This window comes from Saccharothrix luteola (genome assembly GCF_020859565.1).
GTDB lineage: Bacteria > Actinomycetota > Actinomycetes > Mycobacteriales > Pseudonocardiaceae > Actinosynnema > Actinosynnema luteola.
The window spans coordinates 57,672-114,104 of record NZ_JAJHUO010000027.1 but is presented as its reverse complement, the minus strand read 5'-3'; the positions used below and the strand labels follow the sequence as shown (position 1 = coordinate 114,104).

Sequence of the window (56,433 nt, the reverse complement as noted above, 5' to 3'; positions counted from 1 at the left end):
CCTGTCGGGGCAAGGGGGCGGCGAAGGCGCTGGTCGGCGCGGTGCTCGGCCACGCCGCCGACATCGGCGCGGCCTCGGTGCGCCTGTCCGTGTGGCACTGGCGGCACGACGCCATCGGCCTCTACGAACGCCTCGGCTTCACCCGGGTGGACTCCTGGGACGACCGGCCCGGCCTCGTGTGCATGGAACGCCCGGTAGGGAATAGTTGACTCTGACTAGTCGCTCATGGATAGTCAGAGTTGACTAGGAGGTGGCGGTGAAGTCCAAGCGGAAGGTCGGCAACCTGCTCGGGTTGGCGGTGCTCGGCTATCTCGTCCGCGAGCCCATGCACCCCTACGAGCTGAGCCGGCTCATGCGGGCGCACGGTGACGATCGCAGCATCAAGTTCACCCACGGCTCGCTCTACATGGTGTTCGGGCAGCTGGCGAAGGCCGGGTTCATCGTGGAGCACGAGACGTCCCGCGAGGGGCAGCGGCCGGAGCGCACGGTCTACGCGCTGACCGACGCCGGTCGTGCCGAGCTGAAGGACTGGATGCGCGAGCTCGTCGCCGAACCGGTGCACGAGCACCCGCGGTTCGTCGCGGCCCTGTCCATGATCGCGGCCCTGCACCCGGACGAGGTCGCAGCCCTCCTGCGCGACCGCCTGGACGGGCTGCGCCGGCAGCTGGACGAGGCCGAGGCGGTCGTGGCCGGCGCCGACGCGCACCCGCTCTTCCTGGTCGAGGAGGAGTACCGCATCGCGCTGCTGAACGCCGAGGTGGCGTTCGTCCGGCACTTCCTGGAGCGCATCGACGACTGGCGCCCGCTGTGGGCGGGCTTCCACGAGGGGGAACGATGAGAGCGACCGTCATCGGCGGCGGCATCGGCGGGCCCGTGGCCGCGATGGCCCTGCGGAAGGCCGGGATCGAGGCGACCGTGCACGAGCGGTACGACCGCACGGCCGACGGCTCGGGCGGTGCGCTGAGCATCGCGCCCAACGGCTTGCAGGCCCTGGAGGTGGTGGGCCTGGCCGACGCGGTGCGCGCGATCGGCACGCCGATCACCGCGATGGAGTTGCAGAGCTGGACGGGCAAGACCCTCGGTCGGTTCGGCAGCGAGCCGCCGCAGCTGCTGGTGTGGCGCTACGACCTCTACCGCGTGCTGCGCGACGAGGCGGTCCGGCGGGGGATCGCCATCGAGCACGGCCGGGAGCTCGTCGACGCCGTCGACCGCGGCACGCACGTCACCGCACGCTTCGCCGACGGCTCGGAGGAGGACTGCGACCTGCTGGTCGGCGCGGACGGCATCCGGTCGACCGTGCGGCGGATCATCGACCCGGACGCGCCGGGCCCCCGGCACACCCGGCTGCTCGGCTTCGGCGCGCGGCTGGCGCGGACCGGTGAGCCGTCGACCGGCGGCGCGATGCGGCTCGTGTCGGGCAAGCGCGCGTTCTTCGGCTACCAGGTCGACGACGACGGTTCCGGCGGCTGGTTCGCCAACCTGCCCCACCGGACACCGCTGACCACGGCCGAGGCGAGGTCCACGAGCCCGCAACGGTGGCTGGCCGTGCTGGGCGAGGCCTTCGCCGCCGACCGGACGCCCGCCGCGCGCATGATCGCCGCCACCGACCCGGCCGACCTCGTCGTGACGGGCGCGTTGGAGGACGTGCCGAGCGTGCCGAAGTGGAGCCGCGGCAGGCTGGTCCTGGTCGGTGACGCCGCGCACGCCACGTCGCCGAGCTCGGGCCAGGGCGCTTCGCTGGCGTTCGAGAGCGCCGTGCAGCTGGCCCGCTGCCTGCGCGACCTGCCGCACGACGAGGCGTTCCGGACCTACGAGGAGCTGCGCCGCGGCCGGGTGGAGCGGATCATCGCCCAGGCCGCTCGGACGAACCGGGACAAGGCCGCCGGTCCCGTCGGCCGCCTGCTGCGCGACGCCCTGCTGCCCTTGGTGTTCAAGGTCGCCGACCCGGCGAAGTTCACCTGGCAGTTCGACCACCGGATCGAGTGGGACGACACCCTCAGCCACGCCTAGTGCGTCTTGTCGTGGCGATCGGCCATCGCCTGGCAGGCGTTCACCACCGTGACCTCGCGGAAGTGCTTCGCGGCCTTGTCCCAGGTCCACGTCAGCTTCTCCCCGTGGTACTCCATGTCCAAGTCGCTGAAGGTCGGCTCGAGCATGAAGTCGCGCTTGGTGTCCACGACGAAGGCGCTGAGCGTCGTGCCGGTGCCGGTGTCCCCCAGCAGGACCGTCGCCTTGTCCCACGGGTCGTCCACGGCGCGCTCGGCGACGTCGCAGAGCTTGACCCCGGCCGTGTTCGTGCCGTTCGTGCTGAGCAGGTCGTCGGCGAACTTCCCGTGGTCGAGGAACTCGACGAGCTCGCGCACGTGGTCGCCGACAGCTGATCGTCACGCTGGGGGATCAGTGGTTCCGCCGGTGTCCGGCGAACACCGGACACCGGCCGCCGTCGTCTCGCGGAGCACCGCCCACGCGTCCGCCACCGGGCCGACGTGGCCGAGCTTGTCGGGGTTGATCACCGTGCGGATGGTCTGGACCCGCCCGTCGAGGACGTCGAGCGCCCACGTGTTGACCACCTTGCCGTCCCGGTCGCGGAACACCGCGCCCGGCTCGCCGTTCACCTGCCGCGGCTCGACCACACCGCCGATCCGGACGAACGGCGGCACGAGCGCGGCGAGCACCCGGGCCACCTCCTCCGCGCCGACGAACCGCGCGGCCCACTGCGGGGCCTTGCCGCCGGCGTCGCCGATCAGCTGCACGTCGGCGGCGAGCAGCTCGCGCACCCCGTCCACGTCACCCTCCCGGAAGGCGTCGAAGAACCGCCCCGCCAGTTCCTCCCGCTCACGCCGGTCGGCCTCGAACCGGGGCCGGCCCGCGTCCATGTGCCGGCGCGCCCGCACCGCGAGCTGGCGGCACGCCGCCTCCGACCGCCCCACGGCCGCCGCGACCTCGGGGAAGCCGAACCCGAACACCTCCCGCAGCACGAAGACCGCGCGTTCGAGCGGGGACAGCCGCTCCAGCAGGAGCAGCGCCGCCACCGACAGCGAGTCCGCCAGCTCCGCCGAGCGCTCCGGGTCCTGGTACGGGTCGGTGAGCAGCGGTTCGGGGAACCACGGTCCGACGTACTCCTCGCGCCGGACGCGGGCCGAGCGCAGCACGTCGATCGAGATCCGGGTGACCACCGCCGAGAGGAACGCCTTGGTCGACGTCGGTCGGGTCGGGGAGGCGTCGTGGCGCAGCCAGGTCTCCTGGACCGCGTCCTCGGCCTCGCCGACGCTGCCGAGGATCCGGTAGGCGATCGAGAACAGCAGCGGTCGCAGCTCTTCGAACTCCTCGTCACGGGTCACCAGGACACCGGGCCTTCCTCGCCGAAGAACCCGCCGGTCGGTCCGTCCGCGCCGAGCGTGGCCAGCCGCACCACGACCGAGGCACCCTGCTCGACGGTGAGGAACCCGGTGTGGTTGTTGCTGTCCGTGTCGACGTAGCCGGGTGCGACGGCGTTGACGAGCACGCCGTCCGCGCGCAGCTCGTTGGCGTACTGCACGGTCAGGGCGTTCAACGCGGACTTGGACGGCGAGTACGCCGCCGACGGCAGCAGGGCGGCGAACGGGCCGTCGGGATCGCTCGTCAGGGTCAGCGACGCGGCGTGGCTGCTGACGTTCACCACGCGGGGCGAGGGTGAGCGCCGCAGCAGCGGCAGCACGGCGTTGGTCACCGCGATCACCCCGAAGACGTTGGTCTCGAACACGGCCCGGACCATGTCCAGGTCGACGGTGCTGGGCACCTGGTCGTGGGCGTCCGCGGGCGAGACCTGCCCGGAACCGGTGATGCCGGCGTTGTTGACCAGCACGTCGAGGCGGCCGAAGCGCTCCTCGACGTGCCTCGCGACCTCCCGGGCGGTCGCCGGGTCGGTCACGTCCAGCGTGACCGCGTGCGCGTCGCCGCCCGCCGCGCGCAGGGCCTCGGCGGCCTCCTCGCCTCGCCGCGGGTCCCGGGCGCCGACCAGGACCGTGAAGCCCAGCGCGGCGAGTCCCCCCGCGACCCCGCGGCCGATCCCCTTGTTCGCCCCGGTGACCAGCGCGACCCCGTGCTCGCTCATGACCTGCTCCCGTCCTCCGCCTGACCCTGTCGTCGGAACACGAGACGAGACAGCCCGGGCTCCTGTGACATCCACCCGGGAACACCGCCCGCCGGAGATGCCGTCCACCCTCGTTGCCGGTAGTTTTCGGCATGGCCTTCACCGATGAGGAGATCGCGTACCTGCGGTCGCAGCCGCTCGGCCGGTTGGCGACCCTCGGTGCGGACGGGCAGCCCGACGTCGTGCCGGTGGCCGTCGAGTTCGACGGCACGTTCCTGTGGGTCGGCGGCGGCGCGACCGTGCGCGGCACCCGGAAGTTCCGCAACGTCGCCGCCGGGAACCACAAGGTGGCGCTGGTGGTCGACGACCTGGTGTCGGTCGAACCGTTCGTGGCTCGCGGCATCCGCGTGTACGGCGACGCGGCCCAGCCCTGCGACCGGGTCGGCATGGTCGGTCCCGGCACCTACCTGCGCATCACGCCGACGGTGTCGTGGAGCTGGAACCTCGCGGGCGAGCCCGTGGGTGAGGAGTGGTACCCGGCGGCCAAGACCGTGCACTAGGAGAAGCGGCTCAGCAGCAGGTCGAGGCGGGCCCGGCGGTGGCCGGCGCGCAGGCGCCGGCCGTGGTCGAGGGTGGCCTGGCCGTGCAGCGCGCTCCAGAACACCTCGATCCTGGTCTCCAGGTCGTCGTCACCGGCCAGGGGCGAGACGGCGGCCACGAACTCGCCGAACGCGGCCCGCAGCTCGGGCGGCGTCTCGGCGGTGCCGAACGCCAGGTCGACCTCCCGCACGAACATCGCGTCGTACAACGCGGGCCGCTCGGCGGCGAAGTCCAGGTAGGCGATCGCCAGGGCTCGCAGCGCCCGCGCGGGCGAACGGTGGGCCGTGCGGGCGGCGCGCAGGCGCTCTGTCATGTCGACGAAACCCTGCACGGCCACCGCGCGCACGATCGCGTCCTTGCCCTTGAAGTGGCTGTAGAGCACCGGCTGGCTGTACTCGACGCGCTCGGCCAGGCGACGGGTGGTGACCGCGTCCCACCCCTCGGCCTCGGCCAGCTCCCTGGCCGCGTCGACGATCAGCCGCCGGCGTTCGGCGCGTTCGCGCTCACGGCGCTCCTGGATGGACACACCTCGATGCTAGCAGCGCTAGACATTCGAGCGCAGCACAAGCTAGTGTCGCTCTTGTACCTAGCACTGCTAGCACTTGGGAGTCGGGACATGTCCCACCACCGGATCGACACGGTCCTCGCCGTGCTCGTCGTCCTCGCCGGCTTCTACTTCGGCCTCAGCTTCCTGCTCGACGGGCAGGGCTCGGCGGCGGGTTTCGGCATCGACCCGTGGCCGCAGGAACCGGGGTACTTCGTGGTCAAGGGAGTCCGCGACATCGCCTACGCGCTGACCGCGCTGATCCTGCTGCTGCTCCGGCACCGCCGCGCCCTGGGCTGGGTGGTGCTGGCCGACGCGGTCATCCCGATCGGCGACTGCATCGCGGTGTTCACCAACGGCGGCACGGTGGCCTACGCGCTGACCGTGCACGGTTCGGCGGCTGCCCTCGTGCTCGTCGTGGCGGCCTCGCTGCTGTGGGAGACCCGGAAGCGGGAGACCCCGAAGGCGGACACCCTCAAGCCGCAGACCCTGGAGACCCTGAAGCGGTGAGCAGGAACGCGGGGGACCACCAGTAGTCGTGCAGCCGGGTGACCCGGACCTCGGTGAACCCGGCCCGCTCGACCTGCTCCGCCCACCGCGCCGCGGGCTGCTCCCAGGTGGCCCGGGTCGCGCCCGGCACCAACTGGCCGGTCAGCACCGGCATCAGGAACCCCTGCGCCACCAGGTCCCGGTCGTCCTCGTACTCGGTCAGCCCGCGTTCGTAGGCCTCGGCCAGGAACCTGAGGTGCTCCGGGCTCGCGGGCGGCAGGTCCGGCACGTCGAACTCGACCACGGCGAGCACGCCGACGTGCCCGACCAGGTCGGCCAGCACGCCGTCGCGCACCTCGTGCGGCAGCGTGTGCAGGGCGAACGTCGACTGGGCCACGTCGAACACCGCGTCCGCCGGCAACGCCGCCGCGAACGGCTCCACCCTCGTGTGCCGGGCGTCGACGTCGTGCCCGGCCAACGCCCGCACCGCCTCGTCGAGCAACGCCGCGGACGGCTCGACCAGCGTCACCGAGGCCGGTGCGTGCTCCGAGGCCAGTACGGGCCGCAGCGCCCGCCCGTCACCGCAGCCGATGTCCAGCAGGCTCGACGGCCGCGTGTCGGCGTACACCCGCCCCAACGCCTCGGTCACCGCCCCGTAGAGGCCCACGTTGCCGCCGCCGTCGATGAACGCCTCGAAGGCCGCGGGCTGGTCGTACACCGAGCCGTCCCGCCCCGCCGCCAAGTGCTCGGCCAACGCCGCCGCCAACGGTGTGCCCCCACCGCGCAGTGCCTCCCTCGCGCCGCCGATGTCGCCGTCCGCCAGTGCCCGCAGAGCTTCGTCGATGTGGTTCGTCACGGCCCCGAGCATGCCAAACGCGCACGTCGTAACCCGGAGTTGGCCGGACGTTGGTCCGTCGTTGGCGCGCCGCGCTGCACTGTCGCCCGGACGGATCCGAGCAGGGGGAGAGATTTTCGTGGGAACGCGAGGGCACGGCGGCGACGCGGCCGGGGAGGGCCGGCGATGACCGACCAGTGGACCGGAGCCGGGATCTTCGAGAGCTACGCGAGCTTCGTCAAGACGATCGAGGGCGACGCGCAGAGCGAGACCGAACGCGTCCTGGACATCACGTTCGGCGCGATCGACGTCGTGGCCTCGACGGTGGCGTTGGCGATCGACCCGATCGGCACGCTGCTGGCGGCCGGGATCGGGTGGCTGATCGAGCACGTCAGCTTCCTGCGCGAGCCGCTGGACATGCTGATGGGCGACCGCGACGCCATCCAGGCGCACATCGAGCTGGTGAAGGCGGACGCCAAGCAGATCCGCGACCAGGCCGAGCTGCACAAGACCGCGATGGCCCAGTTCACCGGCTGGGAGGGCAAGGCGGCCGAGGCGTTCAAGCAGAGCATGGACCGGCTCGGCGGCGAGCTGGACTCGTTGGCCGAGGTCGTGGACGGCACGGCGCGCGTCACGGCGGTGACCGGCACGCTGATCATCATCCTGCGCGACATCGTGCGCGACCTGATCGCGGGCCTGCTCGCCCAGCTCGTCAAGGGCGCGTTGATCGCGGCGGCGGCAGCGGTGTTCACCCTGGGCGCGTCCATCGTCGGGTTCATCGGGTACGCGGTCGGGGCGGCCACCGCGCTGGCGGTGCAGATCGGCGCCCGGATCGCCAAGCTGATCGCCGCGCTGGGCAGGCAGGCCGCGCGGCTCGGCAAACTCGGCGGTTCGATGGGCTCGATCGCGCAGGGCTTCTCGCGGTTCGGCGACGCGGGCGGCATCGTGCACGAGACGGTCAAGGCCGGTGGCGGTTACGGCGACTTCTACGGCGACGGCAAGAGCGGCGCGCCGGACCAGTCGAAGGCGGCTGTCTGATGGCCCGCGTGGGAGGTGGCGGTGGTTCCACGCCGCCGCCCGGCAGCCCGGACAGCACCACCAGCACGACCAGCAACCCGTTCAGCGACAAGTACGAGGTCAGCCCGCCGCCCTCGCCGAACCCGTTCTCGGACTTCTACCAGATCAGCGACAACGGCAGCGCGATGAGCCTGGACAACCTGGACTGGCAGGCGCAGAACCTCGACAACCTGGGCGACGGCCTCACCACGACGAGCCAGAACCTCGGCTCGCACCAGGCCACGGCGGACGCGTACGGCGCGTTCGGCAGCATGATCGCGTCGCCCCTGAACACGACGATCAGCCAGGGCGCGGACACGACCAAGGCCGCCGCGGACGCCGCCGCCAACGCCGCGCAGAAGGTCCGCGACTCGGCCGAGACGATGCGCACGACCGACAGCGACATCTCCGACAACCTGAACAACATCGGGCAGGACACCACCGTCTACCAGGGACCGCCCGGCTCGTCGGGCGGGCGTTCCGATGGCGGCACCAACGGCCAGGGCGACACCACCAACGGCGACAACAGCACCGTGCAGCCGCCTCCCGAGGTGTCCGGTGACAGCCCGATGCCGCCACCGCCGAACGCCACGCCGATGCCGAACCCGGACCCCAGGCCGATCGGCGACCGCATCGGCGACATCCGGCAGCAGCTCGGCGTCACCAACGACGTCGGTGCGGTCGTCGTGCCCACGGGCAACCGGCCGGACGGCCGCCCGTACACCCTCGACACGCCGGTCATGGACCTGCCGCCGGGGAACCGCCACGGCCTCACCCCCGAGCAGCAGGGGATGACCCTGGGCGAGATGATGGGCTTCCCGCCGGACCTCATGGCCGACCCGGACTTCGCGGGCACCCCGGCCAAGGACGCCCTCGACATGCAGGGCGGCGGCGCCTACAACGGCGACAGCAACCTGCTCATGCTCGACGACCAGCACAACGACAACGCGACGCTGGTGCACGAGGTCGGGCACGCCAGGCAGAACGAGCACGGCTTCGACCACCACAACTCGCACAACACGTTGCTGGAGTACCAGAACGTGCTGGTCAACGAGAACGCCCACCACGACGCCAACGGCAACCCGCCGCGGTTGTCCTACCAGCCCCCGCCGGGCCAACCCCCGACCGACTGGAACGGCCTGCGCGACTACGTCCAGGGCAACCCGGTGACCCTCGACGGGCGGCAGTTCACCATGAACCCCGCGCAGCGGGACCAGAGCCTGGTCCTGCTCGACCAGATCGAGCAGCTCACCGGCCCCGGCGGCCCGTACGCGGCCGACGGGGCCCGGGTGCGCGACAACCTGATCAAGGAGTTCTTCGCCAAGGAGAAGCAGTTGCAGGGGTAGTGCCCGCCCGGCCCCCGGCTAACCTCGGCCGGGGGCGGGGCTGCGCATCACGATCAGGTCGCCGTGACCGCCGTACCCCAGCACGGGCTCGGCGTACTGCGTGCCGTCGAACGTGATCAGCCACCACTCGCGGCCGACCGGCAGCAGCATCGGGTGCGGGATGTTCGTGCCGTACGGCGCGTCGAGCGTGCCCAGCTTGTGCATCGCCAGGTCGTACACCGGGTAGTTGCGCGCGTCGCCGTCGCTGGCGAAGAGGTACCACTCGCGGCCGACGCGCTGGATGATCGTGCCCTCGGTCTGGTCCACGGCGGTGTCCGCGCCGACCAGCCGCGTCGCCGTGTAGTCCGCGCCGGGTGCGGCGACCGCGAGCGCCGGGTGGAAGACGAACGCCGGCTGCTGCGCCTCGCTCTCCACGAACGCGAGGTGCCAGCGGTCGTTCACGCGGGTCAGGGCCGGGTCCCACGAGCTGACGGAGGTCGGCAGCGGGAGCCGCTCGGTGCGCAGGACGTGCACGCCGCGCAGCACGTTCGCGGTGGTCGCGGCGTGCCGGATGTGCACGCCCCGGAACGCGAAGTCGCCCCACGAGCTCATCAGCACGATGAAGCGGCCGGTGCGGTCGTCGTACACGACCTGCCCGGCGTGGTCGCCCAGCACCACGCCGTCGCGCTCGAAGAACAGGATCGCGACCTGCTCCAGGCGGGACGGGTCGGCCAGGTCGATCGTCCACACCGCCCAGTGCGCCTGCTGGAAGAAGCCCAACCCGGCGTTGGTCATGGTCAGGTACAGCTTGCCGTCGCGGATGAACGGCCTGCCGTCGGCGTGCTGCACCACGTGCGGGTCGCGGACGCCCGCCTGGCCGAAGTAGCCCGCGCGCACCCGGCCCAGCCGCACGTCGCCGCCGCGTCCGCCGTAGACGTAGTCGAGGCCGCCCAGCACTGCGGGCACCCGCAGGTCGACCAGCGCGCGCACGCCGTCCCGCTCGGTCAGCACGGGTTGCCAGCCCGTGCCCGTGCCGGTGGTGTCGACCAGGACGGTGACCGCGTTCTCGTTGACCACGACGGCGAACCGGAACGCGCCGGTCACGCGCACGTCGGCGGACTTCAGCGTGGTCGTGGCACCGCCGGTGGTCACCTCGATCGTCGCCTTGCCGGCGGTCGCGTCGAGCGTGCCGAGCACGGACGTGCCGCCGCCGGCCAGGCCCGCCACCACCACGCCCTCGGCGCGCTGCACCTCCACCAGCACCGAACCGAACGGCGCACGGGGCCGCACACCGGTGCTGACCAGCGTGTTCGCGGTGGTGGGCGGTGGTGTGATCGCGCTGTCGTACTGCACGAACCGGGGTGCGACGAGGTCGAACGGGCGGTGCTTGTGCGCCACCGCGAAGTGCAGGTCGAACGGAGTCGGGGACGGCTGACCCATCGCGGGCACGTTACCGAACAGTGTCGAGAGCGCCCCGACCGCACCGGCCGCCCCGGCGTGGCGCAGCAGCGTGCGCCGATCCATGTCCCGTGCCGCCATCGGACCTCCTCGGACTCCTGCCGGTACTTGTTAACCATGTGTTACAGGTAGGTGTGACCAAGTGTCCAGAGGGCGGCGGGTTCACGCGGTCAGCACGAGCTTGCCCCGGCCGTGGCCCTCGGCGGCGGCCCGGTGCGCCTCGGCGGCGTCGGCCAGCGGGAACGCGCGGCCGACGGTGGTGACGAGCCGGCCCTCCGCGGCGAGAGCGGCGACTTCGGCCAGGCGTTCGGCGGACCGCCGCGGCGGGCCCTGGGTGAACACCACGCCCAGCTCGGCGGCGGCCTGCCCGTCGGCGATGGTGACGATGCGATCCGTGCCGCCGCGCAGCTCGATCGAAGCCGGCAGCGCGCCCTTGCCGGCCACGTCGAACACCGCGTCCACGCCCTCGGGCGCCAACGCGCGCACCCGCTGCACCAAGCCCTCGCCGTACGTCGTCGGCGTGGCGCCGAGCGCGGCGACGTGCTCCTGGTTGGCCGGACCGGCGGTGCCGATGACCCGCAGCCCCGCCAGCACGCCCAGCTGCACGGCCACCGTGCCCACACCGCCCGCCGCGCCGTGCACCAGCAGCGTCTCGCCCGGCTTGACGCCGAGCAGGCCGAACACGCGGTCGGTGGTCTCCAGGGCCACGGGCAGCGTCACGGCGTGCTCCCACGACAGCCCTACGGGCTTGCGCGCGACCGTGGTGGCCAACGCGTGCTCGGCGTACGCGCCGGTGTCGGACCAGCCGAGCACCTCGTCACCGACCGACCAGGCGGTGACGTCCGAGCCGACCGCGTCGACCACGCCCGCGACTTCGAGGCCGAGGATCGTGGGCAGCGGCGTGCTGAAGACGGCTTCCATGGCGCCGGAACGGATCTTCGCGTCGTACGGGTTCACCCCGACCGCCCGCACCCGCAGGCGCACCTGGCCGGGGCCGGGCTCGGGTCGTTCGACCTCCTCGAGGCGCAGGGTCTCGGGACCGCCGAAGCGGTTCAGCACAACGGCTTTCACGGTGTCTCCTCGGTGGACGCGCGGTGGGCGGTCGAGCGCTCGACCGTACGTCACCGCGCTCAGCCGGCCGCCGGCACCTTGGTCACCAGGCGGGGGTCATGACGGGGCCGCGTGCTCCTCGGGGCGGAGCTTGGCGACCAGCTCGCCGCGGCTGCGCACGTCGACCTTGCCGAACACCGACTTCAGGTGGTCCTGCACGGTGTGCGCGGAGATGGTGAGCCGGGCCGCTATGTCCGAAGTGGACCGTCCCGCGATGACCTCGTGGCACACCTCGCGCTCCCGGGCGGTGAGGCCGTAGGCGGCCAGGAGCAGGCCGAGCAGCTCGCCGCCGGACGCCCGTTCGACGGTCACCACCGTCTCGCGGTCGTCCTCCGCGATCAACCGGCCGGCCTGCACCAGGACCCAGCCGCCGGACGCGTCGCGCACGCGTGCCCGGAACGTGCCGGACGGCGCCGCCCGCGCGCCGGTCACCACGGCGCGCAGCACCACCGCGAACCGGCCGGGCGCGATCGCGTCCAGCTCCTCCCGCCAGGTCCGGGCGGCGGCCGTGGCCGCACGCGGCTCGCCGTCCGGGCCGACCACCACGATCGCGGGCTCGCCACCGGCCCGGTGGGCGCCGGTCCGCGCCGCGACCCTCGTCGCGGCGGCCAGCGCGGGCGCGATGGAGGCGACGAACCCGACCTCCCGATCGGTGAACTCGCCACGCCGCACCATGCCCGCCGCGGCCCAGCACGTGCCGTCCACCCGGAACACCGCGCGCAGCTCGTGCCCGAGGCCGAGCGGTCGCCACACCTCGTTGAGCCTGCCGCTGCGGGCCACCTCGCGGCGCGGCACGTCCGACAGCCGCGCCACCGGCTCCGGGCGGCGGGCCAGCTCGGCGAACGTGTGCGGCTCGCCGCCGCCGTACTCGCAGGCCGCCAGCAGCGGCTCGTACTCGGCGGGGATCGGGTTCGGTCCGCTGGTCATCGTGCTGATCACGGCGGTGTCCGGGTCGAGCGACGCCCAGCAGGTCAGGTCGGTCGGCACGACCCGCTCGACCACGTCGATCGCGGCCCGGTGCAGCTCGACGACCCCGAGCCCCGCCGCGGCCAGCGCGGCGATCTCGCGTCGCGCGCCGACCGCCCGGCCTTCCCACATGGCCGGAGTATGCGCCGGTGACGGCCGCGCGGCCATCCCACATTTCCGGGATGGCAGGCGGTCGCGGACCGCTCCTACCGTCGGGTCATGAAGGCAGGGGAGTGGTCGTCGTGAACGTCGTCGCCCAGGTCGCCGCCGGGGTGGCGGCGGGGATCCACGTGCTGGTGTTCGTGTGGGAGACGCTGCTGTTCCGGCGGCCCGGCGTCCACTGGGGCGTGTTCAAGGTGCCCGCCGAGGACGTCGAGCCGGTCCGGTTGTGGTCGTTCAACGTCGGCCTGTACAACCTGTTCCTCGGCTCCGGGACGGTCATCGGCCTGATCGCGCTCAACACGGGCGACGAAGCGGTCGGCCGCGCGCTCGTGTTCTACACGTGCGGTTTCATGGTCCTGGCCGGCCTCGGCCTCGCCGTGTCGGACCGCCTCGCGATGAGCCGCCCCAAGGGCTCCGGGGTCGTCGGCGCGATCGCGCAAGTCACCCCGGCGCTCGTCGCGATCGTCGCGCTCGCCCTCGCGTGACTACCGCCCGGGACGGCCGGAGGCCGCTGATCACCGGTGGACGCAGGAGGTCAGCGCCGTGAACGCCGCCCAAGCCTCCTCCGGCCCGAACAGTCGCGGCGGCAGCACGTAGCGCACCGCCTCGTACGACAGGTCGCCCCACGGCTCACGCCGGTGCACGCGGCCGAGGACGCGATCGCAGCCGGTGCACGCGAGCCACGGGACCACGACGAGGTCCTCCTCCGCGACCGGCTCGCCGCCGACCACCCGGACCCGGCCGCCATCGCGTGACCGGCAGCGGCGCAGGGTCGGTTCGACAGACTCCCGCACGCCCCAGACCTCGGCGATGACCGCGAGGCTCGCCCGCTCGTCCCCGCCGATCGCCACGTCACCGTCGACCAGACCGGTGACGAGCAGGTCGAGGCCGGCCTCCTGCTCGCCGATGTCCCGGCACTCGAGCACGTCCCTCGCCCGGTCGGGCGGCAGCAGCGCCGCCAGTCCGCGCCACGCGGCTGCCTCGTCGTCCACGTCGGCGAGGCTAACCGGACGATCGACTCGGCCGATGTGTCGGTTAGCCTTACCTAAACTTCGAGGAGGTGCGGGTGTCGCGCGACGCGGTGCGAGGGGTCGGCCTGCTGGTGTCGATCGGCGTGCTGGGCCTGATCGTGCTGCTCAGCCTGTGGATCGGCACCAAGAGCATCCCGTTCGCCGACACCTTCGCCCTGCTCCTCGCCGACGACGGCACCGGCGACGCGGCCATCGTCCGCGACGTCCGCGTGCCCCGGGCCGTGCTCGGGCTGCTGGTCGGCGCCGCGCTCGGCCTGTCCGGCGCCGTGATGCAGGCCTTGACCCGCAACCCGCTCGCCGACCCCGGCCTGCTCGGCGTGAACATGGGCGCGGCGGCGGCGATCGTGTCCGCCATCGCGTTCTTCGGCATCACCAGCCCCACCGGGTACGTGTGGTTCGCGCTGCTCGGCGCGGCGGGCACGGCGACCGTCGTCTACGTCCTCGGCGCGGCGGGCCGGGGCGCGGCCACCCCCGACCGGCTGGTGCTCAGCGGGGCCGCGCTGACGGCCGTGCTCTACGCCTACGTCTCGGCGATCCTGCTGCTGTTCACGCACACGTTCGACTCGTTCCGGTTCTGGAACGTCGGCTCGCTCGCCGGCCGCGACTTCGAGCTCATCGGCCAGGTCTCGCCGTTCGTGCTGCCCGGGATCCTGATCGCGTTCCTGCTCGCCCGGAACCTCAACGTGCTGGCGCTCGGCGACCACACCGGCAAGGCGCTCGGCGCGAACGTCAACCGCACGCGCGCGTTCGGCGTCCTCGCCGTCACGCTCATGGCGGGCGCCGCGACCGCCGCCGCCGGGCCGATCGCGTTCGTCGGCCTGACCGTGCCGCACGTGGCCCGCATGATCGGCGGCAGCGACCAGCGCTGGGTGCTGGCGTACTCGGCGGTGCTCTCGCCGATCCTGCTGCTCGGCTCGGACATCGTCGGCCGCGTCGTCATCGCGCCGCAGGAGATGGAGGTCGGGATCATCACCGCGTTCATCGGCGCGCCCGTGTTCATCGCGCTGTGCCGGCGTCGGAAGTTGGCCACGCTGTGAGGACCATCCGCACCCCCGCCGTCTCGCTGCGGATCAGCGAACGCGCCCTGCTCGTGAGCGCGGCCATCGCCGTGCTGACCGCCGTCGCCGCCGTGGCCACCATGGTCACCGGCGACTTCCCGCTCACCGTCGGCGAGGTGCTGGCCACCTTCGTCGGGCAGGGCGACGGCTACGCCGACTTCGTCGTCTTCACGCTGCGCCTGCCACGGCTGATCACCGGCCTGCTGGTCGGCGCGGCGCTCGCGCTCAGCGGCGCGATCCTGCAGAGCCTGTCCCGCAACCCGTTGGCCAGCCCCGACATCATCGGCTTCACCCAGGGCGCGGCGACCGGCGCGATCGCGGTCCTCGTGCTGGCGCAGGGCAGCATGGCGGCCACCGCGCTCGGCGCGACCGTCGCCGGCCTGCTCACGTCCACCGCCGTCTACCTGCTGGCGCTCAAGCAGGGCGTGCAGGGTTTCCGGCTGGTGCTCATCGGCATCGGCGTGAGCGCGATGCTGCTCGCGGCCAACTCCTACCTGCTCACGCGGGCCACCCTGGAGAGCGCGCTGGCCGCGCAGGCGTGGCTGGTCGGCGGCCTGAACAACCGGGGCTGGGACCAGGCCCAGGTGGTCGCGGCGGTGCTGGCCGTGCTGCTGCCGTGCGCGCTGGCGCTCGGTCGGCGGTTGGCGTTGCTGGAGATGGGCGACAGCGCCGCGACCGGCCTCGGGGTGAACGCCGAGCGGACCCGCCTGGCGCTGCTCGCGGTGAGCGTCGGCCTGGCCGCCGTCGCCACGGCCGCCGCCGGGCCGATCAGCTTCGTGGCGCTGGCCGCGCCGCAGGTCGCCCGACGGCTCACCGGCGCGTCCGGACCCGGGCTGGCCGCCTCGGCGCTCACCGGGGGTCTGCTGCTGGTCGTCAGCGACTTCGCGGTGCAACGGCTGTTCCCGACGACCCAGCTGCCGGTCGGCATCGCCACCGGCGCGATCGGCGGGCTCTACCTGGTGTGGCTGCTGGCCCACGAGTGGCGGAAGGGGAGCGCGACGTGACGGTGCCCGAGGCGGAGCCGACCACCGGACGACTGCGCGGTGCGGACCTGACGCTGTCCTACGACGAGCGCGTCGTCGTGTCCGGGTTGGACGTCGAGATCCCGGACGGTTCGTTCACCGTCATCGTCGGCCCCAACGCCTGCGGCAAGTCCACCCTGCTCAAGGCGTTGGCGCGGATGCTCAAACCACGCGCCGGCACCGTGTACCTCGACGGCGAGGCGATCTCGGCGTACCGGTCCAAGGAGGTCGCCCGCCGGCTGGGCCTGCTGCCGCAGACCTCCATCGCGCCCGGCGGCATCACCGTCGGCGAACTCGTGGCCCGGGGCCGGTACCCGCACCAGCGGCTGCTGCGGCAGTGGTCCGTCGAGGACGAGGAGGTCACCGCCGGCGCGATGCGGATGACCGGCGTGCACGACCTGGCCGACCGCCTGGTGGACGAGCTGTCGGGCGGGCAGCGGCAACGCGTGTGGTTGGCCATGGTGCTGGCGCAGCAGACGTCGATCCTGCTGCTGGACGAGCCGACCACGTTCCTCGACATCGCGCACCAGGTCGAGGTGCTCGACCTGTGCGCCGACCTGCACGAGGACGGCAACCACACGCTCGTCGCCGTGCTGCACGACCTGAACCAGGCGTGCCGCTACGCCACCCACCTGATCGCGATGAAGCCCGGTGTCGGCGTGGTGGCGCAGGGCAAGCCGGCCGACATCGTGACCGCCGAGCTGGTGGAGGACGTGTTCGGCCTGCCGTGCCGGGTGATCGCCGACCCGGAGACCGACACACCCCTGATCGTGCCGTTGCGGCGGCAGCGCGTCAGCGCGTAGGGATCGGCACCGGGTACGCACCGGCGGCGATGTCCTCGAACAGCGTCGGACCTGTCGGCGTCCAGCCGAGCAGCTCGCGGGTGCGGGCGTTCGACGCGGTCATGTCCAGGCCGGCGAAGTACGCGAGCCAGCCGAAGTGCGCCTCGGCGTCCTCCTGGGCGACCGACGCGGTGGGTAGGCCCAGGTAGTCGCCGAGGGCGGCGGCGATGTCGCGCATGGGCAGCCCTTCCTCGGCCACGGCGTGCACCCGTGATCCCGCCGGCGCCTGGTCCAGCGCGAGCCGGACCAGCCGTGCGGCGTCGGAGCGGTGCACGGCGGGCCAGTGGTTCGACCCGTCGCCGAGGTAGCCCGCCGCACCGCGTTGCCGCGCGATCGTGGCCATGGTCGAGACGAAGCCGTGGTCGTTCACGCCGTGCACGGACGCGGCGAAGCGCAGCGCCACCGGCCGGACACCGCGGTCGGCGTAGGCCAGGGCGAGGTTCTCGCCGCCGCCGCGCGGTGAGTCGGCGCCGTGGTGCGGCGACGCGTCGTCCTCGGTGAACGGCCGGCCGGTGGCGCCCGAGGCCGGCCCCGAGGCGATCAGGAACGGCCGCCCGCTGCCCTCCAGCACGTCGAGCATCCGCCGGGTGGCGGCGCGCTCGGTGCGGCCCGCGCCGGCGTAGTCGGTGAAGTCGTGCTTGAAGGCCAGGTGGATGACGCCCTCGGCGCCGGCCGCGCCGGACGCCAGGCTGTCGAGGTCGTCCAGGCTGCCGCGGTGGGCGGTGGCGCCCTTGGCCGCCAGGGCGGCGGCGGCCTCGTCGGAGCGGGCGAGGCCGACGACCTCGTGCCCGTGGGCGAGCAGTTCGTCGGTGACGGCCGAGCCGATCCAGCCGGAGGCACCGGTGACGAAGACGCGCATGGGAGTCGTTCCTCCAGAGTGATGTCAGTTGCTGACATCGACCGTAGCAGGCGATGTCAGCAACTGTCATCACTACACTTCCCGGCATGAGCCGCTGGGAACCGGACGCGCGGGGGCGGATGATCCGCGCCGCGCTGGACTTGTTCGCCGAACGCGGCTTCGAGCAGACCACCGCGGGCGACATCGCCGAACGCGCGGGCGTGACCGAGCGGACCTTCTTCCGCCACTTCACCGACAAGCGGGAAGTGCTCTTCGACGGTTCGCACGTCATGGAGGAGGCGGCGACCACCGCGATCCTCGCCGCGCCACCCGCTACCGAACCCCTCGACGCCGCGCTGGCCGGCGTGATCACCGCGGGTGGGCTGCTGGAGGACCGCCGCGACCACGCCGTGCGGCGGAGCCGGCTGATCGAGGCCAACCCGAGCCTGAGGGAACGCGAACTGCTCAAGCTCGCCGCACTGGTCGACGCGACGGCCGAAGCGTTGCGCGGGCGCGGCGTCACCAACGTGATCGCCGCCCTCGCCGCCCACAGCGCCGTGACGGTGTTCCAGGTCGCCTTCACGCGTTGGGTGTCGGAGGAGGAACCACCGGCCCTCGCCGCGTGCATCGCGGACACCGCGGCGGTGCTGCGCGCCCTGTGAGGTCAGCTCATCCCGGCACGCCGCCGGGTCTTCCCGACCGCCCTCAGACCTGCCACCTCGTGCGGCCCGGTGGTTCGGGGACCAGGTCGGACTCGAAGGCGGCGGCGATGGCGTCGACGTCCCACGAGTCCCGGGTCAGCACGGGCTGCTTCACGGCGTGCTGCGAGATCACGTGCAGCTTGTCCGGCAGGAAGCGGATCAGCTGGCTCGTCACGCCGCGGGCCAGGTCGCTGAGCAGGTACGTCACCAGGGGCGCCATCTTGGCCGGTGTCTGGTCCCGTGAGCTGATCTGCTCGGCTCGGGGGTCGAGGTCCATCATCGGGGTCCACGCGAGCGGGGCGATGGCGTTGACGCGGACGTCCCGCGCGGCCAGTGAACCGGCCCACGACAAGGTCAACGACGCCACCGCGCCCTTCGACGCCGAGTAGGCCGCGGCGCCGGCACGGCCCAGCATCGCGCCCGACACGACGTTCACGATCGAGCCGCCGCGCATCACCTTCGCCGCCGCCGTGCCGCAGTACATCGTGCCGAGCACGTTCACCTCGATCACCGACCGCAGCACGTCCGGCTCGTCCTCCCACGGCTCGGCGAAGTGCGTGACGCCCGCGTTGTTCACCAGCCCGTCGACCCGCCCGAACGACGACGCGCACAGCTCCACGAGCGCCGCGGCGACCGCGGGATCGGTCACCGACCCGGTGTGCGCCACGGCCTCGCCGCCCGCGTCGACGATCGAGGAGGCGACCGACGGCGCGCCCTCGACGTCGTTCACCACGACCCGCGCGCCCGCCGCCGCCGCGTGCCGCGCGTACGCCTCACCCAACCCGCGACCGGCGCCGGTCACGATCACGGCCTTGCCGTCCAGGATCCCCATGCCTACCCCCGATAACCGGCCTTCGAGTCGTCCGCGCGCAACCGGTCGAGGTCGGCGCGGTCCAACCGCGCGGTCACGACCTGCGGGCCCGCGCCCGCCGCGACCACCCGCCGCCCGTCCGGGTGCCACACCCCGCTGCCGCCGCACGAGCGCCAACCCGGCCCCGCGCCCGCCAGGTTCGCCACCAGCGCGTACATCCGGTGGTCCATCGCGCGGGCGGCGGGGTGCACGTCGAGCCGCCGTTCCTGGCCCTCGGTGTACAGCGCGGACACGGCGTAGACGTCCGCGCCCCGCCGCGCCACCTCCAGCGCGTGCTCGGGAGCCGCCGCGTCGTAGCAGACCGCGAGCGCGACCCGCCAACCGCGGACGTCCAGCGGTGGCGCGGGCTCACCCGGCTCGAACAGCTCGCGCTCGGCCCGGCTCGGGTACTGCTTGCCGATCACCTCGACCGAACCGTCCGGGGCCAGCGCCACCGACGCCAGCAGTCGGCGGCCGTCCGGCCCGAGCCACGCCGCGCCGAGCACCGCCGTCACCCCGTGCGCCCGGCTCGCTTCGCGGACCACGTCCAGCCTCGGGTCGTCGGCCGTCACCCAGCACGCCGGATCGGCGAGCCGGTCCAGGTCGTAGCCGGTCAACGACAGCAGCGGGAACAGCACCAGGCCCGCACCCCCCGCGTCGGCGACCGTGACGGCCGCACGGCGCGCGTTCTCCGCGACGTCACCGGGCACGGGCGCGTGCTGCGCGACGGCGACCACCAACTCGTCGGATTCCACACCGGCGATCATTTCACGCGATCGGGCGACGCGGGGGAGGGGTTCGCGAAAATGTGGTAAAAACAAAGGTTGACTTCGCCGGAAATGGCGGAATGGAGACAACCCGAGTATATCACAGGGGGCAAGCGTGACCACCCGGGAATTGTCCGCCGAACAACAGCGGATCGCCTTCCTGCACGACCGCCTGGAGCTGGAACGGGCCGCCGCACGAGCGGAGCTGGACGCCGCGCTCAAGGACGGCCACGAGCAGCGCTGGCACCGCGAAGTGGCCGTCCGGACGCTGTCCGAGCAGGTCAGCCGCCTGAACGTGGCGGATGAGAACCTGTGCTTCGGCCGCATCGACACCGCCGAGGACCGCGTCTACGTCGGCCGGATCGGCTTGTTCGACACCGAGCGCGACTACGAGCCGCTGCTGACCGACTGGCGCGCGCCGGCGGCCCGCCCGTTCTACACCGCGACCGCGGCGAACCCGGAAGGAGTGACGCTTCGCCGCCATTTCCGCACCAGGGGCTGGCGCCTGGAGAGCTTCTACGACGACGAGCTCCAGCTCAGCTCGAAAGCGCTGCTCGACGCGTTGAACGCACCCCGCTCCGACACCATGCGCGACATCGTGGCGACCATCCAGGCCGAGCAGGACGAGGTGATCCGGCTCCCGCACCGGGGCGTGCTGGTGATCGAGGGCGGCCCGGGCACGGGCAAGACGGCGGTGGCGCTGCACCGCGTGGCCTACCTGCTCTACGCGCAGCGCGACCGGCTCTCCCGCCAAGGCGTGCTGATCGTCGGGCCGAACCCGGGCTTCCTGCGCTACATCGGCGAAGTGCTGCCGTCCCTCGGCGAGACCGACGTCGTGTTCGCCACGCCGGGCGAGCTGTTCCCCGGCGTCCGGACCGAACGCGAGGACACCCCGGAGCTCCAAGCGCTCAAGGGCGGCCTCGCGGCCGTCGACCTGCTGGTGGCGGCCATCGCCGACCGGCAGGAGGTGCCCGTCGAGGCCATCCCGGTCGAACTGGAGGACGTCACGGTCCCGCTCACCGCCGAGATCGCCGCCCGGGCCAGGGAACGGGCGCGCGCCGCCGGGCTCAAGCACAACGAGGCCCAGCCCGCGTTCCACCGAGCCCTGGTGGACGCGCTGGTCGCGCCGGCGCTCGACCTCATCGGCGAGGACTGGCCGGAACTCGCGGCCGACGTGCGCCGCGAACTCGCCGGCCACCCCGACGTGCGGCGGGCCGTCACCGCGTTGTGGCCGGTCCTCACCCCGCAGCGACTCCTCGCCGACCTCTACGCGGGCCGCTGCTTCGCCCTCGGCCACCCCGAGCTGCACCGCGACGACCCGTACTCGTGGACGGTCTCCGACGTGCCGCTGCTGGACGAAGCCGCCGAACTGCTCGGCTCCGACGGCCGGGCCGAACGACGCGCCGCGCAGGAGCGCAGGCAGGCCGTGGAGTACGCGCAGGGCGTGCTGCACGTCATCGACACCGACCAGGCCATGCACGAGGACGAGCTGCGGGCCGTCGACCTGGTCGACGCCGAGTGGCTGGCCGACCGCCACACCGCCGTCGACCACCGCGTCCTGGCCGAACGCGCGGCCGTCGACCGCGAGTGGACCTACGGCCACATCGTGGTCGACGAGGCGCAGGAACTGTCCGGGATGGACTGGCGGCTGCTGGCCAGGCGCGGGCCGAACCGGTCCATGACCATCGTCGGCGACCTGGCCCAACGCCAGTCCGAAGCGGGCGCCCGCGACTGGCGGACCGTGCTCGACCCACTCGCCGGGGACCGCTGGCAGTACCGCCGGCTCACGGTCAACTACCGCACGCCCGCCGAGATCATGGCCTACGCCGCGGGCGCGCTGGCAGAAGTGGACCCCTCCGCCGTCCCGCCGACGTCCGTGCGGCACGGCGAAGCACCCCTCGACGTCACCGGCGCCGACCCGGAGTCGTTCCGCCCGCCCACCGGCACGTTCGCCGTGATCACCCCGGCCGGCCCGCTCACGCCGCGTGCGGCCAAGGGCCTGGAGTTCGACACCGTCGTGGTGGTCGACCCGGACCGCATGACGCCGGCCGAGCGGTACGTCGCCCTGACCCGCGCCACCCAACGCCTCGTCGTCGTGCGCACCACGTGATCAGGCAGGCCCTGCCCGCGGCACCGCGGACAGGGCCTGCACCTCGCGGCGGAGGGGGGTCAGAAGGCCGCTGCCGTGCCCTCCCGCTCGGCCGGAGCCTCCTCCTCCGCCGGCGCTGCGGTCGCGGGCACGGTCCGCAGCACGGTCACCGCGAGCAGCGCGGCGCCCGCGACCAGGACCGCCGCCACCACCGCGGCCACGTTCAGCCCGCTGGTGAACGCCGCCCGCGCCGGCTCCACCAGCGCCCGCGCCGCGTCCGCCGACAGGCCGGCAGCCGCGGACAGCGCGCCCGGCAACGAGTCCGCGGCCTCGGCGGGCACGTCGGACGGCATCGTGGCGTGGTAGACCGCCGTGCCGATGCTGCCCATCAACGCGATCCCGAGCGACACGCCGAGGTCGCTCGCCGTGCTGTTGACCGCCGACGCGGCGCCCGCCTTCTCCGGCGGCGCGGCCGTGATCACCAGCGTGGTCGTCAACGCCATCGTCGGCGCGATGCCGGGGTAGAGCAGGTAGAACCCGGTGATCAGCAGCGGCAGCCCGCCGACGCTCCCGACCTGGGTCAGCACCACGTACCCGGCCACCGAGAACACCGCGCCGCCCGCCACCACGTACGCCGGCCGCACCCGCCGCGCGATGATCGGCGACAACGTCGACACGGCCACCAGCGCCAGCGCGGCGGGCAGGATCCACAGCCCCGCGGCCAACGGCGACAGCCCGGCCACCAGTTGCAGGTACTGCGTGAACAGCAGGTAGATGCCGCCGAGCGCGATCGCCGACAGCAGGAACACGCCCAACGCGCCGCTGAACGTCCGGTTCGCGAACAGCCGCACGTCCAGCAGCGGGCTGTCCAGCCGGAGCTGCCTGCGCGCGAACAGCACCCCGAACGCGACACCGACGACCACCGCCACCACCGAGGTCACCGTCAGCCCGGACTTGGAGAAGTCCTTGATCCCGTAGACGAACGGCAGCAGCGCCGCCATCGACAGCAGCACGCTCGGCACGTCCGGCAGCCCCGCACCGGGCGCCCGGTACTCCGGCACCGACATCGGCGCCACGACCACCACCAGCGCCATCACCGGCACGCCGATCAGCAGCGCCGCACCCCACCAGAACGACTCCAGCAGCAGCCCGCCGACCAGCGGTCCGACCGCGACGCCCACCGACACCGACGCGGCCCACAGCCCGATCGCCGTCGCCCGCTGCCGCGCGTCCCGGAACATGGTGCTGACCAGCGACAACGTGGACGGCATCACGGCCGCCGCGCCGATGCCCATCACGGCGCGCGCGGCGATCAGCAGCTCGACGTTCGGCGCGAGGGCGGCGCCGACGGACGCCAGCCCGAACGCCACCGCGCCGAACACCAGCACCCGCCGCCGACCGATCCGGTCGCCGACGGTGCCCATCGCCACCAGGAGCCCGGCCATCACGAACCCGTACACGTCGTTGACCCACAGCAGCTGGTCGCTGGTCGGCCGCAGGTCGGCGGCGATGTGCGGGGTGGCCAGGAACAGCACGGTCATGGCCAGGAAGAGCAACGCGGTCGGCAGCAGCAGCACCGCGAGTCCGAGCCATTCCCTGGTCCCGGCCCGGTCACCGACATCGACAGACATGGTGTTTCTTCCCCTTGCTCGAACCGCTCGGGCGGTGGGTCCCGCCCGTCTGGAACCCACGGTGTCCGGCGCGGCTCCAGGAACCGTCCAGATCGACTTCGGGTCGCCTTCGGGTACGGTCCGACCGTGCGTTTCGGGGTGCTGGGCCCGCTCGCGGCGTGGACGTCGGACGCCCGTGCCGTCCGCGTTCCCGAGCTGAAGGTCCGGGCGCTGCTGGCCCAGCTGGTGATCGACGCGGGCCGCGTGGTTCCCGCCGACCGGCTGATCGACCGCCTGTGGGGCGACCGGCTGCCCGCGAACCCCGCCGGCGCGTTGCAGACCAGGGTGTCCCAGCTCCGCGCCGCGCTGGACGAGGCAGAACCCGGCACCCGACGGCTGGTCGTCTCACGCCCGCCCGGCTACCTGCTCGACGTCACCCCCGACGCGGTGGACGCCGGCCGGTTCGAAGCGCTCCTCGCCGAGGCCACCGGCGACCCGCGCACCCGGGTCGCGCTGCTGGACGACGCCCTGGCGCTGTGGCGCGGACCGGTGCTGGCCGACTTCGCCGACGAGGACTTCGCCCGCGAGGTCACCTCCCGGCTGGAGGAGCTGCGGCTCACCGCGTGGGAGCAGCGCGCGGAGGCCCGGTTGGAGTTCGGCGAGCCGGGCGTCCTGGCCGACGAGCTCGGCGACCTGGTGGCCAGGCACCCGTTGCGCGAACGCCTCCGCGCCGCCCACCTGCGCGCCCTCTACCAGGCCGGACGGCAGAGCGAGGCGTTGGCGGGCTACCGCGACCTGCGGACCAGGCTGGTCGCGGAGCTCGGCGTCGAACCCGGGCCGAAGCTGGCCGCGCTGCACCGGGCGATCCTGGAGCAGGACCCCTCGCTGGGCGGCACGGCGGAGCCGCCGACGAACCTGCCGCACCCGCTCGGCGACCTGGTCGGCCGGGACGCCGACGTCGGCGAGGTGCGGTCGCTGCTCGCGGCCGACCGGCTCGTCACCCTCACCGGGCCCGGCGGCGTGGGCAAGACGCGGCTGGCGCTGGCCGTGGCGCGCGACCTGGTGGCCGGGTACCCGGACGGGACGTGGCTGGTCGAGCTGGCCGCCCTGCCCGCGGGCGCGCCGCCGGACGAGGTGGCGGCCCTGGTCGCGACGAGCGTGGGCATCCGCGACTGCGTGGTGACCGACCTGGCGGGCAAGCTGGCCGAGGCGGTGCGCGCCAAGCGGATGCTGCTCCTGCTGGACAACTGCGAGCACGTCGCGCCCGCCGTGGCGGAGCTGGCCGCCGGGCTGCTGCGCGCCGCGCCGGGCCTGCGGGTGCTGACCACCAGCCAACGTCCGCTCGGCGTGGCCGGTGAGCTGCTGTGGCACGTGCCGACGCTGGCCGAGCCCAGCGCGGTCGAGCTGTTCGTGGCCCGGGCCGCGGCGGGCGTGCCGGGCTTCGCGCTGGACCCCGACAACGCCGACGCCGTCGCGGCGATCTGCCGCCGGCTCGACGGCATCCCGCTGGCCCTGGAACTCGCCGCGACCAGGGTGCGCGCGTGGGGCGTGCACGAGGTGCTGGCGCGGCTGGACGACCGGTTCCGCGTGCTGACCGCCGGGCACAGCGGCGCGCCGGCCCGGCAGCGCACCCTGCGCGCCGTGCTCGACTGGAGCTGGGAGCTGCTGACCGAGGCCGAGCGGACCGTGCTGCGCCGGCTGTCGGTGCACGTGGACGGCTGGACGTTGAGCGCGGCGGAGGCCGTGGCCGGTGACGACGACCTCGACGTGCCCGACCTGCTGGCACGCCTGGTGGACCGGTCGCTGGTCACCGCCACCCTCGGCGACGACCCGCCGCGCTACCGGCTGCTGGAGTCGGTCGCCGAGTACTCGTCGGCCAGGCTGCGCGAGGCGGGCGAGGTCGCGTCGGCCGAGCGACGGCACCGCGACCACTACGCGCGACTGGCCGCGACCGCCGACCCGCACCTGCGCGGCCCGGAGCAGCGGCGGTGGCTGCGCCTGCTCGACGCCGAGGCGGCCAACCTGCGTGCGGCGATCGACCGCGCGGCCCGCGACGGCGAGGCGTTGCCGCTGGTCGACTCGCTGGCCTGGTACTGGGTGCTGCGCGGCAGGCTCGGCGAGGGCCGCCGCTCGTCGACCGCGGCGCTGGCCGGTGGCGGCCCGGAGGACGTGGCCGGCACGGTCCGGGCGTGGCACACCGCGTTCAGCCTGCTCATGGGCGTGGCGTCGGGGCTCGTGCCGCCGCGGGCCGCCCGTCCCGCCGATCGGGACACCGCGGCACGACGGGCCCGCGCCGAGTGGTTCCTCGGGTTCGTCGGCCTGGGCATCGGCGAGCTGGGCGTCGGCGAGGACCTGGTCACGTCGGCGCTGGCGGCGTTCCGGGCCCAGGACGACCGGTGGGGCACGGCGGCCGCACACGGCACGCTCGCGCGGTACGCGTTGGCGCGCAGCGACCTGGACGCGTTGGCGCAGCACGGCGAGCGCAGCATGGCCCTGTTCACCGAGGTGGGCGACCGGTGGGGCCGGCTGCACGCGACGTTCGGGCTCGGCGCGCACGCCGAGGTCGTCGGCGACTACGACCGCGCCGCCGAGGTGCACCGCGAGGGCCTGCGGATCGCCGAGGAGCTGGGCCTGAGCACCGACGTGGCGGACAAGCTGTCCGCGCTCGGCCGGATCGCGTTGCTGACGGGTGATCACGAGCAGGCCGATGAGCTGCACGAATGCGCCCGTGCGCAGGCCGTGGCGCAGGGCTACACGATCGGCGAGGAGTTCGCCGAACTCGGGCTGGCGCTCAGCGCGCGCCGCCAGGGCCGGTTCGACGAGGCCGAGGCGCTGCTGCGCAAGTGGCTCGCCCACGACCGGTGGCTGGAGTCGGACATGGCGGTCGCCCTCATCCTCGCCGAACTGGGCTTCATCGCCGAACAGCGGGGCGACACCGACACCGCCCGCACCCTGCACCTGGAGGGCTTGGCCGCGGCGCGCAAGGCGGCCGACCCGCGTGCCGTGGCCCTCGCGCTGGAAGGCCTGGCCGGCGCGGAAGCCCTGGCGGGCGACCACGACCGGGCCGCCCGCCTGCTGGGCGCCGCCGCCACCCTGCGGGAACGAGCGGGCGCCCCGCTCCCGCCGGGCGAGCGCGGCGACGTCACCCGGATCACCGCCACCACCCGCTCAGCCCTGGGCGACGACGCTTTCACCACCGCTGTCGCCCAAGGCCGAACCGAGGGCGCGGAGCCGGGCCTCCTGGTCCCCTAGCCGTCCCTCACCCGGTGGGCGGAGTCTCGTTCGGCGCCGGCTTGTTGGGCGGCGGTGGCTCCGGGGTCGGTGGGATCGGCGGCTCGGTGCCGGGCGACGGCTCCCGGGGCGGCTGAGGCACCGGGGGCGGCGTGGGCACGGGTCGCTGCGGGGGCGGTTGTGGCTGGACCATGGCAACCTCCTTCCCACCCGGACTACCCACTCCACGCGAGAGTCCTACCTCCAGACCGCGCGTGTCCTACGTTCAGAACACCCGAGTTCAACGCTCAGGACGCGCGGTCCGCGGCTCGTGCCGCCGCCGGCTTCAGGTTCGGCAGCACCTCCCGGCCGAACAGGCGGATCGTGTCGAGCACGGCCTGGTGCGGGAGACCGCCGATGTCGACCATCACCAGCTGCGCGTCCAGGCCGAGCAGGTCGGTCAGCCGGTTCAACCGCCCGGTCACCTCCGCCGGATCGCCGCACACCGCCGCACCGTCCATCAGCACGTCGACGTCCGCCTCGCCGTCACCGCGCCACGGGTCGGCGAACTCCGCGTACGCCGCCAGGTGGGGCCGCCACGTCGCCCGCGCCTGCGCCGCCGTCGGCGCGACGAACACGTGGCTCGGCAACGCCACCCGCCCACCACCGCCCATCGCCGCCCGGTAGCGCTCCACCACCGGCCGGTGCGTGCTCGGGTCGCGCAACGTGCTCGGCAGCATCAACGGCAGCTCCAGCTCCACCGCCAGGTCCGTCGACACCGCCGAACCGCTGCCGATCCACACCAGCGGCCGGGGCTGCTGCACCGGCCGCGGCGTCGTCGTGACGTCCACCAGCGGACTGCGGTACTTGCCCTCCCACGTGACGTGCTTCTCCTCCAGCAGCCGCAGCATCAGCCGCAGGTTCTCGTCGAACCGCGCCCGCACGTCGTCCTGCACCCCGAACGCCACGTCCGTGCGCTGCGACACACCCCGCGCCACGATCAGCTCCGCCCGGCCCCCCGACAGCACGTCCAGCGTGGCCACGTTCTCCGCCACCCGCACCGGGTCGTGGTGCGCCAGCAGCGTCACCCCGGTGGACAGCCGCAACGTCGACGTGCGGTCGGCGATCGTCGCCAGCAGCAGCTCCGGCGCCGACACGATGTACCGGGTGAAGTGGTGCTCGCCGATCGCCACCCCGGTGAAGCCGGCCTCCTCCGCCACGACGGCCTGCTCGACCATCGCCCCCAGCCGTTCGCACTCGGTCACGGCCCGACCGGTGTACGGGTTGGGCAGGTGATCGCCCAAGATCAGCAGGTACACGTCCATCCGACAATCTTGCCCGCTGCGGCTACGGTGGCACCCACCGAGCCAGAGCCTGGAGGAGCACCCGTGACCGCTGTGTCCGTGTCCGACAACCCCGAGCTGTCCCGCTACGAGGTCCGCCTGGACGGCGAGCTCGGCGGTTTCGCCGAGTACACCTCGGCGGACGGCGTCGTCACGTTCACCCACACGGAGGTCGCCGTCGAGGGCAAGGGCCTGGGCGGCAAGCTCGTCCGGCAGGCGCTCGAGGACGTGCGCGCCAAGGGCCTGACCGTGGTGGCCGAATGCTCCTTCGTGCGCGGCTACCTGGAGAAGCACCCGGAACTGCGGGCCGGGTGACGCTTTCCCCGATCCGGGTCGGCACGACGCGCGCGTACGCATAGTGGAACCGGCTCACCAGCGCATACCCCGCCAGGGTTGCTTCTTGGTGTGAATCATCACAAAGGGGGGTAACAACACGGCTAAGTAGGCGGCTTCTGGTCAACAGTGGTAGCTGATCGTGTCAACATTACTGATCGTGGCCTCACTCGTCTTTGATCCCCGCCATGATGGTGATGTCGTCGACAGCAGATGCGGTCGACGGGGACGAGGACCGATCACGAGACCGATGAGGTGGGCCTGGCTGTGACCGCTGAGGTGAGCGGAAGTGGCGCACGGACGGACGGCCCGACCCGTCGGACGGGCACGTGGTCGGTAGTGCTCCGGCAGGTTCCACCCCGGGTGCTGAGGCTCGGCGCGCTCGGCGGGCTGCTGATCGCGCTCGGCGGCGTCGGCGCGGGCGCGGTGCTCCGCCGGGACCCGCTGCTGACCGGCACGATCCTCAACGCGGTGCGGTACGGCCACGGCCGCGACCTCGCCACCGCCGTGGTGTTCGTCGGCGTGGCGCTGCTGGTCTACTCCTGGGTCCGGCTCGGCCGGATGGTGCGCGCCGGCCAGGTCGACGGGCGCGGCGTGGTGCTGGCCGCCGCCGTCTGGACCGCCCCCCTGCTCATCGGCCCGTCGCTGTACAGCCGGGACGTCTACAGCTACCTGGCCCAGGGCGCGGTGGCGCTGCACGGGTTCGACCCCTACACCAACGGCGCGTCCGTGCTGCCCTTGTCGCTGGGCGGCAACGTGGCGTCGCTGTGGCAGAACACGCCGTCGCCGTACGGGCCGCTGTTCCTCCTGGTGGCCAAGGCCGTGGTCGCGATCACGGGCGACAACGTCATCATCGGCGCGGTCCTCATGCGGCTCGCCGTGCTCAGCGGGCTGGCGATGCTCGCCTGGGCGATGCCCGGACTGGTCCGGCACCTCGGCGGGCGCACGTCGGTGGCGCTGTGGCTGACCGCCGCGAACCCGTTCGTGATCGCCGTCGGCATCGGTGGCGCGCACAACGACATCCTGATGGTCGGCCTGATGGCGGTCGGCGTGCTGATGGTGCTGGACGGCAAGCACGTGCGCGGCATCGCGGTGATCGCCCTGGCGACCGCGGTCAAGGCCACGGCGGTGCTGGTGATCCCGTTCCTCATCTGGGTCTGGGTGGCGCGGATGTCCGGCCCGGCTCGCCAGCGGTTCTTCCAGGCGTGCGCGGTGGGCGGCATCACGTTCGCGGGCGTCTTCGCGCTGTCCACGATCATCGCCGGGGTCGACCTCGGCTGGGTCAACGTGCTCCAGAGCCAGACGCCGCTGCTGACCTGGATGTCGCTGCCCTGCGCCGTCGCGGAGCTGCTCTACTACTCGGTCGGCAGGCACATCCCGGGCGCGACCTACGAGGGCTTCCTCGGCTTCTTCCGGTCTGCGGGCGTGTACCTCCTCGCCGCCGTGCTGGTCCGCCAGTGGTGGCTCGCCCGGGCGGGCGGTGTGGACGCCGTGCGGCGGGCCGCGATCGCCCTGCTCGCCGCTTCGGTGCTCGCGCCGTCCGTGCTCCCGTGGTACTTCACCTGGGTCTTGGCGCTCGCCGCCGCGTTCGCCTGGAAGGACCGGTGGCTCGCGTTCGCCGCGGGCTTCTCGGTCTGGATGGTCCTCATCACGCTCCCCGACGGCACGATCGTCGCGCGCTGGCACTATGGTTCGGCGAACCCCGTCGTGTGGTGGTCCTACCTGGCCGTCACCGTCCTGATCGGCGTGTGGGTCGGCCGGTCGTTGCTGGAGCGCCGGCCCGTGTGGTCGCTGCTGAGCGAGCTGCGGGCCCGGTCGAGCGAGGCGGACCATCCGACGCGGATCGTCGAGCAGGTGCCGCCGCGCGTCGTCGAGCAGGCGCCGCCGCCCGTCATCGAGCAGGCGCCGCCCGGCGTCGAGGACGACGACGTGGCGGACGAGCGCGACGGGGCCGGGAAGCAGCGTGGGAGCACGGGTGGTTGAACGGGTCGAGCAGCGGGTGCTGAGGTTCGCGCCGCTGGTGTTGTGCTTGTCGCTGGGCTGGTACTTCTGGCGCTTGGGCGTGCCGAGCGGCTGGGGGATGATCGACCTCAAGGTCTACTGGAGCCTGGCGCCGAACCTGCTCACCGATCAGCTCTACACGATCGACATGCCGTTCACGGCGGACTTCCCGCTGCCGTTCACCTACCCGCCGTTCGCGGCCGTGCTGTTCCTCCCGCTGTCCTGGCTGCCCTGGGTGGCCGCGCGGATCGCGTGGCAGGTGCTGTCCCTGGTCTGCCTCTGGTGGCTGGTCCGCACGGCGCTGGCGCTGGTCGCCGCCAGGTCGGAGCAGCGGTTCGACGCCACCTGGTCGCGCCGGGCGCTGCTGTGGACCGCGCTGGCTCTGTGGTGCGAGCCGGTGCGCAAGACGCTCGACTTCGGGCAGATCAACCTGGTGCTGATCGCCGGCACCTTCGCCGCCATGGTCGCCACCCGGCACCTGGTGGCGGGCGTCGGCGTCGGCGTCGCGGCGGGGCTGAAGCTCACCCCGGCGATCTCGGTGCTGTACTTCCTGGTGACGCGCCGGTTCAAGGCCGCGGTGTGGACGGCGGTCGGCTTCGCGTTCACCGTCGCCGTCGGCTTCGCCGCCTCGGCCGCCGACTCGTGGCGCTACTGGTTCGAGCTGCTCGGCGCGGCGGACCGGGTCGGCCCGGTCGGGTCCGCGATCAACCAGTCGTTGCGCGGCGCGTTGTCGCGGACGCTCGGCTACGACGTCGAGATGACGTGGCCGTGGGTGCTCGCGGTGGTGGTGTCGGCCGTGCTGGCCGGGTTCGCGCTGCGTGCCGCGGTGAAGGCCGGGGACGCGTTGGCCACCGTGGTCGCCGTGCAGCTGTTCGGGCTGCTCCTGTCGCCGATCTCGTGGAGCCACCACTGGGTGTGGGTGATCCCGCTGGTGCTGTGGGCCGTCTACGGCGCGCGCCGCACGTGGCCCGTGCTGGCGGTCGCCGCCGCGTGGGTCGTGGTGACCGGCGCGGACCTGATCACCTTCCTGATCGACCAGCAGCCGACCATCTGGGAGATCCCCCGGCCGTGGCCGCTGGCCGCGCTGGGCTGGTGCTACCCGCTGCTCGGGCTGATCACCCTCGCGGTGATGCCGACGGCGCTGCGCGCCGAGCGCCGCGACCCGGCCGGCACGCCGATCACCACGACGTCGAAGGTCGAGCCCAGTGTCACCTGAACCGACCTCGCCCGCGGTGCGCGTGCTCGTGAACGCGGAGCGGTGGCTGCTGGTCGCCGCGCCGCTGCTGCTGGTGGTGTCCGTGCTGGGCCGCGGCTGGACGATCGTCACCGGGTTCGGCAACGAGACGATCGACCTGTACGTGTACTGGGCGCTGGCGCCGCACGTGCTCTCCGGCGACCTCTACGACGTCACCTCGCCGAACTCGCCGCCCGACTTCCCGCTGCCGTTCACCTACCCGCCGTTCGGCGCGCTGGTGTTCCTGCCGATGACGTGGCTGCCGTGGGTCGCCGCGCAGTGGGCGCTGCGGCTGCTGTCCGGGCTGTGCCTGTACTGGATGGTGCGCGTCGCCCTGCGCTTCGTGGCAGGCGACGGCTGGACGGCGGACGCGGCGTTGTGGCGGCGTCGGGCGCTGCTGTGGACCGCCGTGCTGCTGTGGATGCAGCCCGTGGTGCACACGTTCGACTTCGGGCAGGTCAACCTGCTGCTGGCGGCGGTGGTGCTGGGCGCGATGACGGCCCGGGACTCGCGGCTCGCGGGCATCGGGATCGGCCTGGCGGCGGGCGTGAAGCTCGTGCCGGCCATCTCCGGGCTGTACTACCTGGTCACGCGCAGGTTCGCGGCGGCGGTGTGGTCGATCGTCGCGTTCGCGGTGAGCGTCGGCCTCGGCTTCCTGGTGAACCCCGCGCAGGCCAAGCACTACTGGTTCGAGCTGCTCGGCGCGGCCGACCGGGTCGGCCCGATCGCCACCGCGCACAACCAGTCGTTGCGCGGCGCGTTGTCGCGGACGCTCGGCTACGACGTCGAGATGACGTGGCCGTGGGTGCTCGCGGTGGTGGTGTCGGCCGTGCTCGCCGGGTTCGCGCTGCGCGCCGCGGTGCGGGCGGGTGACGTGCTGATCGGCGTGCTGGTCGTGCAGGTCCTCGGCCTGCTGCTCTCGCCGATCTCGTGGGACCACCACTGGGTGTGGATCGCGCCGCTGCTGATCTGGCTGGTGCACACCAGGATCGCGCCGTGGGCGCGTGGCGTGCTGCTGGTCCTGTGGTGCCCGATCATGTTCTGGGACGTGATCGCCTTCCAGCTCGACCGGCAGCCCACCATCTGGACCATCCCGAGGCCCGGCTACCTGTCCGCGATCGGGTGGGCCTACCCGGCGTTGGCGCTGCTCACGCTGGCCGTGATCCCGTTCGTGGTGAAGGCCGTGGCGCGGCGCGGACCGGCGGACGCGCCGCCGGCGGACCGAGTCGAGGTTACCGGCAAGTAGGATCCGGGGATGGAGTGGACCGAACCCGGAGTCTTCGAGGTCGCGCCCGGTGTCTACCGCATACCGCTGCCCCTGCCCAACGACGGGCTGCACACCGTCAACGTGTACGCGATCGACGACGGTGACGGCCTGGTCCTGATCGACTCCGGCTGGGCCCTCGACGCGGGCGAGACGGCGCTGGAATCGGCGCTGGGCGAGCTCGGGCGCGGTTTCGAGGACGTCCGCCGCTTCCTGGTCACGCACGTGCACCGCGACCACTACACGATGGCCGTGGCCCTGCGCCGCCGGTTCGGCACCAAGATCGCGCTCGGCGCGGGGGAGCAGCCGTCGCTGGCCAAGGTCATCGGTCGGCGCCGGGACGGTTACCGCGACCTGGCCACGTGGGGCGCGCCGCACCTGGCCGAGCGGTGGCGTGCCGTGGTCGAGTCGATCGGCGAGGCCGAGCTGCGCGACTACGAGGAGCCCGACGAGTGGCTCCGCGAGAGCGACCTGGCCCTGGAGAAGCGGGTGCTGCGCGTCCTGCCGACGCCCGGCCACACCCGCGGGCACGTGGTGTTCGTCGACGTCGAGTCGTCGCTGCTGTTCGCCGGCGATCACGTGCTGCCGCACATCACGCCGTCGATCGGCTTCGAGCCCGCCCGGCCCGCGCTGCCGCTCGGCGACTACCTCGACTCGCTGCGCCTCGTCCGCGACTACCCGGACCTGCGGTTGCTGCCCGCCCACGGGCCCGTCACCGAGTCGAGCCACGCCAGGGTGGACGAACTGCTCGCCCACCACGAAGACCGGCTCACGGCCACGCTGGACGCCGTGCGCGCGGGCACCGGCACCGCCTTCGAGACCGCGAGCAAGCTCGGCTGGACCAGGCGCGGTCGGCGGTTCGCCGAGCTCGACCTGTTCAACCAGGTGCTGGCCACCGGCGAGACGGCCGCGCACCTCGACGTGCTGGTCCACCGCGGCCTGCTGACGGCCGACGAGGACGACGGCGTGGTGCGGTACGCGGTCGGCTGAAGTCCGCCGACGAGGCCGTGCGCGTCCTCCGGGCTGCCTGCCGGCGCTAGCGGGGCAGCTTCACGACGGTCACGAAGAAGTCGTCGATCTGGCGGACGACCTCGATGAACCGGTCGAAGTCGACCGGCTTGGTGACGTAGGCGTTGGCGTGCAGGTTGTAGCTGCGCAGGATGTCCTCCTCCGCCTCCGACGTGGTCAGCACCACCACCGGGATGGGCCGCAGCGTCGCGTCCGCCTTGATCTCGGCCAGCACCTCGCGGCCGTCCATCTTCGGCAGGTTCAGGTCGAGCAGGATCAGCCCCGGTCGCGGCGCGTCCTCGTACGGGCCCTGGCGGCGCAGGAACTCCAGCGCTTCCACGCCGTCGCGCACCACGTGCAGCTGGTTGCGGATCTTGTGGTGCTCGAACGCCTCCTGCGTCATCAGGGCGTCGCCGGGGTCGTCTTCCACCAACAGGACGTCGATCACGTTCAGCGGGTTGCTCATTGCTCGTCGTCCTCTACTGCCGGCAGCGTGAACTTGAAGGTGGTCCCGGTCCGGCCTTCGCTGGTGTCCAGCCAGATCGTGCCACCGTGGTACTCCACGATCTTCCGGCACATCGCCAGCCCGATACCGGTGCCGGGGTAGTCGTCCTTGTGGTGCAGGCGCTGGAAGATCACGAAGATCCGCTCAGCGTACTCGGGGTCGATGCCGATGCCCTGATCGCTGATGGTGAACGTCCAGAACGCGCCCGTCCGGTCCACGTCCACGCGCACGTGCGGCGGCTCGTCGCCGTGGAACTTCAGGGCGTTGCTGATCAGGTTGCCGAACACCCCGCCGAGCAGCGACTCCTCGCCGCGCACCGTCGGCAGGTCCGCCACCTCGACCGTCGCCCCGGTCCGCTCCACGAGGTCGGAGTAGTTGTCCAGCACCTGGGCGACCAGCTCGTCGCAGTCCACCAGGGTCAGCTCGCGGGTGAGCCTGCCGACCCGGGAGAACGCCAGCAGGTCGTTGATCAGCACCTGCATCCGCTTCGCGCCGTCCACGGCGAACCGCAGGTACTGCTCGCCGCGCTCGTCGAGCTCGCCCGAGTACCGCCGCTCCAGCAGCTGGCAGAAGCTCGCCACCTTGCGCAACGGCTCCTGCAGGTCGTGCGAGGCGACGTAGGCGAACTGCTCCAGCTCCGAGTTCGACCGCCGCAGCTCCTCCAGGTCGGACAGGATGCGCACCCGCATGGTCTCGACGTCCTGGCCGAGCATCACCGTCTCCCGGGGCCCGCCCGCCTCGACCGGGTGCGCGAAGTCACCCGACGACACCTGCCGCACGTCCGCCGCCAGTCCCGTCAACGGTGCGATCACGATCCGGTACAGCATCACCGCCACCCCGGCGATGATCAGCACCAGCAGCACGCCCAGCCCGACGACCAGCCAGTTCGCCCGCCCGGCCATGGTCGTCACGTTGTCCCGGGACGCGGCGGACGCCTCCTCGACCCTCGTCTTCAACGCCGCCGTCGCCGTGCGCGCCCGGTCGAACAACACCTTGCCGCGCTCGGGCTCGGCCAGCGTGGTCTGCGGGATGCCCGACACGTACACCAGGTCGACCAGCGGGTCGGCGTAGCTCTGCCGCCAGTCGGTCGCCAGCCGCTCGACCTCCTCCAACTCGCGGACCAGGTCGGGCCGCACGCCCGACAGGAGCGCGCGGGCGGATTCCACGGCCGCCAGCTCCGCCTCGCTGCCCTCGGTGTAGGGGGAGAGGAAGTTCCGGTTGGCGGTGAGCACGTACCCGCGCACACCGGTCTCCTGGTTGACCAGCGCGGTCTGCATCTCGAGCACCTCGCGGCCGGCCGGGTCGATCCGCTCCAGCAGCTCGGTGCGGGCGTCGGTGAGGGCGTTCAGCGCGACCAGGAGGCTGCCGATGGCGCCGGCGCAGACCACGACCAGGACGACGACCGCCGCGATCAGGAGCTTGCTCGCGGGCCAGCGGGTGCGGTAGTCCATCAGTCGCGGTCCGAGATCAGCAGCACGGCCATGTCGTCGTCCAGCTCCCCGCCGTTGAGTTCCTTCACCCGGCTGATGAGGTCGTCCAGCAGCGTAGCCGGCGTGCGCGTCCAGTCCGGCCGCTCCCTGGTGATCTCGCCGATCAGGTCGATCAGCCGCTCCGAGCCCAACCGCTCGGTGTCGCCGTGCACGCGGCCCTCGACCAGGCCGTCGGTGTAGAGCAGCATCGTCCACCCCGGCGGCAGCGGCACGTCGAGCCCGCTCCACGTGCTGTCCGGCAGCACGCCCAGCGGCAGCCCGGCCCGGTCGCGCGGCAGCTCCACCACCCGGTCGCCGACCAGCAGCATCGGTTCGGGGTGCCCGGCCAGGTAGACCCGCGCCCACCGGCGGTCCGGCGAGATCGTCACCATGCAGGCCGTGGTGAAGAGGCCGGGCTGGTGGCGTTCGTGCTCCAGGATCTCGTGCAGCGTGCGCAGCACCCGGGACGGCTCCTGGCCCGCCAGCACCAGCGCCCGCCAGGCGATGCGCAGGAACACGCCGATCGCGGCCTCGTCCGGGCCGTGCCCGCACACGTCGCCTATCAGCAGCTGGAGCGTGCCGTCGGAGGTGCGCACGGCGTCGTAGAAGTCGCCGCCCAGCAGCATCCGGCTGCCGCCGGGGCGGTAGCTGACCTCCCAGCCGATGTCGTTGCCGTCGATGATCGGCGACGGCAGCAGGCCGCGTTCCAGGCGGGTCTTCTCCGCCGCCAGCAGCTGCTCGTCGCGCAGTTGGCGCTGGGTCTCCTCGACCCGCTTGCGGCCGACCGCGTAGCGGATGCTGCGGGCCAGGCCCACGCCGTCCACCTGGCCCTTGACCAGGTAGTCCTCCGCGCCCTGGGCCACCGCCTGGGTGCCCTGGTGCTCGTCGTTGAGGCCGGTGAGCACGATGATCGCCACCGGCGCCGGGTGGGCGAGCAGCCTGGTCAGGCCGTCGAGCCCGGTCGTGTCCGGCAGGCCGAGGTCGAGCAGCACGCAGTCCGCCTTGGCCAACAGGCCCTCCGCTTCCCGCAGCGTCCGCGCCCGGTGCAGCGCGACGTCCGCCTCGACCTCGTCCAGCAGGGCTTCGACCAGCACGGCGTCGCCCTCGTCGTCTTCCACGAGGAGCACGTTGATCCGGTTCACCGCGGTCCGCGGTGCGGGGAGCCCTGCCACGGGGGAGGAGATTAGTCGAACTCGATCAGAACGGGGTGACGGCGGTGCGGTGGGGCGCGGTGACGGCGCCCGTGGCCATGACCGAAGATCCTGGGGTGACGTTCTCCCAGATGGTGGCGCTGACGACCCGCCTGCCCCGGCGGGGCCGGGGTTTCTGGTACTCCGTGGCCATTGACGTGCTGTGGCCGCTGGTGGTGCTCTTCGTGCGGATGCGGATGGCGGGCCGGACCAACATCCCGCGCGAGGGCGCGGTGCTGCTGGCCTCCAACCACCTGTCCTTCGCCGACCCGGTGACGTTGACCGCGTTCGCGCTCGCCTCCGGCCGGGTGCCCCGGTACCTGGCCAAGGCGAGCCTGTGGAAGGCGCCGGTGCTCGGGTGGGTGATGTCGTCCGGGCGGCACATCCCGGTCGACCGCGCCAGCGTGCGCGCGGGCCAGGCGCTGGACAGCGCGCGCACGTCGTTGGACGAGGGTGAGTGCGTGATCGTCTACCCCGAGGGCACGTTCACCAACGACCCCGACGGCTGGCCCATGCGCGGCAAGAACGGCGTCGCGCGGCTGGCGTTGACGACCCGCACGCCGGTCGTGCCGGTGGCGCAGTGGGGCACCCGGGAGCTGCTGCCGCCGGGGAAGTTCGTGCCGCGGCCGTGGCGGAAGGTGTCCGTGGTGGCGGGCGCGGAGGTCGACCTGTCCGACCTGTACGGGCTGGAGCCGACCAAGGCCGTGCTGGACGAGGCGACCGCGCGGATCATGGCCGCCGTGACGACGCTGCTGAGCGGTGTGCGCGAGCTGCCGTCACCGGCGGGCCCGTGATCCTCAGCGGGTCTTCTTGGCCTTGCCCGAGCGCTCGCGTTCCCACCGCAGGTACTGGCCCGTGACGGTGGACACGCTGGTGAGCAGCCAGACCGCCACGCCCGCGTCGTCGGTCACGCCGATCAGCGGCAGCAGTTCGGGCAGCAGGTCGACCGGTGATACGAGGTAGAGCACGGCGAACGCCCACGTGGCCATCGTGGTGGTCGGCAGGCCGTAGGCCTTGCGCTCGCGCAGCAGCCGGGGCAGGGCCTTGGCCCGGTCGATGACGTTGCCGACCGGGCGGGGCTCGCCGTTGCGCTCCCACCGGCGGCGCCTGCGCACGGCCCACAGCACGCCGGCCGCCACGCCGAGCACGACCAGGCCGGAGCCCGCGGCGACGGGCGGCAGGCCGAGCAGCTCGTCGTCACGCCACAGCAGTGTGCTCAGCCCGAGCAGGGTGAGGACCACGCTGAGGAAGATCACACGGTCATCGTAGTGGCGCTGCGGCGTGCGCGCGGGTGGAGCGGGCGTCGGGTCACGGCGCGGAAACTTCCGGATCAACCGGCTCACGGCCCGGGCGGGTCGGTCAATACGATGGCCCGGTGAGCGATTCCCCCCGGTTACCGGCGCGATCGGTCGTCGTGGTGCTGTTCGTCGTCGCCGCGTGCGCGGTCCTGGCGGCCGGCGGGTTGACCGCCGTCGTCCTCGCGGACGACCGGCCGCGGCAGGCCGCGCCGGTGGTGGCCGGACGTGCCTCGCCCACCGCCCGCGCCGACACCACCCGCCCCGTCGGGCCGCCGTTGTGCCTGATCGGCTCGTGGCGCACGGTGGAGGAGCAGGTGATGGTCAAGTTCTACAACGGCGTGGACCCGCTCCCGATGGTCACCAGCGGGCGGGCGTACGAGTTCCGGCCGGACGGCACCGGGACCGAGCGGATGGACAACGTGGTGTTCCACGGCACGTACCAGGGCAACGCGCTGCGGCTCGTCGGCAACGGGATCATCGAGTTCACCTGGACCGCCACCGACAAGGCCATCACCTACGGCACCCAGACCAAGGCCGAGTTCACGTGGGCCTACTACGACCAGCGCGGTCTGGTGGAGACCCAGACGATCCCGTCGGAACAGGTGCGGCACGAGGTGGACGACTACGCCTGCCAGGGCACTCAGCTCGTGGAGAGCAACTCCCGCGGGTACCGGTCGGTGTGGGCGCGGACCGCCGGGTTCGGGGTGTACGGCTGATGCGCGCGGTCTTCGTCGCGGCGGCGTTGCTGGCCCTCACGGCCGCTCCCGCTGCTGTTCCCGCTCCCGCTGCCGTCGCCGTCGCCCAGCCGTCGAGCCCGGAGGAGTTGGCCGCGGCCATCGCCAGGCCGGCGATCGTGCTCATCACCGTGGAGTGGCACGGGTGGGTGCGGGACAAGCGCACCGGCGAGGTGTTCGGCGGCGCGAACGGCTACGTCGTCAAGTCGACGTGCAGCGGGGTGGTGATCAGCCCGGACGGGCACGTGGCCACCGCCAGCCACTGCGTCCACACCGGACCGCAGGGTGGCGCCGGCGCGTTGTTCGACGCGGCGATCGTGGATCTGGCGGCGGTCGGCCGGGTCGTGGACCGGGCCACCGCGAAGGCTCAGTTGGCCGAGCACGCCGTCGCCGAGGGCGCGGACCCGGACCGCCCGGTCGACCGCGCGATCCAGGTCGAGCGGATGGAGGCCACCGGCGACGGCCCGATCCGGGACGTCGCGCCCGCCACCGTGGTCGACCTCGTCGCGCCGACCGAGGGTGACGTGGCGGTGCTGAAGGTGCCGCGCGAGAACCTGCCGTCGTTGGAGATCCGGACCGACCAGACGGCGGTCGGCACGCCGATCCTGGCCATCGGCTACCCCGGTTCGGCGGGCGCGGCGGTCGACCCGAGCCTGGAGCCGAGCAACAAGAACGGCCAGGTGTCGGCTCGCCGGACGCAGAACGACCGGCCGTTCTACGAGTTCAGCGCGGCGGCTACGCAGGGCATGAGCGGCGGGCCGGTGGTCGACATGGACGGCCGGGTCGTGGGCCTGGTGAGCCAGGGCTCGCCGGGGGAGACGCAGTCGTTCAACTTCGCCGCCGCGTCGTCGACGTTGCTGGACGTGCTGGCGGGCAAGGAGGTGAAGGCCGAACCCGGTGCGCACGACCGCGACTACCGGGCCGCGCTGGACCGCTACTTCGCGGACGACTTCGACGGCGCGGTGGAGGGTTTCGACGACGTGCTGGCCGCCTCGCCCGGTCACCTGCAGGCGACGGAGTACCGGCGGCTCGCGGTCGACCGCGGTGGGTCGGCCGGTGCGGGTTCGTCGCTGCTGATCGGGTTCGCGGTGCTCTGCGGAGGTGTCGCGGTGGCCACGGCGACGGCGGGCACGGCGATCGCGCTGACCCGCAGGCGTCGGCTGTCGCCCCCCGGCCCGGTGCCGCTGGGTTCGGTGCCGCCGGTGGTGTCCGATGTGGACACCCCGCCGTTCGGCATCCCGGCGCAGGCCGCCCCGGTCGTCCCGCCGACCGTTCAGCCGCCGACCGTTGCGCCGATCGCCGAGTCGCCGACGGTTCACCCGATCGCCGAGTCGCCCACCGTCCGGTCGTCGGCCGCTCAGACCGCCGTTCGGCCTGCCGTTCTGCCTGCTCCCGAGCCGCCGGTGGACGGCGAAGCGGAGACCGCGAAGGTCGAGCGGCGGGACGAGGACGAGCCCACCACACCGCGGTCCTGACCTGAGCGCCTTCGGCGTGCGCGGGTGCAGCGGAGGGGGGGGGGGGGGGGCCCCGCGGGGCCCCCCCCCCCCCCCGCGCCTCCCGTTGTCACCACTTGCTCTCGGCGTGCAGCCACAGCCCGACCGCGAGGCCGATGGAGACCAGCGACAGGGGTGAGAACCCGGCGCCACCCGAGACGAGCAGGCCGAACAGCAGGCTGAACCCGCTCGTCAGCACGTACAGCCGAGGACCCCACTTGCGGGTGAACCACGCGCCGACCAGCGCGATGACGGCGACCAGGCTCGCGAACGCGACGAAGACGACGAACTGCAACGAGTCGTCGCCCCACTCCGCGCCGTGGTCCACCTCGTCCACCCAACCCACGACGGCGACGACCAGGGTGAAGGCGTTGGCGAGCGTCATCAGCACCAGCAGCGCGATGATCCCGCCGCCCTTCCTGGCGCGCGGCTCGGGGTGGCGGGCGGTGATCGGCGAATCGGGGGAATCGTGCTGCACCATGGCGGCGGTCCTTTCCGGGTACGGCACGACCCCGGTCGCCGCGAGCGGGACCGGTCGGGTGCCGTGAGGAGTGGGGCGACCCGTCCGGCGCCCCTGACCGGTGACGTTACGGAGCAGGCGGGTGGCCGGGCGAGGACGGCGGGGGTGGAAGTTTCCGGTTCCTGGCCGTCCGCTGCACCTCGGCGAGGTCGGCGGCGGTCACCAGGCGGACCTCGGCGGCGCGGCGGGCGACGGCGAACCTGGTGTTCTGCAGCCGGCCCGCGTGCGCGGCCAGGAACGGGTCGTCCGCCGCGCCGAACGCGATCGCCGAGATCGCCCGGATCGCGTCGTCCACGCGCTGCGGCCGGTGCAGGTTCCAGGTGTAGCCGTGCCACTCGCGGACCCGTTCGAAGATCTCCCGGTTCGACGGTGGCCGCGGGTAGTCGTCCGCGCCGACCAACCACGGTTCGCACAGCGCCAGCGCGACGAACCAGTCCCGCCCGCCCCGCACCAGCCCGGGACCGGTCTGCGTGTCGCCGCCGGCCGACCCGAACGCCACCTCCGACGCCACCGGCACGTGCTCCACGTCGATGGTCAGCTGGAGGTCGGCGAACCCGTCGCGGTCGCCGCGCCGGCCCAGCAGCAGCACCAGCTGGTTCTCGCCGACGTCCAGCAACGCCGTCGCCGACCGGGTCAGGATCACCCGCCGCGCCCCGCCCGGCGCGTCGAACAGGCTGGACAGCTGCGCCTCGCCCGCGCCGAGCCACGTCAACGACACCACGTCCACGCCGACCGCCAGCTCGCCGACCAGCCGCGACACGTGCGGCGCGCAGTCCGGCAGCGCGACCACCACCCGCCCCGGCCGGGCCGGCCCGACGACGCCGTGCGGCGCACGTCCGAACAGCAGCGACTCGCCCGGCCCCAGCGCCACCGACGCCAGGCCCGCGCCACGCACCACCACCCTCGGCACGGCGCTACTCCGGGCAACCGGGCGGGTCGCCCCGGTCCGGTCCGAGCGCGCGCCACTCCTCGGCCAGCGACTCGCGGTCGAGCAACCCGCACAGCACCTCGACCGCCCGGTCCGGCACGAGGTCCCAGAGCCGGGCGGTGCCGTCCGCGCCGACCGACGCGATGAGCTCACCGCTCGGGTCGAACGCCAGGTCGTTCAGCTCGGCGCCGTGCCGGTCCAGCCGCGCCAGCTGCCGCGCACCGTCGACCTCCCACAGGCGCACCACGGTGTCCTGGCTCGCGGTCGCCAGCATCCTGCCGTCCGGGCTCCACGCCACCCGGCGCACCGGCGCGTCGTTGCCGGTGAGCACGCCGACCTCGACGCCGTCCTTGACCCGCCACAGCTTCACCAGCCGGTCACCGCCCCCCGTGGCCAGCACGGAGCCGTCCGGGCTGAACTCGACGTCGATCGCGACGCCGTCGTGGCCGGGCAGGACGGTCCACTCCGTGCCGGGGTCCACGAGGTCCCACAGGCCGATCCGGCCGCCCGACAACGTCACCGCGAGCGTGCGGCCGTTCGGGTGGAACGAGATGCCGGTGGGGTAGTTGGGCTCCACCCCGTTGACCGGGGTGTTGCGCGGCTCCGGGGTCGTCGCCCGGCGGTTGACCAGCTCCAGGTCGGCGGCGTCGAGCAGGAGCACTTCGTCGCGGTCCTCCTTCGACCCGGTCGGGGTGCGGCCCGTGACGGCGATCGTGCGGCCGTCCGGGCTGAACCTGGCCGAGGTGAACTCCGTGCCGGGCCGGGAGAACCGGCGCGCCTCCGCGCCCGTCGCCGCCTTCCACACCACGAGCAGGCCGCTCTCGTCCACGGTGACGAGCTCGGAGCCGTCCGGGCTGAAGGCGACGTCGTAGGCGTCGTCTCCGTGGGCTTTCAGCTCGTGGGCCAACCGCGAGTTCCGGTGGTCCCACAGCCGCACCACGCCGTTGCCGCTGGTGGTGGCCAGCAGGTCGCCACCGGGCTGGAACGCCGTGCCGAGCAGGACGGCGTCGCGCGGGCCCAACGTCGTGCGCTGGTAGGACCAGACCGTGATCACGCCGGTGGAGTCGGAGCTGAGCAGGGTGCGGCCGTCCGCGGTCATGACGACCGCGAACGTGGTCACCGAGCCGGCCGCGTACTGGGTCAGCAGGTCGCCGGTCGCCAGGTCCCACGAGTAGACGCTCGAGCCCACCGCGCCCGCCACCACGGCCGAGCCGGACGGCGTGAACGCGACCGAGCTCAACCCCACCTCGGGCGCGCTGAACGTCCGGCGCGTCGTCCACGTCGTGGTGTCCCACAACCGGACCGTCGCGTCCATCCCCGTGCTGGCCAGCAGGCCGCCGCCCGGCGCGAACGCCAGCGCGCTCACCTCGCCGGTGTGCCCGGTCAGCTTCGCGACCAGCGCGCCGTCGGCCGCCCGGTGCACCGCGACGTCGTTGCCGTGGGTCAGCGCGACCAGCCCGGGGTCCGGCAGGAACACCATCCGGATCGAGGGCTCCGCGGCGAACACCGCCCGTTCGGTGAACCCCGCCGTCTCCCACAGGACCACACCGCGATCGGTGTAGGCGACGAGCGTGCCGCCGTCCGGGGAGAGCGCCGTGTCCACCGCCCGGCCCGGCACGGTGAAGATCCTCTTGCGCGCCGGCACGTCCCACAGCTCGACCTTCGTGGCGTCCGGGTCGGCGGTGGCCAGCAGCCGCCCGTCGGCGCTCATCGACACCGTCCGGTACCAGCCGCCCTTGTCGTCCAGCACGGCCAGCTCCCGGCGCGAGGGCACGTCCCACAGCCGCAGGGTGCCGTCCCGGCCGCCGGACGCCGCGACCTTCCCGTCGCCGCTGACCGCGAGCGCGTTGATCGCGCCGACGTGCCCGGTCATCCGGCCGCGGTAGGCGTCGGTGGTCGCGGAGAGCAGCGCGCTGCGCCCCTCCACGGTCGGGCTGGCCCGCCACGCGCCGAACGCGGCCAACGCCGCCCGCCGCGGGTCCACCGTCCTGGCCAACGCCGACTCCGCGGCCAACTGCCGGGACAGGTTCTGCTGCCGCCCGGTGTCCGCCCGGTCCCGTTCGGCTTGCGCCGACTGCTGCAGGCGGGTCGCCACGACGACCGCCACCGACGCGACCACGAGCAGCAGGCTCAACGCCGCCACCAGGCCGCGCAACCGGTTCGTGCGCTTGCGGGCCGCCAGCTGCCCGGCGTGCTCGGCCGCCGTCGACCGGGCCAGGAAGTCCTGCTCCACCGGCTGCAACCGCACCCGGTCCCGCGCCGACTCCAGCCACGTGGTCAGCGACGCCAGCCGCACGCCCCGGTACAGGTCGTCGTCGTGCTGCCCGGACTCGACCCACGCCCGGACCGAGTCGGTGAACCGGCGGTGCTGCACGAGACCCGCGCGGTCCTCCTCGATCCAGTCGCGAAGCCTCGGCCACGCGGTGAACAGCGCCTCGTGGCTCAGCCGCGCGCCCGAGCCGTCCACGGTCACCAGCCGTGCCGCGATCAACCGGTCCAGCACGTGCCGCTGCGCGGCGAACTCCCGCGGGTCGACCCGCCGCCGGACCACCGCGCCGTCGTCGAGCACCGCGACCAGCCGCAGCAGGATCGTCCGCAACGCCTGCCGCCCCACCGGGTCCAGGGCCGAGTGGATCTCCTCGGCGGTGCGCGACACCGCGCCGTCGATACCGCCCGCGCGGCGGTAGGCGGCCAGCGTCAGCACCGGTCCGTCGCGGTGCAGCCACGACTCGCGCAGCGCGTGCGCCAACCGGGGCAGCGCGCCGGGGTCGTAGCCGATCTCGCCGCGCACGCCGAGGTCGGCGATCATCCGCTCCGGCAGGCCGGGCTCCACCTCCACGCCGAAGTCCTTGGCGGGGCTGACGATCGCCTGCCGCAGCCCGGTCGCGTCCAACGGGCCGAGCAGCACGGGTGCCGCCAGCGCGGGCCGCAGCGGCGCCAACTCGATGCACCGGTCGAGCAGGTCCGCCCGGACGGCCAGCACGACGAGCGCCGGGCGGGCCGCGGTCAACGCGGCGGCGAACGCCAACCGGTCCGCCTCCGGCGCGTTGAACACCTCTTCGAACTGGTCGACCACGATCACCGGCCGCTTCGCGCCGGCGCACCACTCACCGAACCGGCCGGGGGACTCCCGGATCAGCCGCGCCCACTGCGCCGCACCAGCAGTGGCACCGACCGCCGATCCGCCGACCGCGCCGACTACCGCGCCGCCAACCGGGCTTCCCTCCATACCGCCCGCCGGACCGCCACTCATGCCGACTGCCGCGCCGCCATTCATGCCGACTACCGGGCCGGCTGCGATGCCGACTGCCGGGCCGCCAGCCGGGCCGACTAACGGGCCGCCGGCCATGCCGATTGCCGGGCCGCCTGCGATGCCGACTGCCCCGCCGCCACCGGGGCCGGCCGCTGTGCGCGCGGCCATGGCGGCGGCCAGGTTGCCGACCGGGTCCACCCCCGGCGTCAGCACGACCTGCGGCCAGGTCTCGTCGCCGTCACCGGCCAGCGCGGGCAGCAGGCCGGCCTTGAGCACGGAGGACTTGCCCGCGCCCGACGCGCCGACCAGCACCACCGGCTCACCGCCGCGGACCTGCTCGGCCAGGCGGACCAGCAGCTCTGTGACGACGTGCGAGCGGCCGTGGAACAGGTCGGCGTCGGACTGTTCGAACCCGCTCAGGCCCGGGTACGGGGTGGCCGCCGGCTGTGGGCGCGACGGGCGCGGCCTGGTGGTGGAGCGGAGGATCGCGCGCACCAGCCGGTCCTGGTCCTCGGCCGGGCCGGGCGAGGTCGGCCGGGCGGCGTGCTCGGTGTCGCCGCCGAACGCCGCCGCCTCCGCCGCCGCGATCAGCGCCGTCGCCGACTCGAACCGCCGCGCCGGGTCCTTCGCCAGACCGCGCAGCACCACGGCGTCCAAGGCGGGGCTGACGGTCGGGCTGAACACCGAAGGAGCGGGCGGGGGCTGCAACAGGTGGGCGGCGACCTTCGCGGCCGGGTCGGCGGCCGGGTGCGGCAGGCGGCCGGTCAGGCACTCGAACAGCACGCACGCCAGGGAGTACTGGTCCGAGCGGCCGTCGACCGCGCCGCCGGACAGGCGTTCCGGCGCCATGTAGTCCCACGAGCCGATCAGGTCGCCCGACCGGGTCAGGGCGGTGGCCTCCGGCGAGGTCTCCCGGGCGATGCCGAAGTCGGCCAGGTACGCGTGGTCGTCGGCGGCGATCAGGATGTTGGACGGCTTCACGTCCCGGTGGACCAGGCCGCGCCCGTTGGCCGCGTCCAACGCGGCGGCGACCTGGCCGAGGACCTTCAGCGCCCGTACCGGGTCGACACCGCCTGCGCCCATCGCGCGCCGCAGGTCCGTGCCCTCGACCAGCATCATGTCGAGGAAGAGGTGGCCGTCGACCTCGCCGAAGTCGTTGACCGGGATGACGTTCGGGTGGCTGAGCCCGGCGGCGATGCGCGACTCGCGCTGGAACCGGGCCCGGTATTCGTGATCGGTCGCGGCGGCGGAGAGCCGCTTCAGCGCGACGACCCGGTCGTGGACGGTGTCGTAGGCGCGGTGCACCACGCCCATGCCGCCCTGCCCGAGCAGCTCGCGGATCTCGTACCGCCCGAAGTCCGCCGATCCGGACCGCGCCCCCATAGCGCCCCCTCGTCTCGCCCGCCCAAACCTTACTGGGCCGTGCCGGCGCTGCCATCGGGCGAACGCGGGTAGCGCACCGCGGACCGCGGACGGGGTGTGGAGTCCCGGCCGCGGCCCGCGGTGCTTCAGCGGATCCCGCCGGGCGAAGGGGTTGGCGCCGGCGGGACCCGGAGCTCGGCGCCCGCGGGTCGAGGGGTGGACCAGCGCGCGGCCGGTGCGGCGTCCTGGAGGATCGGTCAGATGCCGCAGGACGAGGCCGACCAGAAGCGGCTGCTCCGGTGGTCGACGTGCGTGTGGTCGCCGTGACCCGGGTAGCCCGGGCCGAGGATGCCGTTGAACCCGTGGTTGCGGGCCTGCTGCGCCAAGCGGCACAGCGAGTGCGGACCCGAGCCCAGGTCCACCGCGTCGCCGTACAGGTGCCGCGAGTTGGACGCGCCACCGACCGCGTTGTTGCACGCGACGCTGCGGAACCCGCTGGTGACCCGGATCGCCTGGTCACCCAGCGCGTGCCGCATCGCCTGCAACTTCCACATCGACACCAGCGCGTTGGCCTTCGCCGTCGCGGCGGACACGGCGCCGCCCGACCAGGTGGAGTTGCAGTTGTTCAACTCCGCGTAGGAGAAGTTGATCGGCGTGCAGTCGTCGTCCTGCAGCGAGTAGATCCGCGAGTAGGTCGCGCTACCCGCCACCCCGTCCGCCGCCAGGCCGTAAGCCTGCTGGAAGCGCACGAGGGCCGACCGCGTCGCCGGGCCGAACTCGCCGTCGAGGCCGAGCACGGCGCCGTAGCCGGGGTAGCCGGACAGCCGGATCTGCAGCTGCCGCACGTCCTCGCCGGACGCGCCCTGGGACAGGGTTCGGTTCCACGTGTAGCAGCCGTCGGCTTGCGCCGTGCCACCACCCATCACGAGAACCACGGCGACGAGCGCTAACGACGCCAGGTAGGACACTAGTCGGAGCACAGGGACCTCCAGACCGGGTTGGGGGACGGGACTGGAGCCTGTCGGAGAGGTAAACTTGCGTCAATCTGTCCCGGATGTCTGAATATTTCACACCACGAGAACAGTTTGTGAACGACTGGTCACGCGGGCGCGCTCCCGCCCCTCGGCCCGGTCACCGTAGACGTGACGAGGTGGTTGCGCGCCGACTCCGACCGTCCCACCGCCACCGCGCGCCGCAAGTGCCTTCGGGGCCGCGAAGCCGGCCGACCGCACACCGCCGCCGGCGGATCACCGTGGTCTCGCCTTCGGGCCGGTGCGGGCCAGCGACCGGCTCTGCCCGCGTGAGCGCACGACCGGGGCGTGCGAGGGCGGCAGCGGCAACGGCTGGGACTCCTGCTGCTGCCGCGGCACCCTGGCCAGCTCGACCGGGTCCGAGAACTGCGTGCGGGCCGGGCCGGGCTCGGAGCGCACGGAATCCGATCGCGCGGAATCCGAACGCGCGGAGTCCGATCGCACCGGTTCGGCGCGTGCCGAGTTCGAGCGCGCGGCCTCGGCTCGGACCGCCTCCTGGAGCAGCGCGTTCTCGAGGCGCAGCGCCTCGGACCGCACGGCCTCGAACCGCATCGACTGCTCCGACCGCGTCCGCTTGGCCCGCTCCGGTCTGGCGCGTGGCGCTTCGAAGTGCACGGACTCCGCGCGTGGCGCTTCGAAGTGGACGGACTCGCTGCGTGGCGCCTCGAACCGGACCGACTCGGTGCGTGGCGCTTCGAAGCGCACGGACTCCGTGCGTGGCGCTTGGAAATGCGCCGATTCCGTACGGGGCGCTTCGAGCCGCACCGACTCCTCGTGCCGGGCCGGTGAGGCCATCGGTCCGGCCGTCGGCACCGGGGTCTCCCTCGGCGGCACGGGCGGTGGCGCGTTCTGCGACACCGCCTGCGACGCGTTCTGCGACAGGGTCGGCGGCGCGGCGTCCGGTTGCACGTGCTGCGGCGGGCGGCGCCGCGGCCCGCTCGCGGTCACCCGGTTCTGCCGCCACAGCTCCGTCGACAGCTTGATCATCGCCGTCGGCGCGTCCAACCCGACCATCCCGACCAGGCGCCCGTCGTTGACGAACCCGGTGATGGTCCGGTGGTCCTTCTGCGATCCCGCCAACGTCGTGGTGTCCGTGCCCATCGCGGGCAGGCCCGACCCCTGGATGCGCATCCCGTACTGCTCGGTCCAGAACCGGGGAACAGGGGTGAACGGCCGCGAATCGTCCCTGCCCGCCAACAGGTTCTCCGCGGCCGCCCGCCCCATTTCCACCGCGTTGAGCCAGTGCTCCACCCGACGCGGTTGCCCTCCGAACCGGAGGTTCGGCCACCGCGCGACATCACCCGCGGCCACGATGTCGGACCCGCCGACCACGTGGCACGTGGGGTCGCACAGCACACCGTCCTCCAGCACCAGACCCGACCCGCGCAGCCAGGCGATCGACGGCGAGGCGCCCACCGCGATCACCACGACCGCGGCGAAGAACACCTGCCCGTCGGACAGGTGGATCGCCACCCCGCCCGCCTGGCGCACCCAGTGCCGGATCTTCACGCCCATCGCCATCCGGACACCGCGCACCCGGTGCGCCTCGGTGACCGTGTCGGCGATGTTCTTGCCGACCGCGCTGCCCAGCAGCGTGGACGACCGGCTCACGATGGCCACGTCCCGGCCCATCGACTTCACCGACGCGGCCATCTCGCAGCCGATGAGGCCGCCGCCGATCACCACGACCAGCCCCTGCGTCGAGTTGATCGCCTGCTTGATCGCGATCGCGTCGTCCACGGTCCGCAGCACGTGGATGCGCGGGTCCTGGCGCGGCGCGCCCGCGAGGTGGCGCGGCTCGACGCCGGTCGCGATGATAAGCCCGTCGTACCCCAGCTCCTCGCCGCCGGGCAGGCCCACCACGCGCCGGTCCGGCTCCAGGTGGGTCGCCGCGGTGCCCAGCCGCCACACCGCGTTCAGCTCGCGGCTGATGGTCAGCCGCAGGTCGGAGGCGACCAGCTCGCCGTTGATGGCCTCCTTGGACAGCGCGGGCCGGTGGTAGGGCAGGTGCCGCTCCGCGCTCACGATGACGATCTCGCCGCGGAAGCCGAGCTCGCGCAACCGCTCGCCCGCGCGCAGGCCGGCCAACCCGCCGCCCGCGATGACGACGCGTTCCTCGTTCTTCACCGCACACGCTCCCGCAGCTCGATCGCGCGCATCGGACAGGCGCGCGCGGCGGCCCGCGCCTTCGCGAACTGCTCGGGTGGTGGCCTGCGCTCGTAGCGCAGGCGCTCGTCGTCGACGAGCTGGAACAGCCCCGGCGCCTCGGCCTGGCAGATGCCGTAGCGGTGGCAGCGCTCGTTGTCGACGCTGATGTCCAACGCGCTGCCGCCCGCGCCGTCCGGCTCGGGCTCGAAACCGGGCTCCGGCTCCAGCATGCCCAGCTTCACCAGCCAGTCCGGCGGCAGGAAGCGGGCGATCGCGATGGTCGCCGTCGGCACCAGGATCGTGAGGCCGGCCAACCACAGCACGGCCAGGTTGCCGTTCGCGATCGCGCCGAACCAGGAGTGCACCACGGTGACGGCGACCGCGACGTAGGCCAGCTGGTGCAGCCGCAGCCACTTGCGGTAGTAGATCTTCTTGCGCAGGCCCGCGGTGATCGCGAGGGTCAGCATGATCTCCAGGCCGAGGATGCCGAGGGCGTGCCGGAGCAGGCCGCCGTCGTAGAACGGCACCAGGAGCTTCAAGTACGAGAAAGCGCCGAGCTGCAACAGGGTGAACGCGAAGGCGTGCAGCGACCCGAACGTGAGGGCCATCGTCGCCAGCACCATGTGGCTGTTGCGCAACCCCTGTCTGCCGGAGATCTTGTTGGCCCAGCCCGTGGCGATCAGCACGCCCCAGCACAGGGTGGCGCACATGGTCGCGTAGGCCAGGCGGGCCGAGATCTGCGCCACGTGGCGCACTCCGGCGTCGTGGTCGCCGCCGGTCGCCTGGGCGATCAGCAGCGGGACCTGGGTGAGCACTGGTCTTTACCTCCGAGATGGCGGGAGAGAACTCGCAGGCGGTGGGAGAGGGCCGACCCGTGGCCGGCCCCGCTGGGGCCGACCCGCCCGGCCGGCCGCGCAGGAGTGGTCACGACCTGCCGGGCGGGTTCGAGGGTGTGGGAGTTTCTCCGCGGTGGGAGACGCGTTGTGGTGTCGGTCGGCCACCACCTCCTTTCACTTGACGGTGTTGCGCGGCCGGAGCAGGCGCAGGATCCCGATCGTCACGACCGCGCCCACGAGGCACATGAGGAGCACGGAGAGGGCGCTCGGGCCGCCCGCCGGCAGCTGCGCCGCGGCACGCACCGGGTCGGCGGTCACCGCGTTCCCGGGCGCGGCGCCGGCGGCCACGGGTTTGGACAGGCCCATGTCGGTGACCATGTTGGTGCTCTCCAACAAGGTCATGTGCTTGAGCACGATCTGGTTGCACACCTGGGCGAACTGCCGGATCGCCTCGTTGCGCGTGGTCGCCCGGACGGTGGCGATGGCCGGGAAGATCGAACCGTGCGCGGCGCGCAGCCGGTTGGCGAACGAGTCGTCGAACGCCGCGCCGGTGCGCGCGCGCATCTCCGCCATCCACGACTGCTGGTCGGCGTTGGCCTCGTCCGGCAGCGCGACGCCCATCTGGGACGCCAGCCGCACCACCCGCTCGTCGAGGAACGTGTGGTCGCTCGCGAGCTGCGCGCCGACCTCCTTGACGCGGGTGCTGGCCGCGCGGCTCTGCGCCTCCTCGCCCATGGGCATCTCCCACAGGCCCGCGAGCCGCACCTTGACCAGGAGTTCCTTGTCCTGCGCGGTGATCGGGCCCAGTGGCGTCTGCTCCACCGGACCCGCGCCCGGCGGGTCGTCGGCGTGCGCGACACCGGGCAACGCGGGCATCAACAGCAGGTGCAGGGCCAGCGCGACCGCCGCGAAACGCTTGGCTGACATGGGTTTCTCGTCCTAGTAGCCGTCGCCGGTGGACGGTTGGCCGGGCGCCGCGCCGTCGTTCGCCTGCGCCTTCTTGCCCTCGGGCGTCACCGCGAACCACGTGCCGCCCTTGCCCTGCCCGGTCAGGTCGCCCGCCTTCTTGTCGCCCGCGTACCGGTACAGCGGCCAACCGGCCAGCGTGACCTGCTTCCTGCCGTCCGCGCGGGCCACCGAGCCGACCAGCGTCGGGTCGACGCCGGAGGTCATCGTGTGGTCGCTGACCAGCACCGGTGGCCAGTTCTTCAGGCACTCGGCGTCGCAATTGGACTTCGGCGGTTTCGCGGTGTCCTTGTCGTAGCGGTACAGCGCGAAGCCGCCCGCGTCCGCGACGAACCACCCCACCTGCTTCGACTCGGTCGCCGAGAGCATCTGGTGCGGCTCCTTGCCGAATTCCGGCTGCTGTTGGAGAGTCGTCGAACCGGAACCGGCGCCGTTCGCGGGGTTCTGGCTCGCCACGTTGTCGACACCGGTCGCGCCACAGGCGCTGACCAGCATCAACGCCGCGGCTGCCGGAACCAGCAGCAACGCCTTCCGGGAACGTCGACTTCGCATCGTTGGTCCTTTCTCCTGCCGGCGGGTCCGCCGAAAGGGCTAGCAGACCGGTGGGCCGGTCCGAGCCTTCGAAGCGGATACCGTGGAGTACGGACACGATGCGATGACGGTTCACGAACAAATCGACGACTTTTTTTGTGGCCGAACCCTCGACGCGGAAGCCCTCGGCGCGCTTGGATGCTCGGCGTGGCGCGGCACAGACGCAGCACTTCCCCCCAGAGAGATCGCAGTTGGCCGGACTTGAGTCTGGAAGACGAGCTGATCCGCAGGCTCTACCAGGAGTTCGGCAGCGCGCTGCTCGGGCATGCCATGAGGTTGACCGGCAGCGACCGGCAGTGGGCAGAGGACATCGTCCAGGAGACGCTCGTGCGGGCGTGGCGCAACGCCGAGAAGCTGGAGCGGGACCCCGTCCTGCTGCGCTCCTGGCTGTTCACCGTCGCCCGGCGGCTGGTCATCGACGACCGTCGCAAGCGGAGCGTCCGACCGCAGGAGTCGGAGTTGACGCCGTCCGACGAGGCCCCGCAGCGGGACGAAGCGGACCGCACGCTGGCGGCCATAGTCGTAGCCGAAGCGATGAACGGACTGACGGAGGAACACCGGGAGGCTATTCTCGAGACATACTTGAGAGATCGAACGGTCGGGGAAGCCGCGGCGGTGCTCGGGGTACCGCCCGGCACGGTGAAGTCCAGGGTGTACTACGCGCTTCGCGCCCTGCGACGTGCATTGCAGGATCGGGGCTGAACAGGTGACTTCGCAGCCGTTCCACGTCGACGTGGCGGCGTACGTCCTCGGTGTCCTCGACGAGGACGAGGTCGACGCGTTCGAGAACCACCTCGCCCAATGCCGTCGATGTGCGCTCGACCTGCGCGATTTCGCCGAACTGCCCGATCTGCTCGACGAGGCCGACGCCAACGGCATGCTGCGCGCCAACGCGGGGGAGCGGCCCGACGGCCGTTCGGTGCGCGCGATGCTCGACTCGGTCTCGGAAACCAGGGCGCGCAAGCGCCGCAACGTCGCGCTGCTGGCCGCCGCCGCCGCGACGCTGCTCGTCGTGCTGACCGCGGTCGTGTCGGTGTACGTCGCCGCACCGTCCGACTCGGTCGCCACCTCCTCCACGCCGTCGGTGCCGGAGCAGTCCAACGTGGCGAAGGGCGCCCCGGACCCGTCCGGCTCCATCACCCGCACGGACCCCGCGACCGGCGTGTTCGCCCGGCTCTCGGCCAGCCCCGAGCCGTGGGGCACGTCGGTGCAGGTCGAGGTGAAGGGCGCCAAGGGGCCCACCAGGTGCGAGCTGGTGGCGAAGTCGCGCACGGGCGAGGCGATGGTCCTCGGCTCCTGGCTGGTGACGACGACGGGCCCCGGCAAGGACCCGGTGACGTTGCAGGCCTCCGTCGGCATGCGCTGGCACGACATCGTGGAGTTCGTCGTGCGGGACACCAAGGAAGGCACGACCCTGGTCCGCCTCCCGACCTCCTGACCCCGCGCGTGTCCTGCGTTCGGATCGCGAGAGTCCTACGTTCGGATTCGCGAGAGTCCTACGTTCGGAACACCTGAGTTGAACGCTCGCGACACGCGCGGCGCACCACCCTTCGACCGGCGGCACCGGCACGGCGTTTAATCCCACCTGGGAGGCGGCGCCGTGCCGCCGTGCGAGGGAGGTCTTGGTGGAGGTCGGATTCGTCGGTCTGGGCATCATGGGGCAGCCGATGGCGCTCAACCTGGCCCGGTCCGGTCGGCCGCTCGTCGTGTGGAACCGCTCGCCGCACCGGGCGGAACCGCTGCGGGACGCGGGCGCCCGGGTGGTGGCGACGGCGGGCGAGGTCTTCACCGCCGCCGAGGTGGTGATCCTCATGCTCTCCGGCGAGGACGCGATGGACGTCGTCCTCGACCGCCGCACGGACCGCTTCGCCGAGCACGTCGCCGGCCGCACGATCGTGCACATGGGCACGACCTCGCCCGGCTACTCGCACGCCCTCGCCGCCGACGTCCGCGCCGCCGGCGGCGACTACGTCGAAGCGCCCGTCTCCGGCTCGCGCGGCCCGGCCGAGGCCGGCGAGCTCGTCGCCATGCTCGCCGGCGACCAGGACGCGGTGGCACGGGTCCGCGACGTGATCGCGCCGATGTGCGCGGAGGTCGTGACCTGCGGACCGACGCCCAACGCCCTGCTGATGAAGCTGGCCGTGAACCTGTTCCTGATCACCATGACCACCGGCCTGGTCGAGGCGTTCCACTTCGCCGAACGGCACGAGCTCGACCTCGGCACGCTCGTCGAGGTGCTGGACAAGGGCCCGATGGCCAGCAAGGTGTCCCGCGCGAAGGCCACCAAGCTGCTCGCCGACGACTTCGACGCGCAGGCCGCCGCCGCCGACGTCTTCACCAACACCCGGCTGATCACCGCCGCCGCCCGCGCCGCCGGGGTCGCCTCGCCGCTGATGGACGAGTGCCTGACCCTGATGGGCCGCACGGTGGAACTGGGGCACGGCAAGCAGGACGTGGCCGCAGTCGTGCACGCCTTGCGGGAACGCTCAGATTCGGCGCAAACCTGAGAGGACGCGTTCCATCAACTCCAGGGAAGGCCGGCCCGCGGCGTCGACCGCCTGATCCTCGTGCACGTTGATCAGGCTCATGTCGGACATGTCCGCCAGCAACACCCGGACCACGCCGAGCGGCAGCCGCAAAGTCGCCGCGACTTCCGCGACGGAATGCGGATTGCGGCACAGGTCGCTGATGATGCGGTGTTCCGCGGTCGACGTGAGAGCGTCTCTCGCCGCTCTTTCGTTCGTCGTCACGATGGTCTCGATGGCCAGCGTCGTCGCGGACCGCGTCCGCCCGCCGGTTCTGGTGTAGGGACGCACCCGGAGGGTCGACACACCAGCTCCTCAAAGCCGTCGAAGTGATCATGGTCGTGCGGGGGTCAGGGTCGCCGACGCCGCTAGACCCTACGAGCGATCACCGCTCCTGTCTCGGTTTTCCCGGCATGTGGGAGGGATTGCGCGTCGTCGCGACGGTCCGTGCCCGGTCGTTTCCAGGGGGTGTCCGGCGCTGTGCGCGGCCTGTGCGCAGGCATCGGATGATCGGACTTCTTCACCGTCCGTTCGTCGGTCGTTCGGCTCCGGATCGCCTGGGACTCCTCGTCCCAGGCGTCCGCCGGGGGTCTACCCGATGGGTGTGGGATTCGCGATCACGCTTACCTCGCAGAACACGGTGCGGGTTTCGAGTGTCCTGGCGATGAGCTCACCACCGAGCGGCTTGTGGCCGAAACCGAAGGTAGTGACGGGTGGAGCGCTCTCACAACGGTTGTTGACCAAGGTTTGATGTTGGGGTTTCCCGCACGGGGCTAGGGGAATTACCCCGACCGGGATTCCCTGGTCATTCCCGACGCGCCGCGACCCGCCCGTCGGCCACATTTGCCCGGAGTGGACGGCGGGCGCCGTCCGGGCGAAGGGGTGGAGACCGGTGACGCGCAACGTGGGGGCCGCCGCGAGAGCGGTGGACGTGTGGAAGTCCTACGGCACGGGAGAGGCCGCGGTCACGGCGCTCGCGGGGGTGAGCGTCGAGTTCGACCGCGGCCGGTTCACCGCGATCATGGGACCGTCCTGTGGGGTGCCAATAGTCGGCCACGTGGTCTGACCTGCGGTTAGGCGGCTGCGTGTTCGTACTCGTTGATTAGGCCGCCGAGCGCTGGTCGGTGATGTATCGACGTGCGGCTCGGCTCTGCTGCTGGCCTGTCTGGTCGTGGTGGTGCGAGCTGGAGTGCTCGGTGGGGTCGGCGGTGGTTGTAGTGCTTCGCGTAGCGGTTCAGCACCGTGCGCAGGTGGTGTTCGTTGATGATGAGCAGTCGGTCGGTGACTTCGCGTCGGACGGTCCCGACGAACCGCTCGGCGTAGCAGTTGGCTCGCGGGCACCGTGGTGGGTTCTTCACGACCTGGATGCCGGTGGCGGAGAAGACCGCGTCGAACGAGGCGGTGAACTGTCCGGCCCGGTCTCGGATGAGGAACCGGAAGCTGTCGGCCTGGTCGTCGAGGTCCATGAGCAGGTTGCGGGCTTGTTGGGTTGTCCAGGGCCGTCGGGGTTGGTGGTGGTGCCGAGGATGTGGACGTAGCGGGTGGCGACTTCCATCACGAAGAAGACGTACACGCGTTTGAGGGTGACGGCGCAGTCGACGTGGAAGAAGTCGCAGGCCAACATGCTCGCGGCTGGGCGCGGAGGAACCGTCGGCATGACATGTCGGTGTCACGCTGGGGCGCGGGCGGGATACGCAGGCGCTTGAGCACGCGGCGAACCGTTGATGCGGCTACCCGGTGGCCGAGCTTGAGCAGTTCGCCCTGGA

54 protein-coding genes and 1 pseudogene (2 of these 55 running past the window's edge) are annotated in these 56,433 nt (G+C 72.8%); 26 read left to right on the top strand and 29 right to left on the bottom strand.

The window, feature by feature from the left end:
• The 3 genes in view from LNK82_RS33700 to LNK82_RS33690 are tightly spaced (at most 47 nt apart) and all read left to right on the top strand, a layout consistent with a single transcriptional unit that may run on beyond the window.
• On the top strand, window positions 1-209 hold the end of the coding sequence (locus tag LNK82_RS33700) for a GNAT family N-acetyltransferase (protein WP_230570957.1). Its footprint begins 277 nt before the window's first position; the window shows 209 of its 486 coding nt (coding positions 278-486); its start codon lies beyond the left edge, outside the window; it ends in the stop codon at window positions 207-209.
• 47 nt (window positions 210-256) lie between these two features.
• Entirely contained in the window at window positions 257-838 is a 582-nt protein-coding gene (locus LNK82_RS33695; RefSeq protein ID WP_230570956.1) for a PadR family transcriptional regulator, read from the top strand.
• Window positions 835-2,010 carry an FAD-dependent oxidoreductase gene (locus LNK82_RS33690; RefSeq protein ID WP_230570955.1) on the top strand — a complete coding sequence of 392 codons (1,176 nt, stop codon included), beginning with the start codon at window positions 835-837 and terminating at the stop codon, window positions 2,008-2,010. Before LNK82_RS33695 ends, LNK82_RS33690 begins: the two co-directional genes overlap by 4 nt.
• Here the strand turns inward: LNK82_RS33690 and LNK82_RS33685 are convergent.
• Genes LNK82_RS33685 through LNK82_RS33675 form a run of 3 tightly spaced genes read right to left on the bottom strand, consistent with a single transcriptional unit; the run spans window position 2,007 to window position 4,093 of the window.
• On the bottom strand, window positions 2,007-2,363 hold the full coding sequence (locus tag LNK82_RS33685; protein WP_230570954.1) for a hypothetical protein: 357 nt from the start codon (window positions 2,361-2,363) through the stop codon (window positions 2,007-2,009). The genes LNK82_RS33690 and LNK82_RS33685 overlap by 4 nt on opposite strands.
• Window positions 2,364-2,384: 21 nt before the next feature.
• Window positions 2,385-3,341 (bottom strand): RNA polymerase sigma-70 factor, encoded by a 957-nt coding sequence (locus LNK82_RS33680; protein WP_230570953.1) that lies wholly within the window; start codon window positions 3,339-3,341, stop codon window positions 2,385-2,387.
• The gene (locus LNK82_RS33675; protein ID WP_230570952.1) at window positions 3,338-4,093 is read right to left on the bottom strand and encodes an SDR family NAD(P)-dependent oxidoreductase; all 756 of its coding nucleotides are present in this window, start codon (window positions 4,091-4,093) and stop codon (window positions 3,338-3,340) included. The genes LNK82_RS33680 and LNK82_RS33675 overlap by 4 nt, the downstream gene beginning before the upstream one ends.
• Window positions 4,094-4,224: 131 nt before the next feature.
• Here LNK82_RS33675 and LNK82_RS33670 point away from each other — a divergent pair, with 131 nt between their 5' ends.
• On the top strand, window positions 4,225-4,632 hold the full coding sequence (locus tag LNK82_RS33670) for a PPOX class F420-dependent oxidoreductase (RefSeq protein ID WP_230570951.1): 408 nt from the start codon (window positions 4,225-4,227) through the stop codon (window positions 4,630-4,632).
• On the opposite strand, the gene LNK82_RS33665 is transcribed toward LNK82_RS33670, so the two are convergent.
• On the bottom strand, window positions 4,629-5,198 hold the full coding sequence (locus LNK82_RS33665) for a TetR/AcrR family transcriptional regulator (protein WP_230570950.1): 570 nt from the start codon (window positions 5,196-5,198) through the stop codon (window positions 4,629-4,631). The genes LNK82_RS33670 and LNK82_RS33665 overlap by 4 nt on opposite strands.
• Window positions 5,199-5,288: 90 nt before the next feature.
• On the opposite strand from LNK82_RS33665, the gene LNK82_RS33660 reads away from it, so the two are divergent.
• Window positions 5,289-5,726: a DUF4267 domain-containing protein gene (locus LNK82_RS33660; protein ID WP_230570949.1), complete on the top strand. Its 438-nt coding sequence runs from the start codon at window positions 5,289-5,291 to the stop codon at window positions 5,724-5,726.
• Here the strand turns inward: LNK82_RS33660 and LNK82_RS33655 are convergent.
• The gene (locus tag LNK82_RS33655) at window positions 5,692-6,561 is read right to left on the bottom strand and encodes a class I SAM-dependent methyltransferase (protein ID WP_230570948.1); all 870 of its coding nucleotides are present in this window, start codon (window positions 6,559-6,561) and stop codon (window positions 5,692-5,694) included. The two genes, LNK82_RS33660 and LNK82_RS33655, sit on opposite strands and share 35 nt — an antisense overlap.
• Window positions 6,562-6,726: 165 nt before the next feature.
• Between LNK82_RS33655 and LNK82_RS33650 the strand changes: the two genes are divergently transcribed.
• Window positions 6,727-7,578 (top strand): WXG100 family type VII secretion target, encoded by an 852-nt coding sequence (locus LNK82_RS33650; protein WP_230570947.1) that lies wholly within the window; start codon window positions 6,727-6,729, stop codon window positions 7,576-7,578.
• Window positions 7,578-8,942, top strand: a complete 1,365-nt coding sequence (locus tag LNK82_RS33645; protein WP_230570946.1) for a hypothetical protein — start codon at window positions 7,578-7,580, stop codon at window positions 8,940-8,942. The genes LNK82_RS33650 and LNK82_RS33645 overlap by 1 nt, the downstream gene beginning before the upstream one ends.
• An 18-nt stretch (window positions 8,943-8,960) precedes the next feature.
• On the opposite strand, the gene LNK82_RS33640 is transcribed toward LNK82_RS33645, so the two are convergent.
• From LNK82_RS33640 to LNK82_RS33630, 3 genes are all read right to left on the bottom strand, one after another.
• Entirely contained in the window at window positions 8,961-10,460 is a 1,500-nt protein-coding gene (locus LNK82_RS33640; protein WP_230570945.1) for a hypothetical protein, read from the bottom strand.
• Between the two features lie 81 nt (window positions 10,461-10,541).
• Complete coding sequence (locus LNK82_RS33635) at window positions 10,542-11,450, bottom strand: NADP-dependent oxidoreductase (protein ID WP_230570944.1); 909 nt, start codon at window positions 11,448-11,450, stop codon at window positions 10,542-10,544.
• A gap of 96 nt (window positions 11,451-11,546) precedes the next feature.
• The gene (locus LNK82_RS33630) at window positions 11,547-12,587 is read right to left on the bottom strand and encodes a helix-turn-helix transcriptional regulator (RefSeq protein WP_230570943.1); all 1,041 of its coding nucleotides are present in this window, start codon (window positions 12,585-12,587) and stop codon (window positions 11,547-11,549) included.
• Window positions 12,588-12,697: 110 nt separating this feature from the next.
• On the opposite strand from LNK82_RS33630, the gene LNK82_RS33625 reads away from it, so the two are divergent.
• On the top strand, window positions 12,698-13,102 hold the full coding sequence (locus tag LNK82_RS33625) for a DUF1304 domain-containing protein (RefSeq protein ID WP_230570942.1): 405 nt from the start codon (window positions 12,698-12,700) through the stop codon (window positions 13,100-13,102).
• A gap of 30 nt (window positions 13,103-13,132) precedes the next feature.
• Here LNK82_RS33625 and LNK82_RS33620 read toward each other — a convergent pair whose 3' ends face one another.
• The gene (locus LNK82_RS33620) at window positions 13,133-13,609 is read right to left on the bottom strand and encodes a hypothetical protein (protein ID WP_230570941.1); all 477 of its coding nucleotides are present in this window, start codon (window positions 13,607-13,609) and stop codon (window positions 13,133-13,135) included.
• Between the two features lie 74 nt (window positions 13,610-13,683).
• Between LNK82_RS33620 and LNK82_RS33615 the strand changes: the two genes are divergently transcribed.
• From LNK82_RS33615 to LNK82_RS33605, 3 genes are read left to right on the top strand one after another with little or no spacing between them, the layout of a single operon-like run.
• Complete coding sequence (locus LNK82_RS33615) at window positions 13,684-14,685, top strand: FecCD family ABC transporter permease (protein WP_230570940.1); 1,002 nt, start codon at window positions 13,684-13,686, stop codon at window positions 14,683-14,685.
• Complete coding sequence (locus LNK82_RS33610) at window positions 14,682-15,710, top strand: FecCD family ABC transporter permease (RefSeq protein ID WP_230570939.1); 1,029 nt, start codon at window positions 14,682-14,684, stop codon at window positions 15,708-15,710. The genes LNK82_RS33615 and LNK82_RS33610 overlap by 4 nt, the downstream gene beginning before the upstream one ends.
• Window positions 15,707-16,531, top strand: a complete 825-nt coding sequence (locus tag LNK82_RS33605) for an ABC transporter ATP-binding protein (RefSeq protein ID WP_230570938.1) — start codon at window positions 15,707-15,709, stop codon at window positions 16,529-16,531. Before LNK82_RS33610 ends, LNK82_RS33605 begins: the two co-directional genes overlap by 4 nt.
• On the opposite strand, the gene LNK82_RS33600 is transcribed toward LNK82_RS33605, so the two are convergent.
• A complete protein-coding gene (locus tag LNK82_RS33600) occupies window positions 16,521-17,429 on the bottom strand; it encodes an SDR family oxidoreductase (RefSeq protein WP_230570937.1) in 909 nt (302 codons plus the stop codon). The genes LNK82_RS33605 and LNK82_RS33600 overlap by 11 nt on opposite strands.
• 86 nt (window positions 17,430-17,515) lie before the next feature.
• Here LNK82_RS33600 and LNK82_RS33595 point away from each other — a divergent pair, with 86 nt between their 5' ends.
• Entirely contained in the window at window positions 17,516-18,070 is a 555-nt protein-coding gene (locus LNK82_RS33595; protein WP_230570936.1) for a TetR family transcriptional regulator, read from the top strand.
• 43 nt (window positions 18,071-18,113) lie between these two features.
• On the opposite strand, the gene LNK82_RS33590 is transcribed toward LNK82_RS33595, so the two are convergent.
• Window positions 18,114-18,941, bottom strand: coding sequence for an SDR family NAD(P)-dependent oxidoreductase (locus LNK82_RS33590; protein ID WP_230570935.1), 828 nt, complete (start codon window positions 18,939-18,941; stop codon window positions 18,114-18,116).
• 2 nt (window positions 18,942-18,943) lie between these two features.
• The gene (locus LNK82_RS33585; protein ID WP_230570934.1) at window positions 18,944-19,714 is read right to left on the bottom strand and encodes a carbon-nitrogen hydrolase family protein; all 771 of its coding nucleotides are present in this window, start codon (window positions 19,712-19,714) and stop codon (window positions 18,944-18,946) included.
• 127 nt (window positions 19,715-19,841) lie between these two features.
• Here LNK82_RS33585 and LNK82_RS33580 point away from each other — a divergent pair, with 127 nt between their 5' ends.
• The gene (locus LNK82_RS33580) at window positions 19,842-21,836 is read left to right on the top strand and encodes a UvrD-helicase domain-containing protein (protein ID WP_230570933.1); all 1,995 of its coding nucleotides are present in this window, start codon (window positions 19,842-19,844) and stop codon (window positions 21,834-21,836) included.
• Window positions 21,837-21,895: 59 nt separating this feature from the next.
• On the opposite strand, the gene LNK82_RS33575 is transcribed toward LNK82_RS33580, so the two are convergent.
• Window positions 21,896-23,446, bottom strand: a complete 1,551-nt coding sequence (locus tag LNK82_RS33575) for an MFS transporter (RefSeq protein WP_230570932.1) — start codon at window positions 23,444-23,446, stop codon at window positions 21,896-21,898.
• A 126-nt stretch (window positions 23,447-23,572) separates the two neighbouring features.
• On the opposite strand from LNK82_RS33575, the gene LNK82_RS33570 reads away from it, so the two are divergent.
• Entirely contained in the window at window positions 23,573-26,677 is a 3,105-nt protein-coding gene (locus LNK82_RS33570) for an AfsR/SARP family transcriptional regulator (RefSeq protein ID WP_230570931.1), read from the top strand.
• A gap of 266 nt (window positions 26,678-26,943) precedes the next feature.
• Here the strand turns inward: LNK82_RS33570 and LNK82_RS33565 are convergent, their stop codons facing one another.
• Entirely contained in the window at window positions 26,944-27,960 is a 1,017-nt protein-coding gene (locus LNK82_RS33565; RefSeq protein ID WP_230570930.1) for an LLM class flavin-dependent oxidoreductase, read from the bottom strand.
• Window positions 27,961-28,023: 63 nt separating this feature from the next.
• Here LNK82_RS33565 and LNK82_RS33560 point away from each other — a divergent pair, with 63 nt between their 5' ends.
• From LNK82_RS33560 to LNK82_RS33540, 5 genes are all read left to right on the top strand, one after another.
• A complete protein-coding gene (locus LNK82_RS33560) occupies window positions 28,024-28,293 on the top strand; it encodes a GNAT family N-acetyltransferase (RefSeq protein WP_230570929.1) in 270 nt (89 codons plus the stop codon).
• A gap of 381 nt (window positions 28,294-28,674) precedes the next feature.
• Window positions 28,675-30,294: a polyprenol phosphomannose-dependent alpha 1,6 mannosyltransferase MptB gene (gene mptB, locus LNK82_RS33555; protein WP_230570928.1), complete on the top strand. Its 1,620-nt coding sequence runs from the start codon at window positions 28,675-28,677 to the stop codon at window positions 30,292-30,294.
• Complete coding sequence (locus tag LNK82_RS33550) at window positions 30,287-31,528, top strand: glycosyltransferase 87 family protein (RefSeq protein WP_230570927.1); 1,242 nt, start codon at window positions 30,287-30,289, stop codon at window positions 31,526-31,528. Before mptB ends, LNK82_RS33550 begins: the two co-directional genes overlap by 8 nt.
• A complete protein-coding gene (locus tag LNK82_RS33545) occupies window positions 31,518-32,792 on the top strand; it encodes a glycosyltransferase 87 family protein (RefSeq protein WP_230570926.1) in 1,275 nt (424 codons plus the stop codon). The genes LNK82_RS33550 and LNK82_RS33545 overlap by 11 nt, the downstream gene beginning before the upstream one ends.
• A 9-nt stretch (window positions 32,793-32,801) precedes the next feature.
• Entirely contained in the window at window positions 32,802-33,800 is a 999-nt protein-coding gene (locus LNK82_RS33540) for an MBL fold metallo-hydrolase (protein ID WP_230570925.1), read from the top strand.
• Between the two features lie 46 nt (window positions 33,801-33,846).
• Here the strand turns inward: LNK82_RS33540 and LNK82_RS33535 are convergent, their stop codons facing one another.
• From LNK82_RS33535 to LNK82_RS33525, 3 genes are read right to left on the bottom strand one after another with little or no spacing between them, the layout of a single operon-like run.
• A complete protein-coding gene (locus LNK82_RS33535; protein ID WP_230570924.1) occupies window positions 33,847-34,284 on the bottom strand; it encodes a response regulator in 438 nt (145 codons plus the stop codon).
• A complete protein-coding gene (locus LNK82_RS33530; protein WP_230570923.1) occupies window positions 34,281-35,774 on the bottom strand; it encodes a sensor histidine kinase in 1,494 nt (497 codons plus the stop codon). The genes LNK82_RS33535 and LNK82_RS33530 overlap by 4 nt, the downstream gene beginning before the upstream one ends.
• On the bottom strand, window positions 35,774-36,964 hold the full coding sequence (locus LNK82_RS33525; protein ID WP_230570922.1) for a PP2C family protein-serine/threonine phosphatase: 1,191 nt from the start codon (window positions 36,962-36,964) through the stop codon (window positions 35,774-35,776). The genes LNK82_RS33530 and LNK82_RS33525 overlap by 1 nt, the downstream gene beginning before the upstream one ends.
• A 110-nt stretch (window positions 36,965-37,074) precedes the next feature.
• On the opposite strand from LNK82_RS33525, the gene LNK82_RS33520 reads away from it, so the two are divergent.
• Window positions 37,075-37,776, top strand: coding sequence for a lysophospholipid acyltransferase family protein (locus LNK82_RS33520; protein ID WP_230570993.1), 702 nt, complete (start codon window positions 37,075-37,077; stop codon window positions 37,774-37,776).
• 3 nt (window positions 37,777-37,779) lie between these two features.
• Here the strand turns inward: LNK82_RS33520 and LNK82_RS33515 are convergent, their stop codons facing one another.
• Entirely contained in the window at window positions 37,780-38,238 is a 459-nt protein-coding gene (locus LNK82_RS33515) for a YkvA family protein (protein ID WP_230570921.1), read from the bottom strand.
• 119 nt (window positions 38,239-38,357) lie between these two features.
• On the opposite strand from LNK82_RS33515, the gene LNK82_RS33510 reads away from it, so the two are divergent.
• Window positions 38,358-38,996 (top strand): hypothetical protein, encoded by a 639-nt coding sequence (locus LNK82_RS33510; RefSeq protein WP_230570920.1) that lies wholly within the window; start codon window positions 38,358-38,360, stop codon window positions 38,994-38,996.
• Entirely contained in the window at window positions 38,996-40,489 is a 1,494-nt protein-coding gene (locus tag LNK82_RS33505; protein ID WP_230570919.1) for a trypsin-like peptidase domain-containing protein, read from the top strand. Before LNK82_RS33510 ends, LNK82_RS33505 begins: the two co-directional genes overlap by 1 nt.
• A gap of 88 nt (window positions 40,490-40,577) precedes the next feature.
• Here the strand turns inward: LNK82_RS33505 and LNK82_RS33500 are convergent, their stop codons facing one another.
• The 8 genes from LNK82_RS33500 to LNK82_RS33465 form a co-directional block, all read right to left on the bottom strand.
• A complete protein-coding gene (locus LNK82_RS33500) occupies window positions 40,578-40,988 on the bottom strand; it encodes a hypothetical protein (protein ID WP_230570918.1) in 411 nt (136 codons plus the stop codon).
• A gap of 106 nt (window positions 40,989-41,094) precedes the next feature.
• Window positions 41,095-41,937, bottom strand: a complete 843-nt coding sequence (locus LNK82_RS33495; RefSeq protein WP_230570917.1) for a hypothetical protein — start codon at window positions 41,935-41,937, stop codon at window positions 41,095-41,097.
• A gap of 4 nt (window positions 41,938-41,941) precedes the next feature.
• Window positions 41,942-46,591 carry a serine/threonine-protein kinase gene (locus LNK82_RS33490; RefSeq protein ID WP_230570916.1) on the bottom strand — a complete coding sequence of 1,550 codons (4,650 nt, stop codon included), beginning with the start codon at window positions 46,589-46,591 and terminating at the stop codon, window positions 41,942-41,944.
• 236 nt (window positions 46,592-46,827) lie between these two features.
• Window positions 46,828-47,493, bottom strand: a complete 666-nt coding sequence (locus LNK82_RS33485; RefSeq protein ID WP_230570992.1) for a D-Ala-D-Ala carboxypeptidase family metallohydrolase — start codon at window positions 47,491-47,493, stop codon at window positions 46,828-46,830.
• Window positions 47,494-47,817: 324 nt separating this feature from the next.
• Window positions 47,818-49,728 carry an FAD-dependent oxidoreductase gene (locus LNK82_RS33480; protein WP_230570915.1) on the bottom strand — a complete coding sequence of 637 codons (1,911 nt, stop codon included), beginning with the start codon at window positions 49,726-49,728 and terminating at the stop codon, window positions 47,818-47,820.
• The gene (locus LNK82_RS33475) at window positions 49,725-50,564 is read right to left on the bottom strand and encodes a ferredoxin (RefSeq protein WP_230570914.1); all 840 of its coding nucleotides are present in this window, start codon (window positions 50,562-50,564) and stop codon (window positions 49,725-49,727) included. Before LNK82_RS33475 ends, LNK82_RS33480 begins: the two co-directional genes overlap by 4 nt.
• 195 nt (window positions 50,565-50,759) lie before the next feature.
• Window positions 50,760-51,512, bottom strand: a complete 753-nt coding sequence (locus LNK82_RS33470; RefSeq protein ID WP_230570913.1) for a DUF4142 domain-containing protein — start codon at window positions 51,510-51,512, stop codon at window positions 50,760-50,762.
• Between the two features lie 12 nt (window positions 51,513-51,524).
• A complete protein-coding gene (locus LNK82_RS33465; protein ID WP_230570912.1) occupies window positions 51,525-52,103 on the bottom strand; it encodes a hypothetical protein in 579 nt (192 codons plus the stop codon).
• Between the two features lie 177 nt (window positions 52,104-52,280).
• Here LNK82_RS33465 and LNK82_RS33460 point away from each other — a divergent pair, with 177 nt between their 5' ends.
• The 3 genes from LNK82_RS33460 to LNK82_RS33450 all read left to right on the top strand — a co-directional run bounded on the left by LNK82_RS33460 (window position 52,281) and on the right by LNK82_RS33450 (window position 54,649).
• Entirely contained in the window at window positions 52,281-52,844 is a 564-nt protein-coding gene (locus LNK82_RS33460; protein WP_230570911.1) for a sigma-70 family RNA polymerase sigma factor, read from the top strand.
• 4 nt (window positions 52,845-52,848) lie between these two features.
• Entirely contained in the window at window positions 52,849-53,580 is a 732-nt protein-coding gene (locus LNK82_RS33455; RefSeq protein WP_230570910.1) for an anti-sigma factor family protein, read from the top strand.
• Window positions 53,581-53,764: 184 nt separating this feature from the next.
• Window positions 53,765-54,649 (top strand): NAD(P)-dependent oxidoreductase, encoded by an 885-nt coding sequence (locus tag LNK82_RS33450; RefSeq protein WP_268997484.1) that lies wholly within the window; start codon window positions 53,765-53,767, stop codon window positions 54,647-54,649.
• On the opposite strand, the gene LNK82_RS33445 is transcribed toward LNK82_RS33450, so the two are convergent.
• Complete coding sequence (locus LNK82_RS33445; protein ID WP_230570908.1) at window positions 54,629-54,973, bottom strand: DUF742 domain-containing protein; 345 nt, start codon at window positions 54,971-54,973, stop codon at window positions 54,629-54,631. The genes LNK82_RS33450 and LNK82_RS33445 overlap by 21 nt on opposite strands.
• Window positions 54,974-55,559: 586 nt before the next feature.
• Here LNK82_RS33445 and LNK82_RS33440 point away from each other — a divergent pair.
• Window positions 55,560-55,700 (top strand): annotated as a pseudogene (locus tag LNK82_RS33440) (ABC transporter ATP-binding protein); the annotation flags it as partial.
• 40 nt (window positions 55,701-55,740) lie between these two features.
• Here the strand turns inward: LNK82_RS33440 and LNK82_RS33435 are convergent.
• Complete coding sequence (locus LNK82_RS33435) at window positions 55,741-56,133, bottom strand: integrase core domain-containing protein (protein ID WP_230570907.1); 393 nt, start codon at window positions 56,131-56,133, stop codon at window positions 55,741-55,743.
• Window positions 56,134-56,221: 88 nt separating this feature from the next.
• Window positions 56,222-56,433, bottom strand: partial view of a helix-turn-helix domain-containing protein gene (locus tag LNK82_RS33430; RefSeq protein WP_230570906.1) — the 3' portion only. Its footprint extends 376 nt past the window's final position; 212 of the gene's 588 nt are visible here — the last part of the coding sequence; the start codon falls outside the window, past its right edge; its stop codon occupies window positions 56,222-56,224.

Bases quoted from the DNA above. Each gene is read 5' to 3' on its own strand.
- LNK82_RS33690 (WP_230570955.1), top strand. From the start codon at position 835: ATGAGAGCGACCGTCATCGGCGGCGGCATCGGCGGGCCCGTGGCCGCG.
- LNK82_RS33675 (WP_230570952.1), bottom strand. From the start codon at position 4,093: ATGAGCGAGCACGGGGTCGCGCTGGTCACCGGGGCGAACAAGGGGATC.
- LNK82_RS33670 (WP_230570951.1), top strand. From the start codon at position 4,225: ATGGCCTTCACCGATGAGGAGATCGCGTACCTGCGGTCGCAGCCGCTC.
- LNK82_RS33660 (WP_230570949.1), top strand. From the start codon at position 5,289: ATGTCCCACCACCGGATCGACACGGTCCTCGCCGTGCTCGTCGTCCTC.
- LNK82_RS33650 (WP_230570947.1), top strand. From the start codon at position 6,727: ATGACCGACCAGTGGACCGGAGCCGGGATCTTCGAGAGCTACGCGAGC.
- LNK82_RS33645 (WP_230570946.1), top strand. From the start codon at position 7,578: ATGGCCCGCGTGGGAGGTGGCGGTGGTTCCACGCCGCCGCCCGGCAGC.
- LNK82_RS33640 (WP_230570945.1), bottom strand. From the start codon at position 10,460: ATGGCGGCACGGGACATGGATCGGCGCACGCTGCTGCGCCACGCCGGG.
- LNK82_RS33630 (WP_230570943.1), bottom strand. From the start codon at position 12,587: ATGTGGGAAGGCCGGGCGGTCGGCGCGCGACGCGAGATCGCCGCGCTG.
- LNK82_RS33600 (WP_230570937.1), bottom strand. From the start codon at position 17,429: ATGCGCGTCTTCGTCACCGGTGCCTCCGGCTGGATCGGCTCGGCCGTC.
- LNK82_RS33595 (WP_230570936.1), top strand. From the start codon at position 17,516: ATGAGCCGCTGGGAACCGGACGCGCGGGGGCGGATGATCCGCGCCGCG.
- LNK82_RS33590 (WP_230570935.1), bottom strand. From the start codon at position 18,941: ATGGGGATCCTGGACGGCAAGGCCGTGATCGTGACCGGCGCCGGTCGC.
- LNK82_RS33575 (WP_230570932.1), bottom strand. From the start codon at position 23,446: ATGTCTGTCGATGTCGGTGACCGGGCCGGGACCAGGGAATGGCTCGGA.
- LNK82_RS33565 (WP_230570930.1), bottom strand. From the start codon at position 27,960: ATGGACGTGTACCTGCTGATCTTGGGCGATCACCTGCCCAACCCGTAC.
- LNK82_RS33540 (WP_230570925.1), top strand. From the start codon at position 32,802: ATGGAGTGGACCGAACCCGGAGTCTTCGAGGTCGCGCCCGGTGTCTAC.
- LNK82_RS33535 (WP_230570924.1), bottom strand. From the start codon at position 34,284: ATGAGCAACCCGCTGAACGTGATCGACGTCCTGTTGGTGGAAGACGAC.
- LNK82_RS33530 (WP_230570923.1), bottom strand. From the start codon at position 35,774: ATGGACTACCGCACCCGCTGGCCCGCGAGCAAGCTCCTGATCGCGGCG.
- LNK82_RS33520 (WP_230570993.1), top strand. From the start codon at position 37,075: ATGGTGGCGCTGACGACCCGCCTGCCCCGGCGGGGCCGGGGTTTCTGG.
- LNK82_RS33505 (WP_230570919.1), top strand. From the start codon at position 38,996: ATGCGCGCGGTCTTCGTCGCGGCGGCGTTGCTGGCCCTCACGGCCGCT.
- LNK82_RS33500 (WP_230570918.1), bottom strand. From the start codon at position 40,988: ATGGTGCAGCACGATTCCCCCGATTCGCCGATCACCGCCCGCCACCCC.
- LNK82_RS33490 (WP_230570916.1), bottom strand. From the start codon at position 46,591: ATGGGGGCGCGGTCCGGATCGGCGGACTTCGGGCGGTACGAGATCCGC.
- LNK82_RS33485 (WP_230570992.1), bottom strand. From the start codon at position 47,493: ATGGGTGGTGGCACGGCGCAAGCCGACGGCTGCTACACGTGGAACCGA.
- LNK82_RS33470 (WP_230570913.1), bottom strand. From the start codon at position 51,512: ATGTCAGCCAAGCGTTTCGCGGCGGTCGCGCTGGCCCTGCACCTGCTG.
- LNK82_RS33465 (WP_230570912.1), bottom strand. From the start codon at position 52,103: ATGCGAAGTCGACGTTCCCGGAAGGCGTTGCTGCTGGTTCCGGCAGCC.
- LNK82_RS33460 (WP_230570911.1), top strand. From the start codon at position 52,281: ATGCTCGGCGTGGCGCGGCACAGACGCAGCACTTCCCCCCAGAGAGAT.
- LNK82_RS33435 (WP_230570907.1), bottom strand. From the start codon at position 56,133: ATGGACCTCGACGACCAGGCCGACAGCTTCCGGTTCCTCATCCGAGAC.